Here is a 51,630-nt window from a genome sequence, read left to right as displayed (position 1 = left end):
ATCCTGAGGAAGCTGCGGCTTCTTTGCGTCTTCGTTCTCGCTGCCTTGTTCAACCCCAGCGTTGCCGCCGATGTGATGGTGTGACGTCGGCGGCAACGCGAACCGAATTGTTCAGGACGGACTACCTACCGCTACACCTCACACCTCGCGCAAATCCTCCGGCGTATCCACATCGCGCAAAATCCCCGGATCGCGGACATCCACCCGCGTCACGCGCTGCGACATCAGCAGCGACTTCGCGCCGGTGTCGCCGTCGAGCGCCAGCAGCGCGTCCCGATGCTCGACGCCGAAGCCGACCGGATGCCCGCGCTGGCCCTCGTAAAACGGCGCCACCAGCGATGCGCCGTCGTCGAGTGCGCGCGCCACCGCTTCGATCGTCGTGGTGTCGATGCGCGGCATGTCCGCGAGGGCGACGATCCAGCCTTCGGCGTCCTCGCTCGCCTCGATCCCGGCGGCGAGACTCGCGCCCATCCCGCGGTTGGCGTCGGCGGCGAACACCACGTCGCAACCGGCGTCGTTCAAAAGACGCGCGAGGGCGTCCGAGCCCGGCCGCACCACGGCCAGCACCCGCGTCACGACCCGCAGCAGCCGATGCGCGGACTCATGCGCGACCGGCGTGCCGTCCGGCATCCGCGCGAGCAGTTTGTTGTGCAGACCTTCCGGATCGAAGCGCGAACCGAAGCCGGCGGCGAGCAACACGCCAGTAGCAAGCGAGGCGTAAGGCATGGGCGGACACCGGTGGGGAACAATGAGATCGATTGTGCGATGCAACGCGGGCTCAGGCAAGCGGGAATGCAGGTGCCCGACGTCGCGGTGAAACGCCAGCGCGATGGACGAACGTCAGCGGTAGATGCCGCCAACGACCGCGACCGACGACCGCGACTGCGACCGACGACCGCGACCAACGCCACCACCGCAAAATCCAGCCGGAAATCACGTCCGGGCCCATCAGTCCCCGCTCAAACCATTGTCCCTCCCATCACCTTATCCAACGTAACCGGCAAATCCCGCACCCTCACCCCGGTAGCGTGATACACCGCATTCGCAATCGCCGCCGGCACCCCGGTAATCCCGATTTCCCCGATCCCCCGTACCCCCAGCGAGTTGATATACGGATCCGGCCGATCGATGAACGTAATATCGAGCGACCCAATATCCGCATTCACCGGCACGTGGTACTCCGCGAGGTTCGCATTCGTGAAGCGGCCATAACGCGTATCGAGCGAGCTCTCTTCCTGTAGCGCCGCCCCCACGCCCCACACGATGCCGCCCATCAACTGGCTGCGCGCGGTCTTCTGGTTGAGCACGCGCCCCACGTCATACACGGCGACCACGCGCGGCACGCGAATCGTGCCGAGCTCGGCATCGACATGCACTTCGACGAACACCGCGCCGAACGAGTGAAACGAGTATTTCTGTTTCTCGTCGCCGGGCTTCACCGTCGAGGTCGCCTCGATCGGCCTGCCGCCCGAGCGCGCGATGATCGCCGCGGCCGGATCGCGCCTGGCCGGTTGCGTGCGGCTCACCACCCAGCCGTTGTCCACGGTGATGTCGTCGCGCGCGATGCCGTGCACCGGCGAAGCCGGATCGGCGAGCGCCAGCGCGATCAACTGACTTCGCGCCTGGCTGGCCGCCTCGCGTACGGCCGGCGACACGCTCGCCGCCGACTGCGATCCGCCCGACACCGGCGCGCGCGGCAGCGTCGAATCGCCGAGGGCGAAGTGGATCTTCTCCGGCGTGAAGCCGAGCGCGTCGGCGGCCACCTGGGTCATCACGGTGTAGGTGCCGGTGCCGATGTCCTGGGTGCCCGAAGCGACCATCGCGGTGCCGTCCGGCAGAATCCGCGCAATGGCCGAGGCTTCGCTGCGATTGGCTGGATAGGTGGCGGTCGCCATGCCCATGCCGATCAGCGTGCGGCCGTCGCGCATCGAACGCGGCGCAGCAGTGCGCCGCGACCAGCCGAATTTCTGCGCGCCGATCTGATAGCACTCGCGCAGCGACTTGCCCGACCACGGCTTGTTTTCCTGCGGATCGGCCTCGGCGTAGTTCTTCAGACGCAGCGCGAGCGGGTCCATTTTCAATGCCGCCGCGAGTTCGTCCATCGCCGATTCGAGCGCGAACGAGCCGGTGGTTTCGCCCGGCGCGCGCATGAAGGTCGGCGTGCCGAGATTGAGCGGCACGATCCGGTGCGTGGTCACCTGATTGGGTACCGTGTACAGCATGCGCGTGACCATGCAGCAGGTCTCGGTCCAGTCCTCGATCGTCGACGTGTTGGAGAAGCTGTCGTGGCGCATCGCCGTCAGCGTGCCGTCTTGACGGGCGGCGATGGTGAAGTGCTGCTCGGTACGCGGACGCGCGCCGACCGGACCGAACATCTGCGGCCGTTCGAGCACGAGCCGCACCGGACGTCCGGTCTGCTTCGCCGCCATCGCGCACAGCGACACATGCGACCACGACGAGCCCTTGCAGCCAAAGCCGCCGCCGATGAACGGCGAGATCACGCGCACGTCGCCGGGCGGGATGCCGAATACCTTGGCGACCGCCTGCGCCGCGCTGCTCACGCCTTGCGTCGAATCGTAGAGCGTGAGGTGCGGGCCGTCCCAGCGCGCCATCGTGGCATGCGGCTCCATCGGGTTGTGATGCTCGATCGGCGTGGTGTAGGTCGCGTTCACGTGGACCGTGCCGCTTTGCATGCCGTCTTCGAAGCTGCCGCGCTGCGTGTCGGTTTGCCGGCCTTGCGGTCTGTCCGGCGCGTGCGCGTTCGGTTTGGCCTGCGCGAAGTCCACGCTCGCCGCGCTGCTCTGATAGACGACGCGCAACTGACGCGCGGCATCGGTTGCGTGTTCGAGCGTGTCGGCGACCACCACCGCGACCGGCTCGTTGCTGTAGTGAACCTCGTTGTCCTGCAGCAGCGACAGCCGCCTGCCGGCCGGCGGCGCCAGCGTGGGCCTGCCGCCGTTCGGCAGGCGCGGCGCGTTCTGATACGTCATCACCAGCAGCACGCCGGGCACGGCTTGCGCACTGCTCGCGTCGATCGATGCGATGGTGCCGCGCGCAATCGTGCTGGTGACGAGCACCGCGTGCGCGAGACGCGCTTCGGGGAATTCGGCGGCATAGCGTGCCTCGCCGGTGACTTTGAGCAGACCGTCGATGCGGTCGACCGGTTGACCGATCAGGTTCATGCCACACCTCCAGCGCGTGCTGCGGCCTGGTTGACCGCACGCACGATCGCGCGTTGCGCAAGCTGCACCTTGAAGCGATTCTCGTGCTGCGGCCGCGCGTCGCTCAACGCGGCGGCGGCGGCGTTTTTCAGCGTCGCCTGCGAGAGCGGCCGACCGTTGAGCATCTGTTCGGCGGCGCTCGCGCGCCACGGCTTGTGCGCGACGCCGCCCAGCGCGATGCGCGCGGTCTGCACGCGCTCGCCGTCCATCTGCAACGCAGCGGCCACCGACACCAGCGCAAATGCGTAACTGGCGCGGTCACGCACTTTCAGATAGTGGGAGTGCGCGCTGAAGAGCGGTGGCGGCAGATCGACCGCCGTAATCAGCTCGCCGGGCTGCAACGTGGTATCCACATCGGGCCGGTCGGCGGGCAGGCGGTGGAAGTCGGCGAACGCAATGGTGCGTTCGCCGGCGGGGCCGCTCACGCGCACGACGGCGTCGAGCGCGGCGAGCGCCACGCTCATATCCGACGGATTCACCGCGATGCATTGCGGACTCGCGCCGAGAATCGCGTGCGTGCGGTTGCGGCCGTCGAGCGCCGCGCAGCCGCTGCCCGGCGTGCGCTTGTTGCACTGCGTGAAGGCCGTGTCATAGAAGTAACCGCAGCGCGTGCGTTGCAGCAGATTGCCGCCGACCGTCGCCATGTTGCGCAATTGCGCCGACGCGCCCGCCAGCAGTGCTTGCGACAGCAACGGGTATTGCTCGCGCACCAGCGCGTGATTCGCTGCGTCGCTATTGCGCACCAGCGCGCCGATACGGATGCCGCCATCGGGCAGCGTCGTCACCGTGTCCAGCCCGTTGATATGCGTGATGTCGATGAGCCGCACCGGCCGCGCCACCCCGCCCTTCATCAGATCGAGCAGATTGGTGCCGCCGCCGATGAAGACGGCGCCCGGTTGTTGGGCCGCGCGCAAGGCGCCGGCGACGTCGCCGGCGCGTTCGTAGGAGATCGCATCCATGCTGGTCGCTCCTTATGCGGTGCGGTGGTTCGTGTGGCCGTTGCGAAGCTCGTCGCCACGGCCGTTGCCGATCGCACCGGGCGCACCGATTGCACCGGGTGCACCCTCCACGGCGGCGCTGCCGCTCTGGCTGCCGCCGTCGTGCACCGCGCGCACCGCGGCCACGATGTTCGCGTATGCGCCGCAGCGGCAAAGGTTGCCGCTCATCCGTTCGCGGATCTCGTCGTCGGAAAGTTGGGCGGGGCGGGCACGCACATCGGCCGTCACGGTGCTCGCCGCGCCGTTGCGGAACTCATTGAGCAAAGCCGTCGCGGAACACAACTGGCCCGGTGTACAGTAGCCGCACTGAAACGCATCGTGTTCGATGAACGCGCGTTGCATCGGGCTCAATGCGTCGTTCGTCGCGAGCCCTTCGACGGTCGTGATGTTCTCGCCTTCGTGCATCACCGCGAGCGTCAGACACGAGTTAATGCGGCGGCCGTCGGCGAGCACCGTGCAGGCGCCGCATTGGCCGCGGTCGCAGCCTTTTTTCGTGCCCATCAAGCCTGCGTATTCGCGCAGCGCGTCGAGCAAGGTCACGCGCGGTTCGAGTTGCAGCGTGTAGGCGCGGCCGTTGATGGTCAGCGTGACCGGGCGCGGCGGCGCGGCCTGGTTACTCGGAGCCGGCGGCGCGGCCGGTGTTTGCGTTTGCGCGCGCAGATGCGGCGCTGCGCCGACCGTTGCGGCTGCGGCGGCGGACTGCAGAAAGCGCCGGCGCGAGGGTTGCTGAGGGAGGGCGGCTTCGTCCTCCGGATGCTGACATTCGTTTTGCGTGGACATGACGATCTGTTGACTCCTGTGAAAGGTCAATGCAGATAAGCGATGCATCGGCATCCGAAGCGTCGCGTTCAAACTAACATCACGCAGCAATTTCGGTGCCGTTGCAAATACAACGGTATTAAAAAATAACGGAGACAGCATAGACGACATCAGCGATCAGCGTCTGCCCGGTTTCGATACGCGCTTCGTGCCGCTCCACTACTGCAATCTGCAGGCGCTCATTCTGATGTGGAGTCGTCTGAATAGCGGCACGCCGCCGCCGTCGCAGGTGATTCACGCGATACCGCTTGGTGGTGTGTCCGGCGCCGCGCCGGCGCTGAGTGCGGCGAAACCTGCTGGCGATTGCGGCGAGTCCGGGGAGCAATGCGATTACGGTGGCTAATGGGGCGGTGAATGTGCCGAATTGAGGGATGGTAGTTCGCGGTTGGGGATGCGCGCACGCACATTGGCGTGTGTGCGCATGCCTCTTCACTGCAGCGTTTCACTGTGTGGGACTAGGTACAAGCCCTGCTATCGCCGAACAGACCAGGCGCGTTCACAGGAGAGCCCATGCAGTTCGATTACAGGCACTTCCACATCGATTGCCGCGCACGCCATGCGGGAGACGGCCTCTACTACGCCAGTGCGAAAATCGTCCGCGCGCCGCAAAATAACAGCCACGCCCAGTCGCACGATGTCCGGCGACATCGATTCTTTTTGCAATGAAGCCGATGCCATTTCATGCGCGAAATCCTGGGCGATGGAGTGGTGCGACGCCGCGGCGCAGTAAGCCGCCTGACAGGAGGACAGATCGTGGCGAAGCTTCGGATTGCGACCTTCAACATCAACGGCATCCGCTCGCGGCTGCCGGCTCTGCTGCAATGGCTGGAGCGCGAAGCGCCGGACATCGTGTGTCTGCAGGAACTCAAGGCGGTCGATAGCGCCTTTCCCGTCGAGCCATTGCGCGACGCGGGCTACGGCTCAGTCTGGCAAGGTCAGAGCGCATGGAACGGCGTGGCGATACTGGCGAAGGGCGAGGCGCCGCTCGAAAGCCGCCGCGGCTTGCCCGGTTTCGAAGACGACACGCACAGCCGTTATCTCGAAGCGGCGGCGGGCGGTGTGCTGGTGGCGTGTCTGTATCTGCCGAACGGCAATCCGCAGCCGGGTCCGAAATTCGACTACAAGCTCGCATGGTTCGATCATCTGATCGCGCATGCTGCGAAGCTATTCAAAAGCGGCCACCCGGTGGTGCTGGCGGGCGACTTCAACGTCGTGCCCACGGACGAGGATATTTACAACCCGCGTTCATGGCTGAAGGACGCACTGTTGCAGCCCGAGAGTCGCGAGCGTTATCGGCGGCTGCTGGCGCAGGGCTGGACCGATGCGCTGCGAACGCATTTCGGCGACGAGCGGGTCTACACCTTCTGGGATTATTTCCGCCGGCATTGGGACACGAACTCTGGCTTGCGAATCGACCACCTGCTGCTTAGCGCCGATCTCGCGCCGCGTTTGCGCGATGCGGGCGTCGATCGCTGGGTGCGTGGCGAACCGCATGCAAGCGATCACGCGCCGACGTGGGTGGAACTGGATATGGGTTCGGGACGCCGCAAGAAGAGCGGCTAGCGGCGACGCATGTGCAAAACAGCGCGCGACAAGGCATCCGATCCAACGCGAAACGGGCGACCGCCGTTAGCGGATCGCCCGTTCGTCTTTTTGTTAAACCCCCGTTAGCCGGCCCTTGGCCGCTGCTCTACCGCCGATAATCGCGATTCGCCGCGCCATGTGACCACAGCGCACCAGCGACGAAGCCAGCCAGGGCCACTACCGCAATAGCCGTGAAAGGACTTTCGACCGTGGTGTCGCGCACGAGGCTCGTCGTGCTCGCGCACAACTGCTGGGCTTTGCCGCTGAGTTCTCTCGCCTTGCCGGCCAGTTGCGTGCCGGTGTCGCCCAGTGCTTCGCCAACCGCGCCTTGAACCTTGCCCGCGACTTCCTTGACCGCGCCTTCCGCTGAATTGGTGTCCATACGAATTTGCTCCCGTTGTCATATTTACGTGTGAGCGCGCTGCAGTGCAACGCCCCCACACCAAGGTATCGCGCAGGCCCCGCATCGCGAGGTCCTGCGTCCACACACAGTGCGCAAGAAGCGCGCCCGCACCGCGGAGGGTTGTGGACAGCGGAAAGAGAAAACGTCAGGAACGTCCGCGCCGGCGCCGGAAATTGATGCCGACGAACACCGCCATCAACATCAGAAAGCCGCCGAACAGCAGCGCGGAATTGATCATCACGTGCCTGAGACCGAGTGTGTCGACGTTGATGAACGGGTACGGATAAAAGTCCGACAGACTGCCGCGCCAGAACGTGACGCCGAGGTACGTCAACGGATAAACCAGCCATAGCAGACAGTGACGCAACCTCAAATGAACACGCGGCACGAACAGCACCCAATAGAGTGTGGCCAGCATCGGCAGCACACTGTGCATCGATTCGGTGAGCAGCCGCCTGAGCGGTGCGGGCGACCACCAGCCGCGCAGCAACAGGTTATACGCGAGCCCGACAAAAACCATGTACACGACCACCGCGGTCACGACGGTAGGCTGCCGGAAAAAACGCACGAGCGGCGACCGGTGCGAACGCAGCGCCGCACAGGTAAAGCAGATCGCGCAGGCCAGCACCGTCAGGTTGGTGAGATAGCTGCTCATGCGAGCGAGGCCGTCGAACACGGTCAGGCCGCGCGCAAGCGTGCGATCGATAGTGACATCGGCTTGCGCGACGAGCGACATCCATGCGATGCCGGCGATGACCGCCGCCAGCGTCACCGACGAAACACTGGGTGTATGCAGCGGCAGATCGGGCTCCCGCTGCTGAGGAAGGGTAGGGCGCATGCGCACGATTCTATACACACCCCCTGCGCTTTGCAGCGTGTCGAATACTGACTCGACGAGCCGGCGGCTTTGGTCTCCCTCAAATGCGGTGCCGGCTACAAAATGTCATGGCGTGAGATGCGGGAATTGCCGAACTCGCCGGCGAACTTTCGTCGATCGTCGTTCGACCGCCATCGTGGAGCTCCCGATGGCGGAACCGACGACCACAACCCGGCCGATTGCGGCAAACAAACTCTCTGTTATTTGCGCGACGCACGTCCGATCAGAATAGGCCCTACTTCAAGGGCTTTTCTGCGCGTCATAAACGGCTGGATTCGTGCTAGCTGAAGCGCCCGAATAGACGAAAGCGAAAAAATTCACCAACTGGTTAGTTTGCCGAAGCGCTCCCCGGTAATTTTGCCCGCTTCTCGCCTGATGGGCGTGACCGGCGCTTCTCGTTTCGACACCAGGCCCAAGCCGGATCGCGCAGGATCGCGCGGCTCGGCGAGCTAAAACCAGCGACGGCAACATTTTTACCGACCGCTTGCCGCGACCCGTTATGATCCCGATTCGGAGGTGGCGCTCATGTCGATCGGGGCTGCCGCGGCCGATGTTCCGCTTTGTCGTGCCAGTAGAAGCAGTCTCTGGAACCGTCAGTCCAGACTCGCCAGAAACGGAGAAGAGCATGAAAGCCAGCACCATCGCCGAACGGGAGGCCCGTGGCCGTGCCGCCCGTGAACATTCGAAACGGTCGAGCCATCGCGCGACAGGCGAATTGCAGCGCAATCCGGTCGCGCTTCTCAAGCAAAGCAGTGAAGGCCGGGTCGAGAGTCTCGTGCCGCTGCGCTATGGGCGTATGGCCGTGTCGCCATTCACGTTCTTTCGCGGCGCCGCGATCCTGCAGGCCCACGATCTCAGCAAGGTTCACGACAGCGGCCTGACCATGCCGATCTGCGGCGACGGGCATCTGATGAATTTCGGCGGCTTCGCCACGCCCGAGCGGCAACTCGTGTTCGATCTGAACGACTTCGACGAAGTGTCGGTCGGTCCGTTCGAATGGGACCTGAAGCGGCTGACCGCGAGCCTCGTGATCGCCGCGCGCCATATGCGCCTGAGCCGCGGCACCGCCGAAAGTCTGGTGATGAACGCGGTCGGCTCCTATCGCGACCGGATGGCTCAGTATGCGCAATGCGGCGCGCTCGAACTCTGGTATGACCGCATCACCTTCGACCGCATGGCGGAAACCGCGTTGACACCCGAGGGCCGTCGCACGGTGCGGCGCGGCATGGAAAAGGCGGCAAGCCACAGTCACGAAAGCGTGCTTGAAAAGATGGCTGCGCACGAGGGCGGTCATTGGACGATCCGCGACGCACCGCTGGCGCTGTTTCACGTGCTGGGCGCGAACACGTTGTTTACGCCGGAAGAAAGCGAATCGTTCAGGGGCGCCAACTTGCGCAAGATGCTCGAGCGCATGTGGGGCGAGTACCTGAAGACGATGTCGCACGACCGCCGCGAATTGCTCGATCACTTCACCTTGCAGGACATCGTGTTCAAGGTGACGGGCGTCGGCAGTGTCGGCACGCGCTGCCTGGTGGCGCTGTTGGTGGATCACATGGGCAAGCCGCTGTTTTTGCAGTTCAAGGAGGCGCGGCCGTCGGTGATCGCGCAGTTCCACAAGTCGCCGCCGGTCAAGCACGAGGGCGAGCGCGTCGTGCAGGGCCAGCGCGTGTTGCAGGCTGCGAGCGACATCTTTCTCGGCTGGGCGACAGGGCCGCATGGGCGGCACTTCTACTTTCGCCAACTGCGCGACATGAAGCTCGCGGCGAACCTCGAATTGTTCGACAACGATCTGCTCGACGGTTACGCGCGGCTATGCGGCTGGATCCTGGCCCGCGCGCATGCAAAGGCGAGCGGCCAGGCGATCGAGATCAGCGCGTATATCGGCCGCGGCGACCAGTTCGCGGAAGCGCTGACCGGCTATGCGACCAGCTACGCGGACCAGGTGGAACGCGACTATCACGCGTTTTTGAAGGCGTGCCGCAGTGGTGAGTTGCAAGCGCGTTCAGATGAAGATATGGCGGCGGATTTTCAGTTGTAGGGGGAGGGATTGGTTGGGGCGTGGTTTGAACCGCGTCCTTGCCTCACGCATCGACCCTTGCTTCCCGTAACGTCACAAAACGCAACTTCCGCGCGCGAGCCAACTCGATCACGCGCGGCAGCACCGCGACAATCATCGGCTTTCCATCAGCCGTCAGCGCCGCATTGCCATCGTGCAACAGCAGAATATCGCGCGCTGCAAGCCCGTCGAGCAGGCGTCGCGCGACCACCTCAGGATCGCGCTCGCGCGTGTCATAGCCGCGCCGCGTCCACGCCGCGAGCCGCAAGTCGAGCTTGCGCAGCACAGGTTCGAGAAAGAGATTGCGCAGGCCCGCGGGTGCGCGGAAGAACATCGGCCGCTCGCCGCTCACCTGTTCGAGCGTCCGCTGCGCGGCATCGATCTCGCGCGTGAGCGCGCCTGGCAAAGTCACCGAAAACGTATGCACGTGAACCTGCGAATGGTTTTCGAGCGCATGGCCGCGCGCGACGATCTCACGCGCGAGCGCCGGATAGCGCTCTACGTTCGCGCCGATGCAGAAGAAGGTGGCGCGCATGTCGAAGCTGTCGAGCAGATCGAGCACTTGCGGCGTGACTATTGGGTCGGGCCCATCGTCGATGGTCAGCGCGATGGCGTCCGCGTTGCGCGTGCCGACGGGCAGATGCGTCCAGTTCGGCCCCAGCAGCGAGGTGCGCGGCAACAGGCCGGCCACCGTGAAAACGGCGTGGTTCACGAAGATCGCGGCCAGCCACCACGGCCACGCGGCCGGGGCCAGCAACCAGCCGGCCAGCACGAAGACGTGCCATGCGGCGGTCGCGGGGAGTATCGCGGGATAGCGGGTTTGCGGCCAGCGGCGCGGCGGCGCGGGCTGGGCGCGAGGCGTCGTTGTGGAGAATTCGTTCATCAAGCGTGTTTGCTGTCGGCGTACCTTCGTTGCGGGAAGGTCGTGAATCGCGCGTGATGCGCAGCAGCCGCAAAAGATACCACCGATGCACGGCTCGGCGTCGCGCGAACAGGAATGGTTGCAAATGAAAGCACGCTGAAAGACGCTGCGACGCTCAACGCGATGCCATGCGCGGCCCGCCCGGGCGCGCATTTGTGATCGGCGACCCGCCGTTGTAGGGTGCCAGGGGCTAACGAAGGCGGGCGTGCTTGCGCAGCGCGCTGCGCGCGATCAACTTATACTGAGCGCTTCCCGCCTTTACGGATCGCGTTTTCGCCGTGCCCCGAGCTATACCCAGCGACGACCCGCAGCCGCAGCCGCCCGTGCAGCCCGATCTCGACGACTGTTGTCATAGCGGCTGCAATCCCTGTGTTTTCGATCTCTATGACGACGCCCTCGAGCGTTATCGGACCGCGCTCGCCGAGTGGCAGGCGCGGCACCCGGCGCAAGTGCGGCAGAGCAAGTCGGGCGCGCGTCGTTGAACGGCGTTCGAGGTTTGACGTTCAGGCCGCAGTCTTTACCCCGTGCCCATCATGACCGACCTTCAGTCCGCGCCTCCCGAACCCCTGCTTGAATCGCATACGCTCGACGATCTGCATCGCTTCGTGCAGCGCTATCCGCGTCTGTTCGTGCTGACCGGCGCGGGCATCAGCACCGACTCGGGCATTCCCGGTTATCGCGACGACAACGGCGCATGGAAGCGCTCGCCGCCGATCACCTTGCAAGAGTTTCTCGGCACGTTTGCGATGCGTCAGCGCTACTGGGCGCGGAGCATGGTCGGCTGGCCGGTGGTCGCGCACGCGCAGCCGAACGCCGCGCATATCGCGCTGGCCAGGCTCGAAGCCGCGGGCCACGCGCCGACGCTGGTGACGCAGAACGTCGACGGTTTGCATCAGCGGGCCGGCAGCCGCGAGGTGATCGAATTGCATGGCGGCATCGATGGCGTGACGTGTCTCGATTGCGGAATGCAGCATGCGCGCGCGTCGATTCAGCAAACGCTGGAGGCGAACAATCCCGCGCTGCTGGACGTGACCGCCGAAGCCGCCGCCGATGGCGATGCGCATCTGGAGTGGCACGATCTCGGCGGCTTTCGCATTCCGTCATGTTCGAATTGCGGCGGCCTGTTGAAGCCCGCAGTCGTGTTCTTTGGCGAAAGCGTGCCGAAGGCGCGCGTCGAAGCGGCCTCGCATGCGCTCGACGCGGCGGACGCGGTGCTGGTGGTCGGCTCGTCGCTGATGGTCTATTCCGGTTATCGCTTTTGCGTGTGGGCGCACCAGCAGGGCAAGCCGATCGCCGCGATCAATCTGGGGCGCACGCGCGCCGATCCGTTGCTGTCGCTGAAGATCGCCGCGCCGTGTGCCGACACGCTGGGCGCGCTGGCCGGGCGCCTCGCACTCGTTTGAGCGAGGCATTCACGAACCGGCGGCGCGCACGGTGATTTGCCGGTTGTGCTTCACCAATCAGCAGGCTCGCTCTCGCCGCGTGCCGCTCGAACAAAAACGCACCTCGAAAGGAACCCCGATGTTGACGACCATCGAACAGCTCGAAGCGCTCTACAGTCAGCCGCACGAGCGTGCGCTGCGCAAGGAGATTCCGTCTATCAACGAGGACTATCGCGCGTTCATCGAAGTCGCGCCGTTCGTCGTGCTCGCCACCGCCGGGCCGGAAGGCCTCGACTGTTCGCCGCGCGGTGACGCGCCGGGCTTCGTGCGGATCGTCGACGAGCGCACGCTCGCGTTGCCGGACCGCCTCGGCAACAATCGGCTCGACAGTCTGCGCAATATCATCGTGGAGCCGCGTCTCGCGCTGCTGTTCATGATCCCCGGCGTCGGCGAAAGTCTGCGCGTGAACGGCCGTGGCCGGATCACCAACGACCCGCAATGGCTGGACAGTTTCGCCGTCGAAGGTAAACTGCCGCGCACCGTGCTGCTGATCGATGTCGACTCGGTGTATTTTCACTGCTCGAAGGCGCTGGTGCGTTCGAAACTGTGGGAGCCCGCGCAGCACGTCGAGCGATCGCGGCTGCCGAGCGCGGGCCAGATCCATCGGCGCATCAACGGCGCCGGGTTCGACGCCGCCACCTACGACCGTGAATTCGCCGAACGCGTGCGCACGACTCTGTACTGACCCAGAAACTCACCATGACTGAATCCCATCCGGCGTTGCGGCAACATTCGCCTTCCGCGGAGCGCAATCGCGAACCGATCCTCGCCGTGCTGCGCGACGCGCTGCCCGCAACCGGCCACGTGCTCGAAATCGCGAGCGGCACCGGCCAGCACGCGATGTGCTTCGCCGGCGCGCTGCCCGGACTCGACTGGCAACCGAGCGATGCGGATACCGACGCGCGTGCGTCGATTGCCGCGTGGCTCGCCCACGACGCGCTGCCGAACGTGCGCGCGCCGCTTGCCCTCGACGTGCATCAGCCCGACTGGGGCGTCGATTCGCTCGACGCGGTGGTCTGCATCAACATGATTCACATCTCGCCGTGGAGCGCGGCCGAGGCGCTGTTCGCCGGCGCGAGCCGCCGTCTCGTCGAGGGCGGTGTACTGTATCTGTACGGACCGTATAAACGCGGCGGCGCGCATACGTCGCCGAGCAACGACGCGTTCGATCAGCAGTTGCGCAGCCGCGACCCGGCGTGGGGCGTGCGCGACATGGAAGCAGTCATCGCGCTCGGTGCGTCGGTCGGGTTCGTGTGCGACGAGCCGATCGCGATGCCGGCCAACAATTTCAGCCTCGTGTTCAGGAAACGCCCGGGCGCTGTACAGGTCTGACAGACGGGTTTTGCGGGCGCAAGCCGGCATGCTTCATCAGTTGCCGCGCGCATGGGGTGCGTGATGGAACGTTACCCGGCGCATGGTGAAGCAACGCCGCTCCGCCCGCACGCAGTGAAACGCACCGCCCGTTGCCGGCCAGCGAGCGGCAAGCGCGCATTTCTTTTATTCTTTCACCCTCGACGTCCCGCCGACGTTTCTTCCGGCGCGGCGTCACGACGTTTTTTTGGACTCTGGAGAATTCACATGGGCAAACAGGCAATCGGCGTGGTGGGGCTGGCGGTCATGGGCCGCAATCTGGCGCTCAACATCGAGAGCCGCGGCCACGCGGTGTCGGTGTACAACCGAAGCCGCGCGAAAACCGACGAACTCGTCGCCGAATATCCGGACCGGAAGCTGGTGCCGGCCTTCACGCTGGAAGAATTCGTGGAGTCGCTGGAAAAGCCGCGCCGCATCCTGATGATGGTCAAGGCCGGCGAACCGACCGACGCCACCATCGCGGAGCTCAAACCGCTGCTGGACAAAGGCGACATTCTGATCGACGGCGGCAACACGCCTTTCACCGACACGATCCGCCGCAACCAGGAACTGGCGAAGGCCGGCCTGCATTTCATCGGCACGGGCGTGTCGGGCGGTGAAGAGGGTGCATTGAAAGGCCCGTCGATCATGCCGGGCGGCCAGCGCGACGCGTACGACCTCGTCGCCCCGATTCTTACCGAAATCGCCGCCAAGGCGCCGGACGGCGAGCCGTGCGTCGCGTACATGGGACCGGACGGCGCGGGCCACTTCGTGAAGATGGTGCACAACGGCATCGAATACGGCGACATGCAACTGATCGCGGAAAGCTACGCGGTGCTCAAGCAGGTCGCCGGGCTGTCGAACGCAGAACTGGGCAAGGTCTACACCGAGTGGAATCAGGGCGAGCTCGACAGCTATCTGATCGAAATCACCTCGAAGATCTTCGGCAAGAAGGACGAGGAAACCGGCAAGGATCTGGTCGACGTGATTCTCGACCGCGCCGCGCAGAAGGGCACGGGCAAGTGGACCAGCCAGAACGCGCTCGATCTCGGCGCACCGCTGCCGCTGATCACCGAGGCCGTGTTCGCGCGCGTGCTTTCGTCGCTGAAGGACCAGCGCGTGGCCGCCAGCAAGGTGCTAGAAGGGCCGCAGGCCAAGCCGCTCGGCGAGGCGCGCGACGCGTTCATCGAATCGGTGCGCCGCGCGCTGTACTTCAGCAAGGTGATTTCGTACGCGCAAGGCTTCGCGCAACTGCGCGCCGCGTCGCAAGAGTACAAGTGGGATCTGGATTTCGGCACGATCGCGAAGATTTTCCGCGCCGGCTGCATCATCCGCGCCCGCTTCCTGCAGAAGATCACGGACGCCTACACGAAGGACAAAGCGATCGCGAACCTGCTGCTCGATCCGTACTTCCGCGACATCGCGAAGAACTATCAGGCCGCGCTGCGCGAGGTCGTGGTGGCCGCGATCAATGCGGGCGTGCCGGTGCCGGCTTTTGCGTCGGCGGTTGCGTATTTCGACGCCTATCGCTCGGAACGTCTGCCGGCAAACCTCGTGCAGGCGCAGCGGGACTTCTTCGGTGCGCATACGTTCGAGCGCACCGACAAGCCGGGCAGCTTCCACGCAAACTGGAGCTGAGCGTTTGAATGACGGGCTGAGCGTTTGAATGACGGCCCGCCACGCGCTTTTTATAAGGCTTGACGGGTCGTGCATCTGTTTAAAAGCCGGGTGTGGCAATTGTTGCTGAAATATGCTTTTCGGTTGACTTGCTGGTTTAATTGAACGCCCGATTATTGCGAAAATCGGAATAGAGTTTCGTTGTTTTACGTGTTTACCCTAGATGTCAACGCTCCTAAACTTGCCATTAAGCGCTACGGGAGAACAAGCCCAAAGCGCACTACAAAACAAGTTTTGGAGGTTTACATCATGAAGACCCTGATCTCTGCAGTTGTCGTCGCCGCCGCCCTGGTTGCTCCGGTCGCTTCGTTTGCTCAATCGAATCAGCCGGTGACCCGCGCTCAAGTGCGCGCTGAACTGGTCCAGCTGGAAAAGGCCGGCTATAACCCGGTGGGCGATCACGTCGATTACCCGGTGAATCTTCAGGCTGCGCAAGCGCGTGTCGATGCTCAAAACGGCACCGCTCAAGCCGTGAACAGCGGCTACGGCGCACCGATCGCCGGCAGCTCGCAAGCTGGCCGTCCGATCAATGGCAACGACCGTAACTCGGTCTACTTCGGCAACTAAGCAGCGCTGAAGCCGCTAGAAGCGCCGCCTGGCTGACAAGGCGGCGGGCAAGAAAAAACGCCATCCGGTATCCTGGATGGCGTTTTTTCGTTTACGGCTACGGCGCCTTGGTAATCCGCGAGCGCAAGGGCTAATGCAGCGTGCGGTGCCGCCGGCCGATGTCATCGAAGAGCGCGCGGCTCGGTTCGAGCGCCAGCAGCCAGGATTCGTCGTAGCCGCTCAGATTGTCCAGCGCTTCGCGCAGCCGCTCGATCGCCAGCGCGGGAATCTCGACGCTCGCCTCGACACCGCTCGACAGCCCCGCGATACTGGCCAGTTGTACCAGCGCGTCGGCGGCTTCGGCCACGTCGGCGGCGAAAACGAGGTGCGTGTTCAGCAACTCGACCAGACCGGGCGACGCCGCAACGTCGTCGACGTTGAGTTGCACGGCCAGAAAGGTGGCTTTGTTCATGCCCAACTCCTCGCAGGATCCAGCGTTTTCGGACTCGCTTCCGGACGGTATGTTCCGCGCAGCATGCCTGAGTATAGGCGAGGAGGCGAGGCCTCAAAGGCTTCAATAGTCACACAAATCAAACCTGCTGCCCTTTGCGGAAGGCGCGCGGCCCGTCAGACCTATAATGGGGCCAGCCGGAATGCGCGGCGCGCCCGCTCGTGCGGCCCCGTGCGTGATGCAAATGGCCCGACGGCTCTGTGTTCCCAACTGCCTTTCGTCATGAAGATCATTCGCAGCAAGACCTTTACCGCGACGCGTCCCTGGGGCGCGCTCGATATCGCCAACATGGGCGGCATCACCACGCGTTTGCACTGGACCGATCAGCCGTACAAGTGGCATGTCAACGATGGCGAGGAAGTGTTCGCGGTCCTCGATGGCCGTGTCGAGATGCGCTATCGCGAGGACGGAGTGGAACGGTCTACGATTCTTGAAACGGGGGATGTGTTCTACGCTTCGGTGGGCACCGAGCACGTAGCTCATCCGATCGGCGCGGCGCGCATTCTGGTGGTTGAAGCGCAAGGCAGTGTCTGAGCGGCTGCGGCCTGCTTTGCTGCCGGGCCGACGTCGATGCTCGCGCGGGTGGCGGCATAATGGAGGACGCCAATGCCGCGACCGCGACGGCGCTCGCGAGACCGGTGGCACGGCGAATGCTTGGGCATCGAGTGAATCCGATTGAAACAAGTGTCGAGGACAATCCCATGACAAAACGATGGCAATTGACGGGGACGCGGCTTCTGACAGCCGCCGCGCTCGGCGTGATGTTCAGTGGCTGCACGACGATGCCTTGGGAGAGCACGCCGTTCTACAGCAATGCGCCGGCTGGCCCGACCACCCTCGGCACGGTCCCGGTTCCCGCCGGTTTCTATCGGGTCAATCCGGGCGACACGCTCGGCGGGATCGCGTCGGCGTATGGCCGCAAGCCGCAGGAAATCGCCGCGTGGAATGGCCTCGCGGTCAACTCGCCCGTCAACCCCGGGCAGGTGCTGCGCGTCTCTCCGCCGATGGCCTCCGGCAGCGTGGTGACGCCGCCGGTCAACGTCGCGCCGGGCGCGCCAGGCGCGGCACCCGCTGCGCCAACGGCATCCGCCGGCCCGCAGCAGGGCGTGCTGCAATGGCCGTTGCGCGGACCGATCCTGAAAGCGTTCGCGCCCGGCAAGTCGAACGGCATCGTGATCGGCGGCCGCCCGGGCGATCCGGTCAAGGCCGCGGCAACCGGCCGGGTAGTCTATGCGGGCTCCGGTATCGAAGCGTATGGTCCGCTCATCATCATCAAGCACGACGACTCGCTGATCACCGCTTACGGCCAGAACAGCGCGCTGCTCGTGAAGGAAGGCGACGCGGTCGCGCAAGGGCAAACCATCGGCGAGGTCGGGGTGGATAGCCGCGGCGTGGCTTCGATCCAGTTCGAGGTCCGCCAGAACGGCCAGCCGGTGGACCCGCTCACGTGGCTGCCGAAGTCGGGCGGCTGAGCCGTCCGCGAATCTTCTCGCGGGCCGGTTCTCTTCGGCACGCCGCGAATGAATGCGCTTGACCCTGCGGGCATCCGGTCAACGCAATAACGTCCGCTACCCGAGCCCATAGCGGACGGCCGTGCATCCGCCGCCACTCGTACGAATTTCCACGAACCTGCCCGAATCCGCGCCGCGAGTGGAAACAGGGCTCTTCCCGGTGACATCTAAGTCCATATCAACGGTCGTATCGGATCTGGACTGCGTCGGCGCGTCCATGCGCGCGCCGACGATAAACCGGGAGACATCTCATGAAATGGATCAGCGTTACGTTGTTCGGGGTACTGACTCTCGCGAGCTTCACCGGCTACGCACAGAGCGGCGGTCCCACCGATCCTCAGATCGCGGCGATCGTGGTCACCGCCAATCAGGTCGATATCGACGCGGGCAAGCTGGCGGAGTCGAAGACCCGATCGAAGGACGTCAAAGCGTTTGCGCAGCTGATGATCACCGACCACAGCGGCGTCAACAAGGCCGCCACCGATCTCGTGCACAAACTGGGCGTGACGCCGGAGCCCAACTCGACGAGTCAAAGCCTCAAGCAAGGTGGCGACGCAAATCTCGCCAACCTGAAGACGCTCAAGGGCATGGCTTTCGATCGGGCGTATATCGATCACGAAGTGGCCTATCACGAGAGCGTGCTGGATGCGCTCGACAAGACCTTGATCCCGAGTGCTCAAAACGAAGAGTTGAAAGCGCTTCTGGTCAAGGTGCGGCCGGCCTTTGTCGCGCATCTCGATCATGCGAAGCAGCTGCAGGCTGAGCTGGGCAAGAGCAATGGCTGAGATTAGGCGCGGCATGGGTGCAATGCCTGGGCGCAACGTGCGCGCGCGGGGCTGCTCGCTGGCCGTCGTGCTCGGTGCGGCCCTCGGGGCGCTACCGTCCGCCCATGCCTGCGCTGCGCCGCTCACGTACCAGGTTGTCATCGAGCAGATGCGCTTCAATCCGCCGACGCTGACGGTGAAGCGGGGCGATCGCGTCGAGTGGGTGAACAAGGACCTGTTCGCTCATACGGCGAGTTCGAGCGCGAAGGCGTTCGATTCGGGCAGCATCGCGCCGAACGCGTCCTGGAGTTTTGTCGCCGGCAGAGCGGGGAGCTATCCTTACCTATGCAACTTCCACCCGACGATGCGCGGCACACTGAATGTCCGGTGACACAACTTGACGAGCGCTCCATGACGCACAGCGCGGTAACACAGTTGGCGCCTGCCACGATCGATGATCTGTCGATCGTGCGCCGTGTCGCCGCCGGAGACCGAAGCGCATTCGAACTGCTGATGCGCCGGCACAACCGGCGGCTGTATCGTCTCGCGCGCGCTACGCTTCACAACGACGCCGAGGCGGAAGACGCATTGCAGGAAGCGTATCTGTCCGCGTATCGATCAATCAGCCAGTTCCGTGGGGACTCCGCGCTGCTCACCTGGCTGTCGCGGCTGGTGCTCAATGAGTGCTTTGCCCGTTTGCGCCGCGAGACACGGCGCCAGAACGTGATCCCAATGGTGGACCCGGGTACTCATATCGATATCGACGCCATGAACGCAGACGATTCGAATTCTCCGGACAGGGCGGCCGCGCGCACGGAATTGCGTGCGTTGCTCGAACGCAAGCTGGACGAGTTGCCCGATGTTTTCCGTGTCGTCTTCGTGCTGCGTTCGGTCGAGGAAATGAGCATCGAGGAAACCGCGCAGTGTCTCGCGATTCCGGAGGCCACCGTGCGCAGCCGGCATTTTCGCGCGAGGAATCTGTTGCGCGAAGCGCTGGTTCAGGAAGCGGATCTGATCGAGCGGGATCTGTTCGAGTTCGGCGGCGCGCAGTGCGACCGGGTGGTGGCCGGCGTGCTGGCGCGTATAGCTGGCGAGCGGGACAGCGGCGGCTGCCGTTAGCGAGTTAGATTCGTTGCGTGAATGGAAGGAGGCACTGTGACTGAAGCGCCTGCCTGTTGGAGTGCAAGACCGGCTCTCGTTAGCGGCAGCATTCGCTGCGTATCGGCGATGCTGGCCGTCTTCTTTCTGGCGACGAATGCGGGAGCGTCAGAAGGGCAAGTGCGAACGATCCAGATCGTATCGGGCAGTTACGGCCAGAACTGTGGAGCGACGCACGGCAACGAAACGCGTGACATCGCGCGTCGGTGCGATGGCCTGATGACCTGCGAGTACGCGCCACGCGAGCCGCTCAGGAGCCGGCCGGCGGCGAAATGCAGAAGTGGCTTTGTGGCCGAATGGCGTTGCGATCACGCGGACTTTCACACCGCCGCTCTCAGCCCCGAAGCCACGCGGGGCGACACACTCGTGCTGAGTTGCGTCATCGAGCGCGGCGCGGGCAAATAGCGCGCGCTGCGCAAAACAGACGAGGTGGAAACGGCAATCGGCTTCTACCACCGCGACCGCCTCGTCATGTTCAGCCGGTCTTGCGAGCCGGCGCAAAGCGCCGCTTGCCGAGCGACGGCGCCAAACGCCGGAAACGCTCGCGCTTGTGTTCTTCTTCGAAGTGGCTGAGCGACGGTTTCACCAGATCGCTGCGCGACACGATCCCGACGAGACGCATGGTCTTGCGGTCGGCCACCACGGGCAAGCGCTCGAGATTGTGCACCGCCAGCCGCGTCGCGACGAGCCGGCACGTTTCGGACGGCAACGCGTAGGCGGGCGCGGTCTGGTCGAACACGTCGGCCAGATACGCGCTGCGTTTGTCGACTCCATCAGCGCTACAGAACCGGTCGAGCAACGCGCGGTCGGCCACGCCGAGCACCGCGCCGTCGCAGACCACGGGATACGCACGACGCACCTGGTTCGCGCCGAAAAACGTGTATTGCGCGTCGGCGATGGTCAAGCCGGCGTCGATCGATTCGACAGAGGCCGTCATCACTTCGTCGACGTAATGACGTTCGAGCGGATCGACGCCGTACTCGCGATAGATGTGATAGCCGCGGCGCGCGATCTTCTCGGTCATGATCGACCGGCGCATCACCACCGTCGAGAAGCCGTGAGCGATCAGCGTCGCGGTGAGCAGCGGCAGCAGCGCATTGCCGTCGTGGGTCAGGCCGAAAGCGAACACGATGGCGGTCAGCGGTGCGCCGAGCGTCGCGCCGAGCGTGGCGGCCATGCAGACGAGCGGCCACAAGGCCGGCTGATTGCCCGGCAGCCAGTGCGCGAGGACGGTGCCGAGCCCGGCGCCGAGCATCAGCAGCGGCGCGAGAACGCCGCCGGAGGTGCCGGAGCCGAGTGCGACCACCCACATGACGGCCTTCACGGCCAGCAGCACAAGCGCGGCCTGCAACACGATGTGCTGATGCAGCAGATCGCCGATCACGTCGTAACCGACGCCGAGAGCGCGCGGTTCGAGCCAGCCGCCGATGCCGACCACGATGCCGCCCAGAGCCGGCCACCACATCCAGTGAATCGGCAGTTTGCCGAACAGGTCTTCCGTTTTGTACAGCGCCGCGGAAAGTCCGGACGCGAGCGCGCCCGACAACAATCCGGCGATTACGCAAGAAATCAGCGACCAGCCATCGGGCGCGGCGGTTTGGAGCGGGAACAGCGGGCCTGCGCCGAAGAACAGCGCGCGGGCGAAACCGGCGACCGCGCAGGCCACCGCGACCGGCAGGAAACTACGGGGCCGCCACTCGAACAGCAAAAGTTCGACAGCGAGCAGCACGGCCGCCACCGGCGTGCCGAACACCGCGGTCATACCCGCGGCGGCGCCTGCCACCAGCAAGGTCTTGCGTTCCGCCGACGTGACCTTCACGCATTGCGCGATCAACGAGCCGAGTGCGCCGCCCGTCATGATGATCGGGCCTTCCGCGCCGAACGGCCCGCCGCTGCCGATCACGATGCCGGACGACAGCGGCTTGAGCACTGCGACCTTCGGCGACATTTTGCTTTTGCCGAACAGGATCGCTTCGATCGCCTCGGGAATGCCGTGTCCGCGAATCTTCTCGGAGCCGTAGCGCGCCATCAGGCCGACGATCAGCCCGCCGATCACCGGCACACCGATGACCCACAGGCCGAGCGTGTTGCCGGCGGGCGAACGGTCGGCAAACGACAGCGCGCCGAAGAAGAACAGATTGGTGAATAGACGGATCAGGTTCAGCAATACGAATGCGGCAAGCGTGCTGACCACCCCGATGCACGCCGCTAGCGCAAAAATGCCGGGCAGCCGGGCGTTGGCCGAAAAATCACGCTTATGGGAATTCATGCTCATGGTTAGTCGAAGTCGATCTGTGGAATCTGGAAAGCGCCTTCTAGCGATTTCAATTCGGCGCGGTGCAATTCCGCCAGTCGCGCGAGCACTCGCTCGCCGGCTTTTTCGAGGTGGACTTCCACCTGGCGGCGATCGGTTTCGCTGACCTGGCGGCGCACGAGACTCAGCGCTTCGCAGCGCGACACCAGCGCGACGACGCCGTGATGCTGGGACTGAAGCCGCTCCGCCAGCTCGCCGACGGTGGCCCAGTCGCGCTCCGGATATCCCTTGATGTGCAGCAGCAGCAGATACTGCAACGGCGTAATGCCTTCGCTCTGCGCGGCCTGCTCGGAGAACCGTTCGAAGCGCCGCATCTGGTAGCGAAACTCCGACAGTTGCTCGAAGTCGGCTTTGGTCAGTCCGCGAGTCCGTACTTTCATTGGGTACCTGCCAATGCGAATAAACGATCAATATATCACATGGTGATGTATTGTTTCATCGCACGGGGCAGGCGATGCTCGTGTCGCTATGCTGCCTTTTGCGCTTTGAGCACGGTCTGCCGGTAGAGACCGGCAATCAGGTCCACCTGCGTAATCATGCCGATCAGATGCCCGGATGCGTTGAGCACCGGGATATGGTGGTGGCCGTGATGCGCGAACAGCGGCACGAGGTCGGTGATCGGCGCCGTGGCGCTGGTGGTGCACACCTCGGTGTTCATCACGCTGCCGACGGTCGGCGCGCGCAGCGCATCGCCGCGAAGCCAGCCGTCGAGGCGAGTGGCGAAGGGCAGGAACTGCCCGAAAACCCGCTTATCGACGAGGTCGGCCCGCGTCACGATGCCGATCAGATTCCGGTCGGCGTCCGTGACGGGGAGCGCCTTCACCTTGTTGCGCTTGAGCAGGCCCCACGCCACTGTTGCACGCGTGGTCGCGGAGACCGATATCACGTGGCGGGACATGATGTCCGCGCAACTCAGTTCGTTGAAGCTGCGCGAGAAGGCCTGAAGCTGCGTCTCGCGCAGCAGCGATTCGAGGTCGTCCGGGTCGATGTCCAGCATTTCGCTGCGACGCTTCAGAACGGCTTCGAGGTCCGCGCGCGTAAAGCCTGCGCGCGACGCGTCGTCGGCCGCATTGGCGGTTGTGCCGCGGCTCAGGAGCCCGCTGTGCGGGTAGCGATGGCCGGTGGCGGCGTGGTAGGCGAGCGCCGCGGCAAGCAGCGCGGCCGACTGGATCGCAATCGGCTCCAGCACGAACCGGTAGCCGAGCGCATGGATGGCGGGTCCGCCCAGCACCGCTGTCAATGCCACCGCGCCCGAGGGCGGATGAACGCAGCGAAGCGTGAACATTCCGCAGATGGATAGTGCGACCGCTAACGCAGCCGCGAGGGTCGGATCAGCGATCGCACTGGCGCAGGTCACGCCGATCGTCGCGGACACGAGATTGCCGCCGATGATTGACCACGGCTGCGCTAGCGGACTCGCGGGCACGGCGAACAGCAGCACGGCGGAAGCGCCCATTGGCGCGACCAGCAGCGGAATGTTCGCCGCCGGCCCGAGCAGCAGAAACATCGAGCCGCCAGTGAAGGCGATCCCCAGCAGCGCACCGAGACACGAGCGCGCGCGCTCCTGCCATTTGACGGTAACCGGTGCTGGAATAAAGCTGGCAAGCCAGCGAAGGGCAATGGAACGGGACAAGATTGGACGAGGCAGTAGTCGATTAGTGGGGGTCGAGATTACCGGGGAAACCCTGGTAACGCCAATACACTGTGGTCGTGATTATATTTCAATATGATATAAAAGGCAGAAACCGGCTGTTGCAGTGCGGAACCGCCGGAGTGCGATCCTGCCACTTGTCTCCTCGCTGAAGACAAGTCCGCCGCCGCGCGCCGCAATCGGCCAGATGAGCGCCGCGTTTTCATTTAATCACGTTGTGATATAAAATGATGCTAGGCGGGGCGAGGAAAATGCGATGACGCGTGAGTCATCGCGCCGCTCGACAAGCATAGGAATCCGATCGACGAGTGGCTTGTCACGCGCTCTTCCAAAGGAGCTGTCATGCTCGTTACTTTTCAATCGACGGCATCGCCGGATGTCGTGATGCTCCGGGACCTTGCGCAATATCTGTTGGGCTTGATCGGCAAGCGTCTCGAAGACCGTGGCGTCATCGTGCATGATGAACTGCCGGTTGCGATCGACCGGCTCGAAGCCGCAATTTCGGACGACGCGACGGCGGAAGCGACTGTCGAACCCCTGCATCGTTCGTCAGGCAACCAACGCGAATCGCGTAACAGACTGTCTCAACGCGCATGGCCGTTTCTGGACATGATGCGCGCGGCACGCAAGAGCGAGGCGGACATCATCTGGGGGCTTTAGCCGTTCGGATCGGCCGCTGATATTTTGCGGCTGGGTGATTCGGCAGAGGATCGAGTGATGCAACGACATCTTTCGCAATGGCGTTGGGTGGTCATACTCGCGGCGTGCGTTATTCCGGTCATGCACTGTGCCGCCACGGCGCGAGCGACCGACCTCTACGTCGAACATGGCGGCGCGGCAAGCGCGTGGGCAAACAACGCAGCGCACAACTCGTTACAACGCGCTCAACCCGCTGTTGTGTTCTCGGGGCAAACCGCTGCGTACTTCGGTGACGTGCCGTTTACCGTGGTCGGCGTATATGGCGCGACCATGCTCGACATGTTGTCGGGTGGTCCATTGGTTCTCGTGAGGTGGCCGAATGACTGCTGCTCAGCGAGGCAGAGGTGGCACACGCGGCGTCCGATGGACAACACGCCCGCCGACCCGCCCGGCGCTCATATCTTCTTTCTCTGGCCCGAGTCGTAGGAGGCTGCGCATGCCGTGGCGACGGCGCAAATGACTGGCTGCGTCGCAGCTTCGATGTCCTCAATGCCCGTTGCGCGGCCGATTCCACCAATGACGATGCATGCTGGAGCGAAGCAGCCGCTCGCGGAGGTTCGCACGTCGCTCCTGGGTGACCATCAGAAGAATCACCATTGCCAGCACCACGCCGCAGACTGCCAACTGCACTAGAAAATCCATCATGACCGGTCTCTACTATTAGTCATGTTTCAATCAACGAGTGAGTCCGCGACTTCGAACAGAACGCGGCACGACACCCGGTCGAGCAGGCTTGCGTGATTTTCGCCGCTCCATCAGCGCGCCCACCAGCTGCGGATGCAGTTTCTGGAGGTGCCGCGTATCGAGCAGACCACCGATCAGAATGACGCCGGGCAGCGCAAAGGCCACCAGCAGATAAAAGATTTCGAAGTCGTTGGCGATAACCATTTGATCCTCCCGTGCGAAAGGTGATCGCTTACCAGTCAGCATATATCACGCTATGATATAATTGCGCAGGCAGAAGATCTGAATGTGCGCGCTGGCGTCCTGTGTTGTTGCTATGCCGTCGCGTTTGCGCACATGTGTCGTTAGCCGCGCATTGCATCACAAAAAGATGCAATATGACGAGGCGAGGATGCGCTAGCGGTTTGCGCAATATCTTCGCGTTGCCACTCGACGGTCAGGAGCCACCGTGCACACGAATGCGTCAAAGGGCGACTTCGCCACCGATACCCGACTCCTGCGAATCACGGCCATCGCCGCGGTCGTGGGCATTCTGAGTAGGTTCGTGGCCGATTTTCTGCTGCATCTGATCCGCTTCTTCACCAACGCATCCTTCTTTCAGACGATATCGATCGCAGACCGCTCTCCCTGCCGGCAACGCACTTGGGCTTTGGGTTGTTATCGTGCCCGCGACCGGTGGCCTGATCGTCGGGTTGATTGCGCGCTTCGGTTCGGAACAGATTCGCCGGCACGGCATTCCCGAAGCAATTGATGGGAGCGGGCGTCGGTGCGGTGCCCGGTCCGTTGATGCCCGGCGGCGATCCTGCTGTGTGTCTGCTGGACTTCATGGCGGCCGCGCTTGGCGGCATGATGCGCGCGCCGACCATGGCCGTGGTGTCAGCGTTCGAACTGACGCACGCATGCGAATGTGCTGTTGCCGTTTCTGACCGAGGCCGCGGTTTCGCTGTATGTATCACCAGGCGACATATAATGGATTGACGATGTTCTGGCTCGACGGCGATGCCGCGTTTGTCTGCGAGCGAGGCATCTGTGCATTGCGAAGCGGATTTTGCGCTGCCGCGAAACGAAAGTCAGGGAGACACGAGATGCCGACTTTTAACCGCATTCTTCTCTGCTACGACGGAACACGTGAAGGGCAGCACGCGTTGAAGGACGGCGCCTGTCTGGCGCAGGAACTCAAGGCGGAAGTGCACGTGCTGTCCGTGCTCAACAATTCAGCCTGGGTGCAAGGGGCCGACATCATCTCGGCAATCCCGGTCGATCTCGTCACCAACTCGGCCAGAAGTTTGCTCGACGAAGGCTTGAAAAAACTCGCTGCGCGCGGAATCTGGGCGCGCGGGCATTTCGCCGTCGGCGATCCATTGGAAGAGATTTCGTCGTTCGCGCACGATCTGAAGGTCGATCTGATCGTCGTAGGGCACCGTCATGAGAGCCGGCTGGCGCGCTGGTGGGGCGGCAGGAACGATGGCCTGTTGCTGGACCGGGTCAGTTGCAGCGTGCTGGTGACCATGGGGCCGGAAACGGCTGAGGAGACGCCGGGCGCCGGCGAGACTGCGCGCTCGGTCGAAGAGCTTTAGCCGGGCCTGCCAGGAGAGGACGCAACGCTCGCCGTACAGCGGGCCGTTGAGGTCAACTGATCGCGCGTGCGCTGTCCATTGGCTCGGCGCTTGAACATTGCGCATACCGACCCTCCAGTCCTTTCTCTTCGATGAGCCGGCGGATGTCGAATGACAGCTGGGGTTGCGGCGCTCACATCAATAGACGTTTGATTACTCGCTTTGCTTCGCGATTTACATGCTCGTCAATTTTATATCACAAAGTGATATGTAAATGCCGCTTGCTTCCAGGGTAATAGCGCGTTTGCATGACGAATGTCTTCAGCCTGTCACCGACCGGCACTCTTCTTCACACACTCCGCTCGTTCAGCTGGTAAGGCTTCCGGGCGAGACAATTTGCGCGCGCAACAAAGTGATCCTTGGCAAGCTCGAAGGCGTCAACCCTGCAGGTTCGGTCAAGGATCGCGCGGCACAAGCGATGATCCTCGGCTTTTGCGCTTGCCATGGTGGCCGCGCTCAGAGCCTACCGGATGCTGCTGGTCATGCCGGAGGACGTGTCGATCGAGTGGCGCCGCGGCATGACCGCATACGGAGCCGAACTCGTGCTGACTCCCGCGAATCCGGCGACGATCGTATTCGTCGTCTGCGATCGCGGCGACCGTTACCTGTCGACCGGCGCGTTTCCCGCTTGGGTTCAATCGTCCATCCGTCGCGATTTCATCGAGTCGAACGGGCATTGTGTTGCATTGCACCAATGACAAAACATAAACCAAAAAGCACAATGCGTGACTCAACCGGCGACGCCGCATCCATCCGTCGGTGCAAGCAGCATCGCGCCGGCCGGCACTCACAGGCTGTCATTCACAGACGCACAAGGACATACAGGGACACCCAATGATCGATTTGCGCAGCGATACCGTAACCCGTCCAACTCCGCCGATGCTCGCGGCCATGTCGGCCGCCGAAGTGGGTGACGACGTCTGGGGCGACGACCCCACCGTGCTGCGTCTGCAAGCCGCCGTCGCCGAACGCGCCGGCAAGGAAGCGGGCCTCTTCTTCCCGAGCGGCACGCAAAGCAACCTGGCGGCACTGATGGCGCACTGCGCACGCGGCGACGAGTACATCGTCGGCCAGCTCGCGCACACCTACAAGTACGAAGGCGGCGGCGCGGCGGTGCTCGGCAGCATCCAGCCACAGCCGCTCGAAAATGCCGCGGACGGCTCGATCCCGCTCGACAAGATCGCCGCCGCGATCAAGCCCATCGACAACCACTTCGCGCGCACGCGGCTGCTGGCGCTGGAAAACACCATCGGCGGCAAGGTGCTGCCGGCCGGATATGTCGCCGAGGCGGTGCAGCTCGCGCGTCAGCGCGGCCTGTCGGCGCACCTCGACGGCGCGCGCGTCTATAACGCGGCGGTCGCGTCCGGCAAGCCGGTCGCGGCGCTATGCGAGCCGTTCGATTCCGTGTCGATCTGTTTTTCGAAGGGGCTGGGCGCGCCGGTGGGCTCGGTGCTGGTCGGCAGCCAGGCGCTGATCGACGTGGCGCACCGCTGGCGCAAGGTGCTGGGCGGCGGCATGCGCCAGGCCGGCGTGCTGGCGGCGGCCTGCCTGTACGCGCTGGATCACAACGTCGAGCGCCTCGCCGACGACCACGCGAACGCCGCGCATCTGGCGGCGGGTCTCGAAGCGATCGCGCAGGTCAAGGTTCAGTCTGTCGCCACGAACATGGTGTTCGCGCAGTTTCCGCAGCAGGATTGCGCGCCGCTCGAAGCGTGGCTCAAAGAACGCGGCATTCTGACGCAGATGCTGTACGCGTCGCGCTTCGTGACGCATAAGGATGTGTCGCGTGAGGACATCGATACGTTCATCGCCGCAGTGAAGGGGTATTTCGCGGCGCGTTGACCTATGGTCGAGTGACAAAGCGGGCGCGCTGAGAACACAGCGCGCCCGCTTTTTTTCATTTCGCCGACGCTCTCACGTGGCCACCCGTGCGATGCGAAGGCGCCAGCAGCCGCAGTCCGCTCGCGAGGCTCGCCGCTCCGGCAAAGAACGCGCCCGTACCGAGCGCAAGCGTCGGACCATGGCGGCCGGCAATCCCGAAGCTCAACGCAACCAGCGCCGCGCCGGTGGTCTGCCCGAGCAGCCGCGCAGTCGCGACGATGCCGCTTGCACCGCCGCTGCGTTCGGGCGGCGCGCTCGCCATCAGCGCCTTCAGATTCGGCGACTGGAAGAAGCCAAAGCCCGCGCCGCAAATCGCCATCCGGATGCCGATGTCGAGCACGTGCGGATGCACCGGCAACAGCGCCAGCGACGCCATCCCCGCCGACATCACCGCGAGCCCGATCGCGCCGAGCAGGCCGGGCGGATAGCGGTCCGACAGGCTGCCCGCGAGCGGCGCGGCCAGCGCGACCACCACCGGCCATGGCGTCATCAGAAAGCCGGTTTCGACCTGGCTGCGATGCAGGACGTCCTCGAAATAAAACGGCAGCGACACGAACGCGAGGCCCTGCGCGGCGAACGAGCACACCGCCGTCACCGCCGACAGCGCGAACACCGGCCGCTTGAACAGATCGACGGGCAGCATCGGCGCCGGGTGGCCCGCTTCACGGCGGATCAGCAGCAGCCCGAACACCACGGTGATTGCCGCCGCGCTCAGCACGAGTTGCGCCGACGCGCGCTGGGCCGCCTCACCGAGCGCGAAGATCAACGCGGCGAAGGTGATCACGTTGAGCAGCGCCGCGACCGGATCGAAATTGTGCTTGCCGCGTTCGGTGTGCGGCAGCGCCGGCCATGCAAAGCCCAATGCGAGCAGGCCGAGCGGCACGTTGACCGCGAACAGCCAGGGCCACGCGGCCACCGACAGGATCAGCGACGCCACCGTCGGCCCGACCGCGAACGACACGCCGACCACCAGCGCGTTGGTGCCAAGCCCGCGTCCGAGCCTGTGCGGTGGATAGAGAAAGCGGATCAGCGCGGTATTCACGCTCATGATCGCGCTCGCGCCGAGGCCTTGCATCACGCGCGCGGCGGCGAGCAGCGGCAGCGTCGAAGCCATCGAGCACGCGAGCGACGCCAGCGTGAACAGCGCAATGCCGCCGATGTAAATGCGCCGGTGCCCGATGATATCGCCGAGCGCGGCGAGCGGCAGCAGTGTCGCCACCACCGCGAGCTGATACGCGTTGATGATCCACACCGACGCCGCGGGCGCCGCATGCAGATCCGCGGCGATGGCGGGCAGGGCGGTGTTGGCGATCGCGGTGTCGAGCGTGGCGAGCGCGACGGTGAGCATGATCGCGGCCATCGCGCGGCGGTTGGCGGCGGACATTGGGCCGTCCGCGGGGAAGGTCGGCGCGGCGGCGGCGCTGGAGTTGTCGGACAAGGCGTGGCTCGTCGGGTTAGGCATGCCAGTGCGGTGGCCGGTCTAAAAACGCGGCGTGCAAGCGGCGGGGTTGAGTGGCGAGAGGCGCGCCGTCTGGTGCAGCGGTCAAGGCGGGCAGCGCGCAGCGAAATGTAGCGATTGTTACAGAGACGCGGAAATCCTGCTGGGACGCGGGCAGGCCGATATGACCTGGCTTAAACAACGCAACTAACGGTCAGGTCCATGCAATCTCTTCGAACTGATCCGCGCACACTCTGTCACACGCCACTCGGCACAAACAGTTCAGCAGACGAGGCGCCCGATTTGATCACATACCGAAGCGCTCGCCCGATTCATCCGCGCGTCACGCGGCGAAAAAATACTGGTGCGAGGCGTGATCCGATGTGCGTTGCGCATCTCGCCGGCGTTGACTTCATCGCAGCCTCTCTGTGGCCTCTTTCATGCCGTTCGATGCACGCGCGCAGTGCCGCCTCCGTGCGGTTTGCACCGTGTCCGTGCGAAAAGCCGCGATGCCCGCGCGTCCCGGCGGGCATGGCATGTGCGTGAGTAGCGGCTCACGCTCGCTGTGCGCGGCAGCCGTAAAATGTTCTACTCTGTTTTTTAACCCGCCTGAACGGCACGCGCCTCCCGTCCGTCACCCATGCGGTTCGCGTATGCCGCGGCGCTTTTACCTCCGGAGGCTTCGATGACAACCGTCGATCTGGAATTCGACCAGCTCCACAGTACCGTCGACGCGCTACGGCGCTCCATTTCCAACCGCATGATGTACGGCGTCGGCAAGGACGCTGTCACTGCGCATCCCCATGACTGGCTGCATGCCGCGGCGCTCGCCGTGCGCGACCGACTGGTGGCGCGCTGGATGAAAACCACGCGCCTGCAATACGAACAGGACGTGAAGCGCGTCTATTACCTGTCGATGGAATTCCTGATCGGCCGGACCTTTACGAACGCATTACTGGCGCTCGGCATTCACGATCAGATGAAGGAGGCGCTCGCGAGTCTCGGTGTGGATATGGAGGCGCTGATCAATATCGAGCCGGACGCCGCGCTCGGCAACGGCGGTCTCGGCCGGCTTGCTGCCTGCTTTCTCGATTCCATGGCGACGCTCGGTATTCCGGGCTTCGGCTATGGCATCCGCTATGAATACGGCATGTTCCGTCAGGAGATCGTCAACGGCGAGCAGGTCGAAGCGCCAGAGTACTGGTTGCGCGCGGGCAATCCATGGGAGTTTCCACGGCCCGAAATCAAGTACATGGTGCACTTCGGCGGGCGCACGGTGCAGCGTGGCGAACAGGTCGAATGGATCGACACCGAGCATGTGAACGCCACCGCGTACGACACCGTGATCCCCGGCTACGCGACGGACGCGACCAACACGCTGCGGCTATGGTCAGCGCGCGCCACCGATGAACTCGACCTGAGCGCGTTCAATCGCGGCGACTACCGCAATGCGGTCGACACGAAGAACATGTCGGAGAACGTCTCGCGCCTGCTGTATCCGGACGACTCGACACCCGCCGGCCGCGAACTGCGGCTGCGCCAGGAGTACTTCTTCGTGTCCGCGACGATGCAGGATCTGATCCGCCGCTATCAGCGCACGCACAGCACGTTCGGGCGCTTCTCCGAAAAGGTCGCGGTGCATCTGAACGATACGCACCCCGTGCTGGCGATTCCGGAGCTGATGCGTCTGCTGGTCGACGTTCATCATGTGCCGTGGGACAAGGCATGGAAACACGTCACGCAGATCTTCTCGTACACCAACCACACGCTGATGCCCGAAGCGCTCGAAACGTGGGACGTCGAGATGCTCGCGCGATTGTTGCCGCGCCATCTCGAGATCATCTTCGAGATCAACGCGCAGCTTCTCAAGCATGTGAGCGAGCATTCGGGTCATGACGCCGAGATGATCCGCCGCATTTCGCTGGTCGACGAATATGGGCAGCGGCGCGTGCGCATGGCGTATCTGGCGATCGTCGCAAGCCAGAAGGTGAACGGCGTGTCGAAGCTGCATTCGCAACTGATGACCCGCGATATCTTTGCCGACTTTGCGCGCATCTATCCGGACCGCTTCACCAACGTGACCAACGGCATCACGCCGCGCCGCTGGCTCGCGCAAGCGAGCCCGTCGCTGTCGTCGCTGATCGATCAGCGCATCGGCAACCATTGGCGCAGCAATCTGTTCGAGTTGGAGCAGTTGCGCAACCTGCGTACCGACAGCGGCTTCATCGAGGCGTTCCGCGACGCGAAGCGGCAAAGCAAATTGCGGCTCGTGCAGCGCCTCGCGCAGCACACCAAACTGCACTTCAATCCAGATGCGTTGTTCGATCTGCAGGTCAAGCGCATTCACGAATACAAGCGCCAACTGCTGAACGTGCTGCACGTGATCGTGCGCTACAACCAGATTCGCGCGAACCCCGAGCGCGACTGGGTGCCGCGCGTCGTGCTGTTTGCCGGCAAGGCCGCGTCCGCGTACCGGATGGCGAAGACGATCATCAGGCTGATCGGCGACGTGAGCGAGAAGGTCAATCACGATCCGCTGATCGGCGATCGGCTGAAAGTGGTGTTCGTGCCGAACTACGGCGTGAGCGTGGCCGAGATGATCATTCCGGCGGCCGATCTTTCGGAGCAGATTTCGATGGCCGGCACCGAAGCGTCCGGCACCGGCAACATGAAGCTCGCGCTCAACGGCGCGTTGACGATCGGCACGATGGACGGCGCGAACATCGAGATCTGCGACGCGGTGGGGCGCGAGAACATCTTCATCTTCGGCCATACCGCCGACGAAGTGGACGACTTGCGCGCGAGCGGTTACCGGCCGCGCCAGGTCTACGAAGAGAACGCGGAACTGCATATGGCGCTCGACCAGATCCGTACCGGCTTCTTTTCGCCGCACGAACCGTTGCGCTTCTCGGATATTTTCCACACGCTGGTCGACTGGGGCGATCACTACATGGTGCTGGCCGATTTCGCCGCATTCGCGAAGGCACAGGAGGAGGTGGACGCACGCTTCGTCGACAAACGTGCGTGGGCCGAAAGCGCGATTGAGAATGTCGCGGGGATGGGGCAGTTTTCGTCGGACCGCACGATCGGCGAATATGCGCGCAATATCTGGCATGTGAATCCGCTTAGTCTGGAGTGACGGCGGTGGGCGTGCGCTTGCGTTTCGCGTGATCGCCTGATAAATGACAAGGCCGTGCGGTTCTTTGCTGGAACCGGACGGCCTTTTTATCGCGAGGGCGATATCACGGCGCGAAGCTTTCACTCGCGTTTGCCGCACGTAGACCCAGCTGGCCGCGCTGGAAATCGAACAGCACGTCGACGTTCTGCATCGCCATCAAACCGACCACGATGCGGTTCGCGTCCGGCTTCGCTTTCACGATCGTGACCTGCGCGTTCTCGTAGCGGTGCACCCAGGATGCCACGCCGATCGCCGCTTCATAGTTGCCCTGATTGAGGGTCTTGCCGACATCGTCGTCGCCGGTCCAGTTCGGCGCCTTGTCGGTTTCGATGCGGATCATGCCGGAGCTGCCCGTGGCGAATACCAGCGGCGCGCAGAACGTCATCTTGTCGGCGACCCGCACGCAGCCTCTCGGCCACTGCGTCGCACCGTCTTTCGACGCGGCCATCGGCAGCATCGTGTAGCCCTTCGTCAGCTCGCTCGACGGACTCAGCAGGAGGTAGGGTTTCGCGACGTTCGAGCGCACCAGGTACCGTTGACCGATGTTGCCCGGCAACGCGCGCAGCGGCTGCGTACAGCAGTTCTCGCCAGGCAGCTCGGCGCCGATGCCGGCGATGCCCGAGAAGGCCCAGCCGAATTCGCCGGTGTAGCCGTCCATTGCGACGCAACGCTTCGCTGTCGGCAGGCAGCGCACCGTATCGACCGCTTGCGCGGCGATCGGCGCCGGCTTCGTGCCACCCACGCTGAACGGCAACGTCACCGCCGCGCCGACCACTTCAGCGCCGTTCGCGAACGACAGCGACGTCACGTCGCCGGCGGGCGCGTAGTTCGACCCCGGCAGCGTCGACTTCAGAATCCGCACCCCTTGCGTGCCCGTGTCCAACGCGACGTAGAGCGGCTTGCCGTCGAGCTGGATCGGCAGGCCGAGGCGCGCTTGATCCTGGTCGGCGCGTTCCACGTGCAGTGGAATCAGCAGGCCGTCGTTGCCGCCGTTGATCAGCGCGGCATTCTGCGCGGGCGGCGTGGGGACCGGGAAGGTGGTCGAGCAGGCGGACAGGGCGGCGAGCGTGACGCCCGCAAACAGCACTATCGCGGTGAGACGGCGCCAATGAGCATGCAGGCGGGCAGGCAAACACGCACGCCAGTTCGGGCGAATGTGCCGGGGCGCGGCACCGGGAGACGACAGGGACATAGATCACGCTTCGCAAAAAGGCGCGGTCCCCGGACGAGGCATTGCAGCGGGAGCCGCTGGCGGGCAGCGCGCGCGGCAATTTCACTGGCATGCACGCGGCGGCGCGAGCGGGAAAGCCACATGCTCGCGAATGCTTGTGCAGGCCTGCGGGAGGGAACACGCGATAACAGGAGCGGCGACTCTACATGGCCGCTCGCGTGTGATTGCAAAGATGTGTAAAGGCTGCGGCCGCGACGAGCGGACTGCGCGCGCAAACCTCGACTGGCGTCAGGAGTAGTCGCGTGGGCGGCGGATTACCGTCGTCTGGGCGCGGCCCAGCGTGGCGCGGTCGAGCGCGGTGGTCAGCACGCCGATCACGTCGTCGAGGGTGCGCGAGGTGACTTCGACGCGGAAGGTCACGTGCTCTTGCTGGCGGTCGACGGTGACGATGTACAGACGCAGATCGTCGCCGAGCGCGGCATGCAGCGCGCGCCGTCCGTTGGCCGACGAAACGCCGGGTATCGTGACATCGATGATGACGAGCGGTACGGTCCGATGCGTAGGGCGGGCGACGCGTAATGCGGGCGGCGCGAGCGGCGCGGGGATTGCGGACGTTGCGATGGGTGTGAGCATCATGGGAGCGCCAATCAGCTGAGACGGCGCGTTGTTGATACCTGATCACTCTAGCCGGGCTTGACTCAACGGCACGCAAAAAGCTGCCTTGGTTGTGATCAAAATCTTGTAAACGCGGACGATGCGGATGCGTGTGGGTGGCTGCGCCGGCGCACGAGGACAGGCCTGTGCCGGGCGCCGACGCCGCGTCAGGCGGCCGGCCGCTTCAAGCCTTGGGGACTGGTGCTGCCGCCGTTGCTTTCGCTTCATGCACCGCCGCGCTGACCCGCTCGACGAATTCGCGATCGGTGCTCATCAACGCTTCGCGTTCACCACTGGCTGTCTGCACCATCAGACGGTGGGTGATGTCCTGCGTCACCCACGTGAGCCAGCCCACGACGATCAGCATGACACCACAAACGATGCCCACCGGCGAGCGGAAGATCGCACCGACAATCGCGCCGACGAGGCCGAGCAGCGAAATCGTCAGCGGCAGGACCTTGTTCTTCGGCACGGTAACGACCTGCACGCCGACGATGTCGCGCAGCGGAAAGACCTGGCCAGCCGACGAGAGTGCATTGCGTGTGACCGACACGCCGCGATCATTGAAAGGGGTTTCCATCGAGGTTGAATGCAAAGGGGTAGTGAAGCGGCGAGGGTAGCAGACGTCAAATTCCTAAAGTCATGGGATTTTTCATCCTCTCTCACGCCCGCGGGGCAAGGAAGTACGATTTCAGTGACTAAAAAAATCAGTTATGGGATTTTGTGACTAAACTATGGTGGAGTGGTTCAAAGACGGGTCGCGCCAGCCTTCGTGGCATATCCGTTTGATCTTTGCGCTCACGGGAAATCCAAGATCGAAGAAGCTTATCAGCTGAGCAGGTCGTTGTTTGCAGTAGGTTTGCATTGTACGGCTGTCAACCTCGTCGGCGTGAGCAAACCGCGGAGTGCTTCGATGCGGTCGAAGTCGGGAAGGCTATGGTGATAGATAGCCCGCAATGTTCAGGGGCGTCGCTCGACGCGGTGGAGATGTTTGGCGGATGGGCCGTGAAAGGTGACGAAGCGTGCAGTGTGGGCGCGTCGAGCGCAGAGGCACTGGCGACATTATCCGAATATCTGGAGCGCGCCTGAACACCGGGACTTTTCTCATTCCGGTCCGAGCTCAAAGCGGAATTCGTACCCTATATCCAGGTGGTGTCGGCTCCTCCGAAGGGGTGCCCGAGAAAAAGAGTTCGAGTCTCACCGGCGTGTTTTGCCGCTGTGACCGGTAGCACGGACAGGTCGTTGCGGACCTGGCGTCAAGTTTCGCCAGGTTTTCATGTCGCCGAGAGACAAACCGGAGGCCGACGATTTCATGCGGCCTGCCAGAACTAGATCAGCTGAATCTTTCCGCGCTTCTCGACATCGTCAATCTCGATCGCAACGGCCTTCGCGTTCCGACCTTCCGAACTCGAAAACGCAAGGTCGGCGAGACACACCACCGCGCTGATCGCGATGGCGATACGCACGATCGAGCCATGGCGCCGACAAGGCGCTCAAAGCAAGATGACTTTCAGGGCGTTCGACGCAAAGGGCACCTATTCGGCGTTACCGCGCCTGCGCCCGTTCGACCTTATTTCGGCTTTGCCGGCTCGACGCGCCGATCACTCTCCGCTTTCGCTATCGCTGACCAGTTCCGCCGGGTCTACTCCCAAGCCGGTGGCGAGTCGCTGCACATTGTCGAGTGTTATGTTCACAGCCGCTCGTTCAATGTGGCTGACGTACGTGCGATGGAAGCCGCATTCGACGCTGAGCAATTCCTGGGAAACACGCCTTTCCAAGCGGAGTCTCCGGACGTGCGCCGCCAGCCGCCGTCGAAGATACGGGTCGATGTCTTTGCTTTCTGTTTCGGTCATGGCCAGGAGGTTGGCCCAACGACATTTTTTCGTCTACCTCATAAACATCTACTGTATATACGTCTACTATGTATACGTATACTATGGAAACATATACAATGCGCCCTTTCAGACATCTTGTTGCCTACGTCGCCCCTGCTGTCGCGAACGCGGCAGAAGGGTGCAGGTCTCCGACGTAACGATGGGAGTTGTTTCGATGGTTGCCAATCTGGCATCGGGCAGTGCACAGGCTATTGAGTGCCCTGCTGGGAACCCATACCAGCGACCGATGGTGCCCGCTGAACAAGGCCGGCTGTTGTCGAGTTACCCGCTGTTCTTCCGTTCCGGTCACTCTCAGCATACCCCTCGAACAGTGCCCGTTGGGCATCCAGAGCGGTTGCTGGGTGGTATGCAGTCATCGAAAAAGCTGCAGACGAAGTCAAACGCCAGTTGCAAATGCTGTGGGCCACGGAAGCAGCCCATACCCTTGTAAACGTAGCGTTCATCGATAGGATGTTGCGATACGGAACTTCGCTGGACGTGGACGACCCCTGCCCACTCATGCCGTTCTTCTCAAGCATTCACGTCATGAAAGGCAAGCTTGAGATTGTGGTTGTCGATGGACTGTTTGGTGACAAACAATCACGGGACTGCATCCGTGAAGCGGCGCAAAAGGCCGAGCTTCGTGCGCAAATGGTCTGTGAGTGCTGTGGGGAAGCGGGCCAATTCAGGAAGTATTGGAATCACGTTTACTGCAGCGATTGCATCTTCCCTGAGCCAGTGTTTCAGCAAACATGCAAGACAGATCGAGCCGAAAACGCACTGGGCCCATCAGCCATTCGATGCTGCCACTAGATGAAGTACCGTCATCCATCACGGAATAAATTGACCGACAACTATGTTCGGAAGCGCACCAAAATGAAAGCAGTGGCCCCAAAGGTTACCGACCGACAAGGCAATCCCCGACCCTGGTTGGCGAATGTTGAACAGAAGCAACTGCTGTCAAGGTACCCAATATTTTTCCGCGCTGTGGACCACCCGGAGGCATATCCGTCAAACATTGCGCATTTCGGAATTCAGTGTGGCTTTGGCTGGTATGGAATCATCGAAGAGATGGCGCGCGAGGTCGAGAGTGAACTTCGCACGATGTGGGAGGAGCTAATCGAATTCCCGCTGAGCCTCTCGCTGATGGACGGGCTACTTCTGCAGGGTCTTTGCGAATACCCTGTTGTTCCGGTGTGTACCGACATTAGTCAGTTCGCGGGCGAAATGATCGTCGATGTCATGGATGGACAGGTGTGCGGCCTTGCCAACAAGGAGCGCATTCAAGAGACAATCGAAAAAGCAAAATCGAAAAGCCGCGTAACCTGTGAGAGCTGTGGCAAGCCGGGAAAGTATCGGAAAGTCTACTTCCGCCATGTTCTTTGCGATGAATGTATGGCACCGTCTAGAGACGAAGAATCGCAGGATGACTTGTCCGTTTGCGTCGACGAGCGGAATGACGGCAACGGGTCTGGTCGGCCCCGAAGTGTGCTCGAAGGACTAGCGCATGCTCAAATACAGTGAGAAGACTGTCCTGGAGGTGGTTGCCTGTACCTGCGACCGGTGCGGGCGCCGGATGAGCCCGGAGGACGGTGACGGCGAATGGCTCGAACGGGTCTCGCTCCCCTGGCGCGGCGGGTTCCATTCGGTGTTTGGTGACTGTTCCGAGCTTAGCGTCGACCTGTGTCAGCACTGCGTCAAGGCCACCCTCGGCGAGTGGATCCGTGTCTCACAGCGCGACCAGGGCGACGGCCTTCGCGATCTGCGCAGCCTGGTATCGGCCGGAGCTACATCATCGCTCACGTCGGTCGTAGATGCTGCGTACTTCGATTCGCTTCGTGAGTTCATCAAGGCAGCCAATGAGTTCGTCGAAAAGAATCGATTGCGCCTCGAAGACTGCCAGCAGCTGAAGAAGACCAGACCAATCTCGGAGCTGGCAGGTTGCGTAAAGCCGCCAGTCACTGGGATGTCCGTGGACGACATGAAAGCCTGGCATGAAAACCCGAGCGCAGCTTGGCGGCTCCTGCGCCTCGCAACGCAGGTCTGGGATGACGCGGCCGACGCTGACACCTGGATGCACCGTCCGCATCCTGAACTCGGCGGCAAGACGCCATATGACGCGGCGACAACTGACTCCGCCGGCGCCGAGCGGGTGGAAGCCATCTTGGGGCGGATCCTGTATGGGATCCCGACATGAGTAGCTATCGCAGTCGAAGCCGCTTCGTGGACCGTGCGCGTTTTATGTTCTCGAGATCGAAACGCAGGAAGCTCGGCGCCGCGAGGAACGCGAGCGACGAAGCACCAGGCTCAGTCGGCGTGTGTCAATGTGCCAACAACGGAGAAAACATTTGAGTCCAGAATTAGAAGCCAAGCTGCGCGCAGACTACCCGCTGATCTTTACTGCCGAGCCGATTGGTGATCCCGACGATCCCGACGTCCCTGCTGTGCTAACGCTATGTGCTACCTGGGGCTTCGAATGCGGCGATGGGTGGTATGACCTGATCGATGTCCTGTGCTTGAACCTTCAGTACGCGACAAAAAACGGCGCGCCGCAGGTCGTCGCCCGGCAGGTGAAAGAAAAATTCGGCGGACTCCGCTTTTACGCGGGCGGACCAAATGATGAACAGGCGGGCATGATCCAAGTAGCCGCGTCGATGAGCACTCGCCTCTGCGAAGTGTGCGGCAATCGCGGCAAGTTGGTTCGAAACGGCTGGATCAAGACTCGCTGTGCCGAACACGAAAACGCCGACAACGAATGATTCGCTACACGCGGCGCGAGCGTTGCTGGCACTACGCTAGGAGCCGTCCTGGCTGCCTGGTCAGAGCTCATCAAGGTAGGGGCTCCTATTGAGCGGCGATGGCTCATCGCCCGCGAGCGCGCTATTGAACTGGTAACCGTCTCTGGGAGCCGGGAACCTATTTGTCTTGCAGACCAACCCTATGCCTTCAGCATCATCAACACCGGATTCGACGCTCGTCCCGCACGCCGCAGACCTTCGTGCGCTCGGCAGGCTGGTTCATAATTTTAGGCTGCGATGCGAGCTTAACCTTCTCGATGCTGCTGACTATCTTTATGTCGATGTCGCTGACTTGAGTCGCATCGAAGAAGGATTGTCCGTCGGTACGGATTCTCTCTTTATGGTGCTTGCTGGGTTCGGACTAGAGATGCTCGTTATGAAACGGGATGACGCTAGCGACGCTCTCGAGGCAGTTGGCCATACCGTTGACTGGTACAAGGTGATGGAGCTGAGTTCGCCGGGGCGAGGGCAGCCTGCACCGGTGCACATGGTCATGGACAACATGACGCCAACGCTATTTGTCGATTTCGATGGAACACTCCACGCGGGCAACGCGTACATCGGCGAGGACGATGAGATAACACTCGACACGGGGCGCCCGCTTCTCGAATTTGCGCCCCTGCTCGCCGAACTGCTGGCGCCATATCCCGACGTTGAGATTGTGCTCACAACGTCGTGGGTCCGTCGCTTGCCAGAGGAGCGCGTCATTGCGTACTTGCCGCCTGAACTGCGGCCGCGCGTCGTCGGCACGACCTGCAGCATTAAGCCACGTCGCAGCTATGTGCTCGATGGCACTGAGCGTACTCACGTAATCGCCAGTTATGTCTATGGCAAACGGTTAAGGCACTGGCTCGCCATTGACGACGCAGTGTTCGGCGCGGAGCGATTCGGACGCGAACCTGGAGAGCTGGTCGACCACTTCCTGCTTCTCGACCCGACGCGCGGCATCAGCGATGAGAATTCGCAGCAGCGCATTCGCCTGTGGCTGGCCGGCGTCCACCACAATCACATCGCTCGAATGGAGCCTTGCCGTGGCAATTGAAGACGCAGCGAATTGTCTCGCGGGAGCCGGGGCAACAAGGCAACGCCGTCCGATATGAACCGGTTTCACCCACCCGTTCAGCACCCAGGCACGACGCCGCGTCCAGCTATTACGGGTGGGTGGGTGCTGCATCTCGACTTCGATGGGGCGCTCCATCCGGAAGATGTTTGGCGACAGCCTGGTTCCGGACCATACGTCGCTCCGCCGCCCGGACACACACTTTTCGAGCATCCGTCGCTGCTCGGGGCGCTGTTGGCTCCCTACCCCGATGTGCGTCCTGTCGACAAGCTGGGTGCGCGTTTTAGGAAGCGTGCGCAAGGTAGCGCGTCGGCTGCCGCGGGCCCTGCGGGCAAGGGTGGTGGGCGCCACCTTCCACGGCGAGATGGACGCGTACCTGTTTGCAGCCATGCCACGTGGCATGCAGGTCTGGGCGGACGTCCAGCGCCGTCGGCCCCACGGGTGGCTATCGCTCGACGACGACGGTGAGGGGTGGCCGGCCATGGCGCGTGAGCATCTTGTATTGACCGACCCCGTGCTGGGGATCAGCGAGCCGAGCGTGTATAGCGCAATCCAGGAGAAGCTCGCTGCACTGGGAACTCCAGGCGGGGCCTGCGACAGGTCGGTCTGACTGCTGCCGATGGCTTAACGCAACTGTGACGCCGGCAGCGGCATGGCGGTCGACGGCGCGTGTTAAGCGAGGGGGATCGCGCAGAAGAACGAGGACCGCGACTCTTATTGCTCGCAGAAGTCTTTCACGCGATTCCGCGAATCCATTCGTTCGCGCCTCGTGCCCGGCGAGCAGTGGAGTGCGCGCAGACGCCACAGCCGCCGGCCTAGATGATGGTTCCGGGTACGCCGAACTTGACCGATCAGTTGCGACCGAACTGGCCGGAATCAACGGCGACGATGACAACGAATTCCGCAAACTGAACGCTCTACAGACACACGTGCGCGAGGTTTGCCTCGCACCGCGCTAACTAGTCTCCTCCCCCGTGGCATGGGGTTAGGCTCGCCGTTCGCGGCGGGCTCGGGTCAGTCGGCCATTCGCCCGTCGAAGAAACAAGCACATCTTGCGTCGCCGAAGTCAGTCCCCGACGAGCGATTGCCCGTAAGGCACTCTGCGCATGGAATCATTGGTCGAAATCTGTTTTCTGAAAGGAATAGGGCGAGAGCCGGTAGTAGAATCCGCCTCAGCTACGCTGTGACGTTCCGTGACGCCTAAACGTTAAGGGCGCGCGGTGAGAATAAAGCAACCATACCGCATACGAGATAACCATGAGCTACACGACACTTGTTCGTACTTTGGATGTACTCTGCAAGGAGGCGCCTAAGGGGTTTAAGCGATACCATCCCAAAAGCGATGATATAGAAAAGGTTAACCGAGCGCGCTCGGCGGCGTTTATCCATTTATTTTTGAAGGTCAGATTTGGTCTTACTCGATTTGCCGAGCGGCATGAACATACGTGTGATGGCTCACAAGATGGCGGCGTCGATGGCTACTTCATCGATACAGAGGAACGGTGTATCACGCTGATACAATCGAAATTTCGTACAACGCAGAAAAACTTTGAGGAAAAAGCAATTGAGCCGATCGAATTACTAAAAATGGAAGTGAGCCGCATCTCGAAAGGAGAAAAATTCGACAGCAATGGCAAACCTTTCTCAGCGAAGATCGCTGCGTTCCAAAAGAAAATCAATGAAATTAGGGACATCTCGCTATACCAGTGGCGGGTCGTTATCCTCGCCAATCTGAAGCACATCAACGATGAGCAGCTTCGCCGCCTCATCGACAACATGGACTACGAAGTCTTCGACTTCCCGAAAACGTATTCTGAATTGGTGTTCCCGCTTACAACAGGAACGAGCTTTGTCCCATCTGAAATTGTGATCAGGATCAACCTAGGGAAAAAGCAACAACCTCAGCTCAATCAAGATGTCGAAACCGGTCCTGGCACGTGCAATGTTCGAATGCTTTATGTTCCGACCATCGAGATAGCGCGCGTTACGGCAAAGTACAGAAATGCCTTGCTGAGATACAATCCGAGGAATTACCTATCGCTTTCAAAAAACGAGGTAAACCTCAGTATCAAAGACACCATTAAGAACACAATTAAGAATGAGTTTTCTCTTAGGAATAATGGCATTACTCTGCTGGCTGACTATTCGTCCGTAACTGATCGAACTGGCGTCTCTGGTGAAGGACAGTTAATCATAAAGGATCCCATGTCCGGACATCTGTCCGCGCCTTCGCAGGGGCATTCAAATGTCGGCTCCGCACCAGACAGCGGTCCTTCGTGCGCAGAACATTTCAGTCGCGTTTCCGATCAGCCCTCACCGCACGACCATCCTCGCCACGGCTAGCCCATCGACCCGAGATGGCAATTATATAGAAGACCTTCGTGCATCTTCACCGCGCCCGCGCAGCAAGGCGCGCAATCATCCGATCAGCCATCGCGCGGTCGATGACTTCGAATGAGCGGCTCATGCGCTCATAGGCATACATGTCGCCAGTCGCGATGTCGAACCACCAGCCGCTCAACACCAGTGCGCCCGCAGTGACCTGCTGGTGAACGATCGGGTATGTCATCAGATGCTCAAGCTGCACCAGTACGTTGAGTTGTGACAATTGATCGTGCGGTTTCAGCCTGTCATTGAGCGGACCTTCGTGTTCGAGGCGAAACGCTGCGTTGTTCGCGTGGTACAGCCATTTATCGAGATTCGGCGCTTTCAGCTTGGCGTTGCGTGTATACACTGCTTTCATCGCTCCACACTCGGAATGCCCGCACACAACAATATTCGCGACTTTCAACACCAGCACTGCATACTCGATCGCGCTTGCCTCGGAAAGGTCACCGGTAGAGACGCCTTCCGCAGTCGCCGGTGGTATCAGGTTGCCGACGTTGCGCATCGTGAACAGATCGCCCGGATGGGTCGAGGCAAGCAGGTCCGGCACAACCCGGCTGTCCGAGCACGTGATGAAGAGCGCATCAGGTGTCTGCGCGAGCGCCAGTTTGCTGAACTGCTGCGCGTATTGCGGCAGCATTTTCTCGCGGAATTCAACGATGCCCATTATGAGTTTGCGCATGGCTTGCCTCCGAAAGGGCTAGTTGTTTGCCGTCGAGGCTGCCGAACCTCCAAGCCCTTGCGAGTCAGGGATGCGGGCCAACGCCAGGTCCTCCGGAAACGGATGTTTCGAAGCGATCGCGCGATCGAGCAGTGCGAGCTCGACGCTCAATGCGTCATGACGATGCTCCGGCAGGCTCCGGATGAGATTCTCTATCGCCGCGCGCAGACGCCGTGCGATTTGAATGCTGCCCGCGCCGTACTGTCGTATCTCGCGAAAACTAATATGCACGAAGTCTTCCCAATTGGGCGTCCGCAAGATCACGCGCACCTGCCCCGACCCGTCCACAATCTCTTCGATGTGCAGAGACCGTTTGCCCACCACGCGCAAGAGTCGGTGCACCTGGTCGATCGCAAGCACGGCCGTGGTCGGATCGTTGATCGCCGCCGACAGTGCTTTCAGCGCAATATCGACCAGGATGCGAAACGCGAACATAGGGTCCTGCTCCATCGTGCGTTCCGTCCCGAAAGCGACCAGGGTGCGGAGCCTGCGCTCATCGATTGCGCCAGAGTTCCCGTACAAATAAAACAAGGGTTCGTCCACCGCGACGAAATCACCGACTTGCGGCACGAATTCGATAACTGAGCCAGTGCGCCGCGCCTTGGCAAGCAGCCTTTCCAGATTCACGGCCAGAACGATGCCAGATTTGCCGCGGTGACGAATAATGCGATCAGGTACGCCGCGCTCTTTGTCACGTTCCGGCGAGGTAGGTGCACCCCTGGTCGGAGCGGGATAAACGCTCTCTATGACGGCCATTCCGTGCTTTCCAACGCGTGCTACGAGGCTTACGGGACGCAGAGATTTCGCGGCGTAGTCAATCAGGAAAAGGAACGCGACGACGGATGCGAATCCAAATAGCGCTGCAATGAACACTTGAAGCTGCTGTACCTCATTCTCACCCATCCAGCCCAGCGTTCTATTGGCAAACAGCATTGTGAAAACGAACAACCCCGAGATGCCACGGATGATGTTATCGCGCAGCAGTGTCGTCGCGATGATCCGCGGGGTGTACTGCCCGCCAGCGACCTGGATTGCGACGAGCAGCGAACCGAACGTAAACACCAGAAACGCCAGGTCTGCGGAAACGATGTCACCAAGCAACGACCGCGCCCCAGTCATGGACAGCCCAAGAAAACCGGTTTTCGGATCAAGGATCGCTTGCCTGATCATCCACCTTCCCAGCATTTCAGTCAGAGGTTTTACCACGGCATAGATCGCGACTGCGATGAGCGGCACTGCCCACAGCGAAGATTTTAGGTAGCTCTTTAAGCTGTACCAGCGATTCCAGTCCATGTTTGCTCTCTCCCTACGATCCATATTGCAGCGGGAGACCAAGGTCTTCGCGGTTCGCCAAGTGGCATGCAAAGGAGGCCTCCCGACCGGGCGCGCGCACGGCTGCGCTTACCCTACGGTCGCTTCCTCCGGCCGTCGCCTTGATGTCCCGTCGACGCTCAGGCCAGCGCCGCGGTAACGTCCAAAACCACCTGTTTTGCATGCACGAACTGCACCGGCGCCAGGCCGACACCGTCGCCTCTGTCCAACACCCGCGACATCGAAGGGCCAGCACCGCCAGCAGATGAGTTGATCTGCCGTTCCAATACTTTCTGATTACACGGGTTGAGGCCGGATTGCTATCGCAAACGAATCCACCGGTCATGAGGAGTTCCGGTGGCTGGACGAGGTGACGGACACGTGAACCTTTCCGAAACAATAAGACGCCTGAACTTCCGGCCGGTCAATGAGACCTTGGTCCAACAGGTCATGGACGCCGAATTTCCAGGATGACGCCTCGATGGATTCCGGAATGGCGAAGGCTGACGGCCTCCGGACGCGAGCAGGGAAGCCACGCTGATCACGGCATCGCGCCAGGGCCTCGGTCGGCCCCAAAATTTTCGCTTGACACGATTTAAACGGTTTTCCTGAAACTGCGAATAACAGTTATGGGCAACAATTCGCCAGCCGACTCAATGTGTGGATGGCCGTTAAACACCACCTAAAAGCAGCCGTAGAGGTGACGCCAGGTTCAAGGTCCGGAGAGGGTCGATGACGGTCCGCCGTGTCGGGCAACAGTCGGCCACTAGCTGCCGTTCGCGTTCGCGGTCGCTCGGTCATTCGAATGACCGCTCCGCTCAGATAACAGACCCCTGATCGCAATGGTTTCTGCCGCCTCTATGCCGCTTCGACACGTTTGCGGTCACCCGTGCCGACGCTGCCGCTGGTGCTCCCGGTCGCATGCGCCGCTAGCGAACAACCTGGACGCTCGCGCTCGAACTGCCCGAGAAATTCCAGGAGCAATTCGTTTACCTGATCAACACTCTCTTCCGCCGCAGCATGGCCCACCCCGGGTAGCAGCACCTTTTTCTGTAGTCCGGGAAGATAGGTGTCGAGCCGGTCGTAGACACCGCGGATTTCCATCGGTTCGAGGGAAGGGTCGGCAGCGCCACCGATGAACATGCTCGGCTGGCGAACCACCGCGCCGTCCAGAAACGCTGTGATTTCCCAGTTGCGGTCGCGACAGCGGTAGTGATTCAGGGCACCGGTAAATCCCGTACGTGTGTATTCATCGACGTAGTAGTCGATCGCCCGTGCGCTCAGCCATGACGGGAACTCCGTCGGCTCAGTGAAGGCGTTAAGAATGGGTTCACCGGGTTCGACAAACAGGCGCCAGCGTTCGGCACCGAAGGCGCTGCCAGAGACCGAGTAGAAGACGCTGCGCAATGTCTTGCGCGGATCGCTGGCCAACTCGCGATCCGGCTTACCGATCTGCTGGAAGTACAGGTGATGGTACACCCTGCCTTTCGCCATTTCCCGCAAGCCGATGGTCGGCTTGACCTTTCCGCGCGGTGGCACCGGGGTATTGAGCATCACGAGGCCGCGGAACAGATCCGGCCTCAGCATGGCCGCTGCTTGAGCCACCCATGCGCCCAGGTCGTGTCCGACGATAACCGCGGTCGTTTCACCCAGAGCCGCCATCAGGCCAACCATGTCTCCGACTGACTGGATCACGTCGTAGGCTTCAATGGCATCTGGCCGATCAGTTTGCCCAAATCCCCGTTGATCGGGGACGACGACCCGAAAGCCGGCCTCGGCCAACGCCCCGATCTGGCGGCGCCACATGTACCACAGGTATGGAAAACCGTGCAGCAGAATAACGAGCGGGCCCTGCCCCTCGTCGATGTAATGCATGCGAATGCCGTTGACTTCGGCAAAGAAGTGCTTGAATGCGGCGGGGTCGTCGGCATCCACTTGCCCCAATGCGGCGCGCGGCTGACCGATACGCGTTGCTACTTCCTTGTCCATCGTCTACCTCCATCTTTCGAAATTCCTGATCTCCAAAGTAGCCTGACAAGCTGTTCCGTACTAAGCTTGTCAGGACATAATCTTGTGAAATTGGGACAGGTGACGGTCCGTGCATACCCTGACGCGAAGTGCCAGCCTTACCGACTATGAACACGTCGCCCGTTCGGTGGGGCTTGATCCGCTTCGAATGCTACGGATGGCCCGGCTGCCCGCCACGGTCCTCGAAGATCCGAATTTGATGATCAGTGCCGATTCGGTGGGGTGGCTGCTGGAGGAGTCGGCCCGCCTGTCCGGCCAGGAGGCCTTCGGATTGTTGCTCGCGGAAACGAGAAGCCTGGCCAATCTGGGCATGCTGGCGCTGGTGCTCAGGGAAGAGCCAACGTTGCGCGCAGCAATGCAATCTTGCGTCCGCTATATGCGACTGCACAACGCCGGCGTGCAATTGCGGCTTGAAGACGCAGGCGACGTCGTGCTGCTGCATATGGGCGCGAATATGCAGCCCCCCGGTGTCTGGCGCCAGACTATCGAACAGTCAGCCGGCATCGGATTCCGGATGTTCGGGGCGCTGAGTGGCAATTCCTTCCGACCGACAAAGATCTGTTTCGCCCACGAGCGGCCCGCCAGTCTTGAAGTGCACCACCGCGTGCTGGGTACGGCTATCGAGTTTTCGCAGGAATGCAATGCCATCGTTTGCCGCGGCCGCGACCTGGACATGCCCATCCCCGCTGCAGACCCGACGCTGAATCGCGAGGTGAAGCGATGGCTGGACATGCAGCTGGCCAACGTCCGCGACGAGCCGGCGCAGCGGGCGCGCCAGATCGTCAGGATGCTGCTGCCAAGCGGACTTTGTTCGGTCGACCAGGTCGCCCAGCATCTTGGCACGCATCGACGCACCCTTAACCGGCACCTCGCGGCGGAAGGTGAGAGTGTCACCACGATCATCAATGCTGTACGTGCTGAACTCGCCCAGGAGTATCTGGCCAACAGCAAACGCAAGTTGTATGAAGTCGCCGACCTCCTCGGCTTTTCCTCTGCCGGTGACTTCTCGCGCTGGTTCCGCGGCCAGTTTGGCAAGACACCCTCGGATTGGGCCGCCCAATACCGGGAGAGCCGAGCGGCAGCCAGGCCCATCTCGCATAAGTAGGAAGGCTGGGTTCAGGATCGGCTCACGCGCTTCTCCGTCATCCTGGCCAGCCGCACTGCCCGAACCAGTCGCATCGGTCTACACGTTCCTGACGTTACAGATCCGCGCCACATCCCGGCGGTGGCCGGCATTGCCGTTCGGACTACGCCGAAGCGTTGCCGCCATCCGGGTTCCAGTCGCGACTCCCGGCCTGGTGTCCCAATATGCGAAGAAATTGTCCGGCAATGCTAATAGCGCCGCAGCCGCAATGCTTACCATAAGTCCCATGGTCCAACGAAACGGTGCCCCTGCCCGTTGACAGGCCAGCTATATCTGCCGGACGCACATAGTGCTCGCCGCCGCACAAGCACAGATCGGAGACTTCAATGACATCAAGCGTTGCTACCCAGAGCACTACTTCACAAGCCTCGTCCATCGCACCGGCCATTATCCGGCCCTCGGTGCGCCGCGATTCGATCAAGGTGGAGATTTGCACGCCCGCCATCGGCGCCGAACTCAGCAACGTCAATCTCGCTGATGCCGCCCTGGACCCTGACGCCATCGCCGAAATCCGGGCGCTGTGGCTGAAGCACAAAGTCCTGTTCTTTCGCGATCAGAACATTACGCCGATGGAGCAACAGAATTTCGCCGCGCAATTCGCCGAACTAGAAGTCCATCCCCTTGCTCCGAGCCATCCGGAGGCGGACAAGTTGCTGACGCTGTACCGCAATCTCGACCCGGGCAAGCCCAAGAGCTTCGTCGAAAAAGCCAGCCGCGAAAACCTCTGGCATGCCGATGTCACCTTCAAGAAGGCGCCGCCCCGCGGAGCGGTGTTGCGTTGCGAACAGGGTCCGGCATCCGGTGGAGACACCATGTGGTCCAACATGGTGATGGCCTACGAAAAGCTGCCCGACTCCATCAAGCAACGGATCGATGGCCTGTATGCGAAGCACAGTGCCGAACATTCGTTCGGCGCGCAGATGCCGATCGCAGAACGTCACGCGATGGCTGCGAAGAACCCCGCCGTCGAGCATCCGGTCGTGCTTACCCATCCTGAGACGGGCGAAACGGTCCTGTTTGTTAACTCGGCCTTCACGACGCATTTCTCGAATTTCTTCAACTTCGAGGACATCCGGTATGGCCAGGACTTCATGCCGGAAGCTCATCATCTGATGAACTATCTGACCTCTCAGGCCGCAATTCCAGAATACCAGGTACGCCTGAAGTGGAGAACCAACACGGTTGCCATGTGGGACAACCTGCAGGTCCAGCACTACGCCGTGGCGGACTACGGCAATGCGCCACGAAAGATGCTGCGCGCCACCCTCGCGGGCACCTCGCTGGACTAAAGCGCACAGTTTCGCCGGCATATCCAGGGCACCCACCCGTCAGGGACACGCGGGCGGCCTTGGCACGCTTGCCAGTTTTCGACCACTACTACACCAATGGAGACAGACATGCTATACGAACAGGTCGACACCTCACTCATCGATGGCGAATCGCTACCGTGGGTACCGTTTGCGCCCTATGCAGAAAACGTCCTGCTGAAGTATTTCAAGCTTGATCCGATCCGGGGCGAATGGATCGTGCTGATGAAGTCACCGATCGACATGCAACTGCCCAAGCACCACCACACCGGTACGGTCATGGTCTACACGATCGAAGGCAAGTGGAAATACAAGGAGCACGACTGGATCGCCGGACCCGGCAGTGTCGTGTACGAGACCGCCGCGTCGACCCACACGCCTGAAGTCGTCAGCACGGGAAGCGGAGACGGATATGTGGTCACACTGGTTCAGGTGACCGGCGATCTCCTTTTCCTCGACGGGAACGACAACATCGTCGCGCTCGAAAACTGGAAATCCGGGCTGCAGCGCTATCTTAACTATTGCGAGCAGCATGACATCAAGCCGAAAGACCTCACGGCATTCAACTGATCTGGATTTCAACGGCGAATATTGCGGCGTAACTCTCGATATGAATTGCAAGGAAATGAAATGCGAATCGAACCGGTGACCTCTGCCATTGGCGCGGAACTGCTCGACGTGAATCTCGGCGATGCAGTGCGCGATGACGGCCTGTTCCACGAAATCTATGCGGCACTGCTGAAGTACAAGGTCCTCTTCCTGCGCGACCAGGACCTGGACAAGCTCTCGCGCAAAGACCACATGGCCTTCGCGATGCGCATGGGTGAGCTTGAAACACACCCGATGGTCCCGAGCCATCCGGAGGCGCCAGGCCTGGTGCAGATCTACAAAACGCCGGAGAAGCCAGCGGATCGCTACGAGAATTCCTGGCATTGCGACACCACGTTTCGCGAAGCGCCTCCGATGGGCGCTGTACTACGCTGCATCGAATGCCCGCCGGTCGGTGGCGACACCATGTGGGCCAACATGGTCTTGGCCTACGAAAAACTGCCGGAATCCGTCAAAAAGGAAATCGACGGCCTGATCGCCAACCACAGCTTCAATTCTTCTTTCGCCGCCGCCATGCCGCAGGAAAAGCGCTTGGCGATGAAGGCGCAATACCCAGATTCCGAGCATCCGGTCGTGCGCACCCATCCCGAAACCGGCGAAAAGGTACTGTTCGTCAACGCCTTCACGACCCACTTCGTGAATTACCACACCAACGCGCACGTGCGTTATGGCCAGGACTACAACCAGACCGGCGGCGACCTGCTGCAGTACCTGATCAGCCAGGCCTACAACCCCGAGTACCAGGTGCGTTGGCGCTGGAAGCCATACAGCGTGGCAATCTGGGACAACCGCTGCACCCAGCACTACGCGGTGATGGACTACCCACCCTGCCACCGCAAGATGGAGCGCGCGGCCATCGTCGGCGACAAACCCTACTAACAGGTTCACTGAACTTCGATAAAAATCGGGAAATCGGCGTCGCCAGTTCTCTTGTGCCATTTTTCCGTTTTTGGAGAGTCCCAATCTCCATCGGGCGTTCGCGTTCCCGTCCCGTATCGTCTTTGGTGGCTTCGGCGCGAGCCGGCAAGGGGCGGCTCAGATCGCAAAGCCGCCATTCCACCGATGCGGTTGGAACCGACGGTTCTGGGTCGACTTGGGAAGTTCAGCACGGCAAGAGGGACGAGGGATCTTCGACCAACCATGGACTTCCGGGTTCGTTTAGGGTTGTTCGATGCCGGCCATCGGCCGCAGGAATGTGAGTGCACCACCGTGCGTTGCTGGCAGGCGTCGAACGAGCCTCGATGGAGGAAACCGCGGAGTGCTGCGAT

General features: G+C 62.3%; 52 protein-coding genes and 4 pseudogenes. 32 read left to right on the top strand and 24 right to left on the bottom strand.

Going from position 1 to position 51,630, the window contains the following annotated elements; all coding sequences use genetic code 11:
- Positions 1 to 138 precede the first annotated feature (138 nt).
- From FVF58_RS10645 to FVF58_RS10630, 4 genes are all read right to left on the bottom strand, one after another.
- Positions 139 to 726 (bottom strand): nucleotidyltransferase family protein, encoded by a 588-nt coding sequence (locus tag FVF58_RS10645; protein ID WP_149669837.1) that lies wholly within the window; start codon positions 724 to 726, stop codon positions 139 to 141.
- A 233-nt stretch (positions 727 to 959) separates the two neighbouring features.
- Positions 960 to 3,182, bottom strand: a complete 2,223-nt coding sequence (locus FVF58_RS10640) for a xanthine dehydrogenase family protein molybdopterin-binding subunit (protein WP_149669836.1) — start codon at positions 3,180 to 3,182, stop codon at positions 960 to 962.
- The gene (locus FVF58_RS10635) at positions 3,179 to 4,180 is read right to left on the bottom strand and encodes an FAD binding domain-containing protein (protein ID WP_149669835.1); all 1,002 of its coding nucleotides are present in this window, start codon (positions 4,178 to 4,180) and stop codon (positions 3,179 to 3,181) included. Before FVF58_RS10635 ends, FVF58_RS10640 begins: the two co-directional genes overlap by 4 nt.
- Positions 4,181 to 4,192: 12 nt before the next feature.
- Positions 4,193 to 4,999 (bottom strand): 2Fe-2S iron-sulfur cluster-binding protein, encoded by an 807-nt coding sequence (locus tag FVF58_RS10630; RefSeq protein ID WP_246217014.1) that lies wholly within the window; start codon positions 4,997 to 4,999, stop codon positions 4,193 to 4,195.
- 163 nt (positions 5,000 to 5,162) lie between these two features.
- Between FVF58_RS10630 and FVF58_RS10625 the strand changes: the two are divergent.
- The 3 genes and pseudogenes from FVF58_RS10625 to FVF58_RS10615 form a co-directional block, all read left to right on the top strand.
- Positions 5,163 to 5,406: pseudogene (locus FVF58_RS10625) on the top strand (3-hydroxybutyrate oligomer hydrolase family protein); the annotation flags it as partial.
- 142 nt (positions 5,407 to 5,548) lie between these two features.
- Positions 5,549 to 5,768: pseudogene (locus FVF58_RS10620) on the top strand (hypothetical protein).
- A 23-nt stretch (positions 5,769 to 5,791) separates the two neighbouring features.
- Complete coding sequence (locus FVF58_RS10615) at positions 5,792 to 6,601, top strand: exodeoxyribonuclease III (protein ID WP_149669834.1); 810 nt, start codon at positions 5,792 to 5,794, stop codon at positions 6,599 to 6,601.
- 127 nt (positions 6,602 to 6,728) lie between these two features.
- Here the strand turns inward: FVF58_RS10615 and FVF58_RS10610 are convergent, their stop codons facing one another.
- Positions 6,729 to 7,004, bottom strand: coding sequence for a CsbD family protein (locus FVF58_RS10610; protein ID WP_149669833.1), 276 nt, complete (start codon positions 7,002 to 7,004; stop codon positions 6,729 to 6,731).
- Between the two features lie 166 nt (positions 7,005 to 7,170).
- Complete coding sequence (locus FVF58_RS10605; protein ID WP_149669832.1) at positions 7,171 to 7,863, bottom strand: Pr6Pr family membrane protein; 693 nt, start codon at positions 7,861 to 7,863, stop codon at positions 7,171 to 7,173.
- Between the two features lie 664 nt (positions 7,864 to 8,527).
- Between FVF58_RS10605 and FVF58_RS10600 the strand changes: the two genes are divergently transcribed.
- Complete coding sequence (locus FVF58_RS10600) at positions 8,528 to 9,940, top strand: DUF2252 domain-containing protein (protein ID WP_149669831.1); 1,413 nt, start codon at positions 8,528 to 8,530, stop codon at positions 9,938 to 9,940.
- Between the two features lie 43 nt (positions 9,941 to 9,983).
- On the opposite strand, the gene FVF58_RS10595 is transcribed toward FVF58_RS10600, so the two are convergent.
- The gene (locus tag FVF58_RS10595) at positions 9,984 to 10,841 is read right to left on the bottom strand and encodes a polysaccharide deacetylase family protein (protein ID WP_149669830.1); all 858 of its coding nucleotides are present in this window, start codon (positions 10,839 to 10,841) and stop codon (positions 9,984 to 9,986) included.
- Between the two features lie 362 nt (positions 10,842 to 11,203).
- On the opposite strand from FVF58_RS10595, the gene FVF58_RS10590 reads away from it, so the two are divergent.
- From FVF58_RS10590 to FVF58_RS10565, 6 genes are all read left to right on the top strand, one after another.
- The gene (locus FVF58_RS10590) at positions 11,204 to 11,362 is read left to right on the top strand and encodes an oxidoreductase-like domain-containing protein (protein ID WP_246217013.1); all 159 of its coding nucleotides are present in this window, start codon (positions 11,204 to 11,206) and stop codon (positions 11,360 to 11,362) included.
- Positions 11,363 to 11,413: 51 nt separating this feature from the next.
- Positions 11,414 to 12,283, top strand: a complete 870-nt coding sequence (locus tag FVF58_RS10585; protein WP_149669828.1) for an NAD-dependent protein deacetylase — start codon at positions 11,414 to 11,416, stop codon at positions 12,281 to 12,283.
- 118 nt (positions 12,284 to 12,401) lie between these two features.
- Positions 12,402 to 13,007, top strand: coding sequence for a pyridoxamine 5'-phosphate oxidase family protein (locus FVF58_RS10580; RefSeq protein ID WP_149669827.1), 606 nt, complete (start codon positions 12,402 to 12,404; stop codon positions 13,005 to 13,007).
- Between the two features lie 14 nt (positions 13,008 to 13,021).
- Complete coding sequence (locus tag FVF58_RS10575) at positions 13,022 to 13,654, top strand: DUF938 domain-containing protein (RefSeq protein ID WP_149669826.1); 633 nt, start codon at positions 13,022 to 13,024, stop codon at positions 13,652 to 13,654.
- 246 nt (positions 13,655 to 13,900) lie between these two features.
- Positions 13,901 to 15,310, top strand: a complete 1,410-nt coding sequence (gene gndA / locus FVF58_RS10570; RefSeq protein WP_149669825.1) for an NADP-dependent phosphogluconate dehydrogenase — start codon at positions 13,901 to 13,903, stop codon at positions 15,308 to 15,310.
- A 288-nt stretch (positions 15,311 to 15,598) separates the two neighbouring features.
- The gene (locus FVF58_RS10565; protein WP_149669824.1) at positions 15,599 to 15,916 is read left to right on the top strand and encodes a DUF4148 domain-containing protein; all 318 of its coding nucleotides are present in this window, start codon (positions 15,599 to 15,601) and stop codon (positions 15,914 to 15,916) included.
- 130 nt (positions 15,917 to 16,046) lie between these two features.
- Here FVF58_RS10565 and FVF58_RS10560 read toward each other — a convergent pair whose 3' ends face one another.
- Positions 16,047 to 16,367: a hypothetical protein gene (locus FVF58_RS10560; protein ID WP_105508698.1), complete on the bottom strand. Its 321-nt coding sequence runs from the start codon at positions 16,365 to 16,367 to the stop codon at positions 16,047 to 16,049.
- A gap of 261 nt (positions 16,368 to 16,628) precedes the next feature.
- Between FVF58_RS10560 and FVF58_RS10555 the strand changes: the two genes are divergently transcribed.
- The 5 genes from FVF58_RS10555 to FVF58_RS10535 all read left to right on the top strand — a co-directional run bounded on the left by FVF58_RS10555 (position 16,629) and on the right by FVF58_RS10535 (position 19,800).
- A complete protein-coding gene (locus FVF58_RS10555) occupies positions 16,629 to 16,940 on the top strand; it encodes a cupin domain-containing protein (RefSeq protein WP_149669823.1) in 312 nt (103 codons plus the stop codon).
- A gap of 167 nt (positions 16,941 to 17,107) precedes the next feature.
- Positions 17,108 to 17,878 (top strand): peptidoglycan DD-metalloendopeptidase family protein, encoded by a 771-nt coding sequence (locus FVF58_RS10550; RefSeq protein WP_149669822.1) that lies wholly within the window; start codon positions 17,108 to 17,110, stop codon positions 17,876 to 17,878.
- A 290-nt stretch (positions 17,879 to 18,168) separates the two neighbouring features.
- Complete coding sequence (locus FVF58_RS10545; protein ID WP_149669821.1) at positions 18,169 to 18,702, top strand: DUF4142 domain-containing protein; 534 nt, start codon at positions 18,169 to 18,171, stop codon at positions 18,700 to 18,702.
- Complete coding sequence (locus FVF58_RS10540; protein ID WP_246217012.1) at positions 18,695 to 19,072, top strand: cupredoxin domain-containing protein; 378 nt, start codon at positions 18,695 to 18,697, stop codon at positions 19,070 to 19,072. Before FVF58_RS10545 ends, FVF58_RS10540 begins: the two co-directional genes overlap by 8 nt.
- Before the next feature lie 20 nt (positions 19,073 to 19,092).
- A complete protein-coding gene (locus FVF58_RS10535; RefSeq protein WP_149669820.1) occupies positions 19,093 to 19,800 on the top strand; it encodes an RNA polymerase sigma factor in 708 nt (235 codons plus the stop codon).
- A 147-nt stretch (positions 19,801 to 19,947) separates the two neighbouring features.
- Here the strand turns inward: FVF58_RS10535 and FVF58_RS51360 are convergent, their stop codons facing one another.
- The 4 genes from FVF58_RS51360 to FVF58_RS10515 all read right to left on the bottom strand — a co-directional run bounded on the left by FVF58_RS51360 (position 19,948) and on the right by FVF58_RS10515 (position 23,786).
- Positions 19,948 to 20,340 (bottom strand): hypothetical protein, encoded by a 393-nt coding sequence (locus tag FVF58_RS51360; RefSeq protein ID WP_188130779.1) that lies wholly within the window; start codon positions 20,338 to 20,340, stop codon positions 19,948 to 19,950.
- Positions 20,315 to 22,114 carry a chloride channel protein gene (locus FVF58_RS10525; RefSeq protein WP_149669819.1) on the bottom strand — a complete coding sequence of 600 codons (1,800 nt, stop codon included), beginning with the start codon at positions 22,112 to 22,114 and terminating at the stop codon, positions 20,315 to 20,317. Before FVF58_RS10525 ends, FVF58_RS51360 begins: the two co-directional genes overlap by 26 nt.
- Positions 22,115 to 22,116: 2 nt before the next feature.
- On the bottom strand, positions 22,117 to 22,533 hold the full coding sequence (locus tag FVF58_RS10520; protein ID WP_149669818.1) for a MarR family winged helix-turn-helix transcriptional regulator: 417 nt from the start codon (positions 22,531 to 22,533) through the stop codon (positions 22,117 to 22,119).
- A gap of 86 nt (positions 22,534 to 22,619) precedes the next feature.
- Positions 22,620 to 23,786: an HPP family protein gene (locus FVF58_RS10515; RefSeq protein WP_149669817.1), complete on the bottom strand. Its 1,167-nt coding sequence runs from the start codon at positions 23,784 to 23,786 to the stop codon at positions 22,620 to 22,622.
- Between the two features lie 360 nt (positions 23,787 to 24,146).
- Here FVF58_RS10515 and FVF58_RS10510 point away from each other — a divergent pair, with 360 nt between their 5' ends.
- Together FVF58_RS10510 and FVF58_RS10505 are read left to right on the top strand one after the other, a co-directional pair.
- On the top strand, positions 24,147 to 24,464 hold the full coding sequence (locus tag FVF58_RS10510; protein ID WP_149669816.1) for a DUF1840 domain-containing protein: 318 nt from the start codon (positions 24,147 to 24,149) through the stop codon (positions 24,462 to 24,464).
- Positions 24,465 to 24,521: 57 nt separating this feature from the next.
- Positions 24,522 to 24,929, top strand: coding sequence for a hypothetical protein (locus FVF58_RS10505; protein WP_149669815.1), 408 nt, complete (start codon positions 24,522 to 24,524; stop codon positions 24,927 to 24,929).
- A 60-nt stretch (positions 24,930 to 24,989) separates the two neighbouring features.
- Here FVF58_RS10505 and FVF58_RS51355 read toward each other — a convergent pair whose 3' ends face one another.
- A complete protein-coding gene (locus tag FVF58_RS51355) occupies positions 24,990 to 25,148 on the bottom strand; it encodes a hypothetical protein (protein WP_188130778.1) in 159 nt (52 codons plus the stop codon).
- A 30-nt stretch (positions 25,149 to 25,178) separates the two neighbouring features.
- Positions 25,179 to 25,391, bottom strand: a complete 213-nt coding sequence (locus tag FVF58_RS51350) for a hypothetical protein (RefSeq protein ID WP_188130784.1) — start codon at positions 25,389 to 25,391, stop codon at positions 25,179 to 25,181.
- A gap of 244 nt (positions 25,392 to 25,635) precedes the next feature.
- Here FVF58_RS51350 and FVF58_RS52650 point away from each other — a divergent pair.
- The 4 genes and pseudogenes from FVF58_RS52650 to ltaE form a co-directional block, all read left to right on the top strand.
- Positions 25,636 to 25,939, top strand: a pseudogene (locus FVF58_RS52650) (chloride channel protein); the annotation flags it as partial.
- A 333-nt stretch (positions 25,940 to 26,272) separates the two neighbouring features.
- Positions 26,273 to 26,764, top strand: coding sequence for a universal stress protein (locus FVF58_RS10490; RefSeq protein ID WP_149669814.1), 492 nt, complete (start codon positions 26,273 to 26,275; stop codon positions 26,762 to 26,764).
- Between the two features lie 253 nt (positions 26,765 to 27,017).
- Positions 27,018 to 27,357, top strand: a pseudogene (locus FVF58_RS52645) (hypothetical protein); the annotation flags it as partial.
- A 280-nt stretch (positions 27,358 to 27,637) separates the two neighbouring features.
- Entirely contained in the window at positions 27,638 to 28,645 is a 1,008-nt protein-coding gene (gene ltaE, locus FVF58_RS10480) for a low-specificity L-threonine aldolase (RefSeq protein ID WP_149669813.1), read from the top strand.
- A gap of 55 nt (positions 28,646 to 28,700) precedes the next feature.
- Here the strand turns inward: ltaE and FVF58_RS10475 are convergent, their stop codons facing one another.
- A complete protein-coding gene (locus FVF58_RS10475) occupies positions 28,701 to 30,068 on the bottom strand; it encodes an MFS transporter (protein WP_188130782.1) in 1,368 nt (455 codons plus the stop codon).
- 739 nt (positions 30,069 to 30,807) lie between these two features.
- On the opposite strand from FVF58_RS10475, the gene FVF58_RS10470 reads away from it, so the two are divergent.
- Positions 30,808 to 33,261 (top strand): glycogen/starch/alpha-glucan phosphorylase, encoded by a 2,454-nt coding sequence (locus FVF58_RS10470; protein WP_149669811.1) that lies wholly within the window; start codon positions 30,808 to 30,810, stop codon positions 33,259 to 33,261.
- Between the two features lie 103 nt (positions 33,262 to 33,364).
- Here the strand turns inward: FVF58_RS10470 and FVF58_RS10465 are convergent, their stop codons facing one another.
- From FVF58_RS10465 to FVF58_RS10450, 5 genes are all read right to left on the bottom strand, one after another.
- Positions 33,365 to 34,492: a hypothetical protein gene (locus FVF58_RS10465; RefSeq protein ID WP_149669810.1), complete on the bottom strand. Its 1,128-nt coding sequence runs from the start codon at positions 34,490 to 34,492 to the stop codon at positions 33,365 to 33,367.
- A 267-nt stretch (positions 34,493 to 34,759) separates the two neighbouring features.
- A complete protein-coding gene (locus FVF58_RS10460; protein WP_149669809.1) occupies positions 34,760 to 35,107 on the bottom strand; it encodes a hypothetical protein in 348 nt (115 codons plus the stop codon).
- A 202-nt stretch (positions 35,108 to 35,309) separates the two neighbouring features.
- Positions 35,310 to 35,705 (bottom strand): DUF6232 family protein, encoded by a 396-nt coding sequence (locus FVF58_RS10455; RefSeq protein WP_149669808.1) that lies wholly within the window; start codon positions 35,703 to 35,705, stop codon positions 35,310 to 35,312.
- A 748-nt stretch (positions 35,706 to 36,453) separates the two neighbouring features.
- Positions 36,454 to 36,591 (bottom strand): hypothetical protein, encoded by a 138-nt coding sequence (locus tag FVF58_RS51340; RefSeq protein WP_188130776.1) that lies wholly within the window; start codon positions 36,589 to 36,591, stop codon positions 36,454 to 36,456.
- Positions 36,592 to 36,726: 135 nt separating this feature from the next.
- Complete coding sequence (locus tag FVF58_RS10450) at positions 36,727 to 36,978, bottom strand: helix-turn-helix domain-containing protein (RefSeq protein ID WP_149669807.1); 252 nt, start codon at positions 36,976 to 36,978, stop codon at positions 36,727 to 36,729.
- 864 nt (positions 36,979 to 37,842) lie between these two features.
- Between FVF58_RS10450 and FVF58_RS10440 the strand changes: the two genes are divergently transcribed.
- The 6 genes from FVF58_RS10440 to FVF58_RS10410 all read left to right on the top strand — a co-directional run bounded on the left by FVF58_RS10440 (position 37,843) and on the right by FVF58_RS10410 (position 43,200).
- Positions 37,843 to 38,523, top strand: a complete 681-nt coding sequence (locus tag FVF58_RS10440) for a hypothetical protein (protein WP_149669805.1) — start codon at positions 37,843 to 37,845, stop codon at positions 38,521 to 38,523.
- Positions 38,507 to 39,196: an MbcA/ParS/Xre antitoxin family protein gene (locus FVF58_RS52280; RefSeq protein ID WP_223191141.1), complete on the top strand. Its 690-nt coding sequence runs from the start codon at positions 38,507 to 38,509 to the stop codon at positions 39,194 to 39,196. The genes FVF58_RS10440 and FVF58_RS52280 overlap by 17 nt, the downstream gene beginning before the upstream one ends.
- Positions 39,197 to 39,347: 151 nt before the next feature.
- Positions 39,348 to 39,758 (top strand): hypothetical protein, encoded by a 411-nt coding sequence (locus FVF58_RS10425; protein WP_149669804.1) that lies wholly within the window; start codon positions 39,348 to 39,350, stop codon positions 39,756 to 39,758.
- A gap of 166 nt (positions 39,759 to 39,924) precedes the next feature.
- Positions 39,925 to 40,839: an HAD domain-containing protein gene (locus FVF58_RS10420; RefSeq protein WP_246217011.1), complete on the top strand. Its 915-nt coding sequence runs from the start codon at positions 39,925 to 39,927 to the stop codon at positions 40,837 to 40,839.
- 142 nt (positions 40,840 to 40,981) lie between these two features.
- Positions 40,982 to 41,467: an HAD domain-containing protein gene (locus tag FVF58_RS52640; RefSeq protein ID WP_342802399.1), complete on the top strand. Its 486-nt coding sequence runs from the start codon at positions 40,982 to 40,984 to the stop codon at positions 41,465 to 41,467.
- Between the two features lie 647 nt (positions 41,468 to 42,114).
- Positions 42,115 to 43,200 (top strand): AIPR family protein, encoded by a 1,086-nt coding sequence (locus tag FVF58_RS10410; RefSeq protein ID WP_149669803.1) that lies wholly within the window; start codon positions 42,115 to 42,117, stop codon positions 43,198 to 43,200.
- Between the two features lie 46 nt (positions 43,201 to 43,246).
- On the opposite strand, the gene FVF58_RS10405 is transcribed toward FVF58_RS10410, so the two are convergent.
- The 4 genes from FVF58_RS10405 to FVF58_RS10395 all read right to left on the bottom strand — a co-directional run bounded on the left by FVF58_RS10405 (position 43,247) and on the right by FVF58_RS10395 (position 47,263).
- Positions 43,247 to 43,924, bottom strand: coding sequence for a carbonic anhydrase (locus tag FVF58_RS10405; RefSeq protein WP_149669802.1), 678 nt, complete (start codon positions 43,922 to 43,924; stop codon positions 43,247 to 43,249).
- 18 nt (positions 43,925 to 43,942) lie between these two features.
- Positions 43,943 to 45,256: a DUF2254 domain-containing protein gene (locus FVF58_RS10400; protein WP_149669801.1), complete on the bottom strand. Its 1,314-nt coding sequence runs from the start codon at positions 45,254 to 45,256 to the stop codon at positions 43,943 to 43,945.
- Positions 45,257 to 45,414: 158 nt separating this feature from the next.
- Positions 45,415 to 45,561, bottom strand: a complete 147-nt coding sequence (locus FVF58_RS51335; RefSeq protein WP_188130775.1) for a hypothetical protein — start codon at positions 45,559 to 45,561, stop codon at positions 45,415 to 45,417.
- Between the two features lie 571 nt (positions 45,562 to 46,132).
- On the bottom strand, positions 46,133 to 47,263 hold the full coding sequence (locus FVF58_RS10395; protein WP_246217009.1) for an alpha/beta hydrolase: 1,131 nt from the start codon (positions 47,261 to 47,263) through the stop codon (positions 46,133 to 46,135).
- Positions 47,264 to 47,372: 109 nt separating this feature from the next.
- Between FVF58_RS10395 and FVF58_RS10390 the strand changes: the two genes are divergently transcribed.
- From FVF58_RS10390 to FVF58_RS10375, 4 genes are all read left to right on the top strand, one after another.
- The gene (locus FVF58_RS10390) at positions 47,373 to 48,407 is read left to right on the top strand and encodes an AraC family transcriptional regulator (protein ID WP_149669800.1); all 1,035 of its coding nucleotides are present in this window, start codon (positions 47,373 to 47,375) and stop codon (positions 48,405 to 48,407) included.
- Between the two features lie 365 nt (positions 48,408 to 48,772).
- A complete protein-coding gene (locus FVF58_RS10385; RefSeq protein ID WP_149669799.1) occupies positions 48,773 to 49,735 on the top strand; it encodes a TauD/TfdA dioxygenase family protein in 963 nt (320 codons plus the stop codon).
- A 108-nt stretch (positions 49,736 to 49,843) separates the two neighbouring features.
- Positions 49,844 to 50,323: a 2,4'-dihydroxyacetophenone dioxygenase family protein gene (locus FVF58_RS10380; protein ID WP_078199206.1), complete on the top strand. Its 480-nt coding sequence runs from the start codon at positions 49,844 to 49,846 to the stop codon at positions 50,321 to 50,323.
- A gap of 60 nt (positions 50,324 to 50,383) precedes the next feature.
- Positions 50,384 to 51,241, top strand: coding sequence for a TauD/TfdA dioxygenase family protein (locus FVF58_RS10375; protein WP_149669798.1), 858 nt, complete (start codon positions 50,384 to 50,386; stop codon positions 51,239 to 51,241).
- The last annotated feature ends 389 nt before the right edge of the window (positions 51,242 to 51,630 follow it).

Source organism: Paraburkholderia panacisoli, assembly GCF_008369935.1.
Taxonomy (GTDB): Bacteria; Pseudomonadota; Gammaproteobacteria; order Burkholderiales; family Burkholderiaceae; genus Paraburkholderia; species Paraburkholderia panacisoli.
This window is presented reverse-complemented; position numbering and strand designations above follow the sequence as displayed.

Coding starts and splice junctions, on each gene's coding strand:
- FVF58_RS10575 (WP_149669826.1), top strand. CDS start 13,022: ATGACTGAATCCCATCCGGCGTTGCGGCAACATTCGCCTTCCGCGGAG.
- FVF58_RS10455 (WP_149669808.1), bottom strand. CDS start 35,705: ATGGAAACCCCTTTCAATGATCGCGGCGTGTCGGTCACACGCAATGCA.
- FVF58_RS10580 (WP_149669827.1), top strand. CDS start 12,402: ATGTTGACGACCATCGAACAGCTCGAAGCGCTCTACAGTCAGCCGCAC.
- FVF58_RS10640 (WP_149669836.1), bottom strand. CDS start 3,182: ATGAACCTGATCGGTCAACCGGTCGACCGCATCGACGGTCTGCTCAAA.
- FVF58_RS10460 (WP_149669809.1), bottom strand. CDS start 35,107: ATGATGCTCACACCCATCGCAACGTCCGCAATCCCCGCGCCGCTCGCG.
- FVF58_RS10545 (WP_149669821.1), top strand. CDS start 18,169: ATGAAATGGATCAGCGTTACGTTGTTCGGGGTACTGACTCTCGCGAGC.
- FVF58_RS10585 (WP_149669828.1), top strand. CDS start 11,414: ATGACCGACCTTCAGTCCGCGCCTCCCGAACCCCTGCTTGAATCGCAT.
- FVF58_RS10525 (WP_149669819.1), bottom strand. CDS start 22,114: ATGAGCATGAATTCCCATAAGCGTGATTTTTCGGCCAACGCCCGGCTG.
- FVF58_RS10475 (WP_188130782.1), bottom strand. CDS start 30,068: ATGTCCGCCGCCAACCGCCGCGCGATGGCCGCGATCATGCTCACCGTC.
- FVF58_RS10630 (WP_246217014.1), bottom strand. CDS start 4,999: ATGTCCACGCAAAACGAATGTCAGCATCCGGAGGACGAAGCCGCCCTC.
- FVF58_RS10465 (WP_149669810.1), bottom strand. CDS start 34,492: ATGTCCCTGTCGTCTCCCGGTGCCGCGCCCCGGCACATTCGCCCGAAC.
- FVF58_RS10555 (WP_149669823.1), top strand. CDS start 16,629: ATGAAGATCATTCGCAGCAAGACCTTTACCGCGACGCGTCCCTGGGGC.
- FVF58_RS10595 (WP_149669830.1), bottom strand. CDS start 10,841: ATGAACGAATTCTCCACAACGACGCCTCGCGCCCAGCCCGCGCCGCCG.
- FVF58_RS10395 (WP_246217009.1), bottom strand. CDS start 47,263: ATGGACAAGGAAGTAGCAACGCGTATCGGTCAGCCGCGCGCCGCATTG.
- FVF58_RS10380 (WP_078199206.1), top strand. CDS start 49,844: ATGCTATACGAACAGGTCGACACCTCACTCATCGATGGCGAATCGCTA.
- FVF58_RS10375 (WP_149669798.1), top strand. CDS start 50,384: ATGCGAATCGAACCGGTGACCTCTGCCATTGGCGCGGAACTGCTCGAC.
- FVF58_RS51355 (WP_188130778.1), bottom strand. CDS start 25,148: ATGATGGATTTTCTAGTGCAGTTGGCAGTCTGCGGCGTGGTGCTGGCA.
- FVF58_RS10490 (WP_149669814.1), top strand. CDS start 26,273: ATGCCGACTTTTAACCGCATTCTTCTCTGCTACGACGGAACACGTGAA.
- FVF58_RS10600 (WP_149669831.1), top strand. CDS start 8,528: ATGAAAGCCAGCACCATCGCCGAACGGGAGGCCCGTGGCCGTGCCGCC.
- FVF58_RS10645 (WP_149669837.1), bottom strand. CDS start 726: ATGCCTTACGCCTCGCTTGCTACTGGCGTGTTGCTCGCCGCCGGCTTC.
- FVF58_RS10605 (WP_149669832.1), bottom strand. CDS start 7,863: ATGCGCCCTACCCTTCCTCAGCAGCGGGAGCCCGATCTGCCGCTGCAT.
- FVF58_RS10635 (WP_149669835.1), bottom strand. CDS start 4,180: ATGGATGCGATCTCCTACGAACGCGCCGGCGACGTCGCCGGCGCCTTG.
- FVF58_RS10510 (WP_149669816.1), top strand. CDS start 24,147: ATGCTCGTTACTTTTCAATCGACGGCATCGCCGGATGTCGTGATGCTC.
- FVF58_RS10565 (WP_149669824.1), top strand. CDS start 15,599: ATGAAGACCCTGATCTCTGCAGTTGTCGTCGCCGCCGCCCTGGTTGCT.
- gndA (WP_149669825.1), top strand. CDS start 13,901: ATGGGCAAACAGGCAATCGGCGTGGTGGGGCTGGCGGTCATGGGCCGC.
- FVF58_RS10535 (WP_149669820.1), top strand. CDS start 19,093: ATGACGCACAGCGCGGTAACACAGTTGGCGCCTGCCACGATCGATGAT.
- FVF58_RS10400 (WP_149669801.1), bottom strand. CDS start 45,256: ATGGACTGGAATCGCTGGTACAGCTTAAAGAGCTACCTAAAATCTTCG.
- ltaE (WP_149669813.1), top strand. CDS start 27,638: ATGATCGATTTGCGCAGCGATACCGTAACCCGTCCAACTCCGCCGATG.
- FVF58_RS52640 (WP_342802399.1), top strand. CDS start 40,982: ATGGGGCGCTCCATCCGGAAGATGTTTGGCGACAGCCTGGTTCCGGAC.
- FVF58_RS10385 (WP_149669799.1), top strand. CDS start 48,773: ATGACATCAAGCGTTGCTACCCAGAGCACTACTTCACAAGCCTCGTCC.
- FVF58_RS52280 (WP_223191141.1), top strand. CDS start 38,507: ATGCTCAAATACAGTGAGAAGACTGTCCTGGAGGTGGTTGCCTGTACC.
- FVF58_RS10410 (WP_149669803.1), top strand. CDS start 42,115: ATGAGCTACACGACACTTGTTCGTACTTTGGATGTACTCTGCAAGGAG.
- FVF58_RS10520 (WP_149669818.1), bottom strand. CDS start 22,533: ATGAAAGTACGGACTCGCGGACTGACCAAAGCCGACTTCGAGCAACTG.
- FVF58_RS10610 (WP_149669833.1), bottom strand. CDS start 7,004: ATGGACACCAATTCAGCGGAAGGCGCGGTCAAGGAAGTCGCGGGCAAG.
- FVF58_RS10405 (WP_149669802.1), bottom strand. CDS start 43,924: ATGCGCAAACTCATAATGGGCATCGTTGAATTCCGCGAGAAAATGCTG.
- FVF58_RS10550 (WP_149669822.1), top strand. CDS start 17,108: ATGACAAAACGATGGCAATTGACGGGGACGCGGCTTCTGACAGCCGCC.
- FVF58_RS51350 (WP_188130784.1), bottom strand. CDS start 25,391: ATGGTTATCGCCAACGACTTCGAAATCTTTTATCTGCTGGTGGCCTTT.
- FVF58_RS10560 (WP_105508698.1), bottom strand. CDS start 16,367: ATGAACAAAGCCACCTTTCTGGCCGTGCAACTCAACGTCGACGACGTT.
- FVF58_RS10540 (WP_246217012.1), top strand. CDS start 18,695: ATGGCTGAGATTAGGCGCGGCATGGGTGCAATGCCTGGGCGCAACGTG.
- FVF58_RS10470 (WP_149669811.1), top strand. CDS start 30,808: ATGACAACCGTCGATCTGGAATTCGACCAGCTCCACAGTACCGTCGAC.
- FVF58_RS10505 (WP_149669815.1), top strand. CDS start 24,522: ATGCAACGACATCTTTCGCAATGGCGTTGGGTGGTCATACTCGCGGCG.
- FVF58_RS10450 (WP_149669807.1), bottom strand. CDS start 36,978: ATGACCGAAACAGAAAGCAAAGACATCGACCCGTATCTTCGACGGCGG.